This is a genomic window from Micromonospora salmantinae, assembly GCF_022230905.1.
Taxonomy (GTDB): domain Bacteria; phylum Actinomycetota; class Actinomycetes; order Mycobacteriales; family Micromonosporaceae; genus Micromonospora; species Micromonospora salmantinae.
This window is the reverse complement of record NZ_JAKKFG010000018.1, coordinates 1-57671: the sequence shown is the minus strand read 5'-3', so window position 1 is coordinate 57671 and position 57671 is coordinate 1. Positions and strand designations below refer to the sequence as shown.

The 57671-nt window shown below is 69.0% G+C and carries 44 protein-coding genes and 2 pseudogenes (1 of these 46 running past the window's edge); 14 read left to right on the top strand and 32 right to left on the bottom strand.

Annotated features, from left to right (window positions below; all coding sequences use genetic code 11):
- The 6 genes from PSH03_RS15680 to PSH03_RS15655 all read right to left on the bottom strand — a co-directional run.
- Positions 1-331, bottom strand: partial view of a family 43 glycosylhydrolase gene (locus PSH03_RS15680; protein WP_238689561.1) — the 5' end (the start) only. It extends 2090 nt beyond the left edge of the window; only the first 331 of its 2421 coding nucleotides appear in the window; the start codon lies at positions 329-331; its stop codon lies off the left edge, out of view.
- Between the two features lie 203 nt (positions 332-534).
- Positions 535-3000 (bottom strand): glycoside hydrolase family 43 protein, encoded by a 2466-nt coding sequence (locus tag PSH03_RS15675; protein ID WP_238689560.1) that lies wholly within the window; start codon positions 2998-3000, stop codon positions 535-537.
- 282 nt (positions 3001-3282) lie between these two features.
- Positions 3283-4437, bottom strand: a complete 1155-nt coding sequence (locus PSH03_RS15670; protein ID WP_238689559.1) for a serine hydrolase domain-containing protein — start codon at positions 4435-4437, stop codon at positions 3283-3285.
- A 3-nt stretch (positions 4438-4440) separates the two neighbouring features.
- Complete coding sequence (locus PSH03_RS15665) at positions 4441-5265, bottom strand: carbohydrate ABC transporter permease (protein ID WP_124860646.1); 825 nt, start codon at positions 5263-5265, stop codon at positions 4441-4443.
- Positions 5262-6215 carry a carbohydrate ABC transporter permease gene (locus tag PSH03_RS15660; protein WP_238689558.1) on the bottom strand — a complete coding sequence of 318 codons (954 nt, stop codon included), beginning with the start codon at positions 6213-6215 and terminating at the stop codon, positions 5262-5264. The genes PSH03_RS15665 and PSH03_RS15660 overlap by 4 nt, the downstream gene beginning before the upstream one ends.
- Complete coding sequence (locus PSH03_RS15655) at positions 6212-7567, bottom strand: ABC transporter substrate-binding protein (RefSeq protein WP_112585272.1); 1356 nt, start codon at positions 7565-7567, stop codon at positions 6212-6214. The genes PSH03_RS15660 and PSH03_RS15655 overlap by 4 nt, the downstream gene beginning before the upstream one ends.
- A gap of 372 nt (positions 7568-7939) precedes the next feature.
- Between PSH03_RS15655 and PSH03_RS15650 the strand changes: the two genes are divergently transcribed.
- Both PSH03_RS15650 and PSH03_RS15645 read left to right on the top strand, forming a co-directional pair.
- Positions 7940-8965, top strand: a complete 1026-nt coding sequence (locus PSH03_RS15650; protein ID WP_238689557.1) for a LacI family DNA-binding transcriptional regulator — start codon at positions 7940-7942, stop codon at positions 8963-8965.
- Positions 8966-9019: 54 nt separating this feature from the next.
- Positions 9020-9979: pseudogene (locus PSH03_RS15645) on the top strand (family 43 glycosylhydrolase); the annotation flags it as partial.
- 63 nt (positions 9980-10042) lie between these two features.
- Here PSH03_RS15645 and PSH03_RS15640 read toward each other — a convergent pair.
- From PSH03_RS15640 to PSH03_RS15615, 6 genes are all read right to left on the bottom strand, one after another.
- The gene (locus PSH03_RS15640; protein WP_210781630.1) at positions 10043-12436 is read right to left on the bottom strand and encodes an RICIN domain-containing protein; all 2394 of its coding nucleotides are present in this window, start codon (positions 12434-12436) and stop codon (positions 10043-10045) included.
- Positions 12437-12517: 81 nt separating this feature from the next.
- The gene (locus tag PSH03_RS15635) at positions 12518-13369 is read right to left on the bottom strand and encodes a sugar phosphate isomerase/epimerase family protein (RefSeq protein WP_238689556.1); all 852 of its coding nucleotides are present in this window, start codon (positions 13367-13369) and stop codon (positions 12518-12520) included.
- Between the two features lie 6 nt (positions 13370-13375).
- Positions 13376-14560: a substrate-binding domain-containing protein gene (locus tag PSH03_RS15630; RefSeq protein ID WP_238689555.1), complete on the bottom strand. Its 1185-nt coding sequence runs from the start codon at positions 14558-14560 to the stop codon at positions 13376-13378.
- A 13-nt stretch (positions 14561-14573) separates the two neighbouring features.
- Positions 14574-15557 carry an ABC transporter permease gene (locus PSH03_RS15625; RefSeq protein WP_091401048.1) on the bottom strand — a complete coding sequence of 328 codons (984 nt, stop codon included), beginning with the start codon at positions 15555-15557 and terminating at the stop codon, positions 14574-14576.
- A 2-nt stretch (positions 15558-15559) separates the two neighbouring features.
- Positions 15560-16531 (bottom strand): ABC transporter permease, encoded by a 972-nt coding sequence (locus PSH03_RS15620; protein WP_210781632.1) that lies wholly within the window; start codon positions 16529-16531, stop codon positions 15560-15562.
- Positions 16532-16586: 55 nt separating this feature from the next.
- Complete coding sequence (locus PSH03_RS15615; RefSeq protein ID WP_238689554.1) at positions 16587-18098, bottom strand: sugar ABC transporter ATP-binding protein; 1512 nt, start codon at positions 18096-18098, stop codon at positions 16587-16589.
- Positions 18099-18623: 525 nt separating this feature from the next.
- On the opposite strand from PSH03_RS15615, the gene PSH03_RS15610 reads away from it, so the two are divergent.
- Complete coding sequence (locus PSH03_RS15610; protein ID WP_210781634.1) at positions 18624-22166, top strand: ThuA domain-containing protein; 3543 nt, start codon at positions 18624-18626, stop codon at positions 22164-22166.
- 89 nt (positions 22167-22255) lie between these two features.
- Here the strand turns inward: PSH03_RS15610 and PSH03_RS15605 are convergent, their stop codons facing one another.
- From PSH03_RS15605 to PSH03_RS15570, 8 genes are all read right to left on the bottom strand, one after another.
- Positions 22256-23248 (bottom strand): aldo/keto reductase, encoded by a 993-nt coding sequence (locus PSH03_RS15605; protein WP_238689553.1) that lies wholly within the window; start codon positions 23246-23248, stop codon positions 22256-22258.
- On the bottom strand, positions 23245-24123 hold the full coding sequence (locus PSH03_RS15600; protein WP_238689552.1) for an amidohydrolase family protein: 879 nt from the start codon (positions 24121-24123) through the stop codon (positions 23245-23247). Before PSH03_RS15600 ends, PSH03_RS15605 begins: the two co-directional genes overlap by 4 nt.
- Positions 24120-24881 (bottom strand): 2-dehydro-3-deoxy-D-gluconate 5-dehydrogenase KduD, encoded by a 762-nt coding sequence (gene kduD / locus PSH03_RS15595; RefSeq protein ID WP_210781637.1) that lies wholly within the window; start codon positions 24879-24881, stop codon positions 24120-24122. Before kduD ends, PSH03_RS15600 begins: the two co-directional genes overlap by 4 nt.
- Positions 24878-25903: a zinc-dependent alcohol dehydrogenase gene (locus PSH03_RS15590; protein WP_238689551.1), complete on the bottom strand. Its 1026-nt coding sequence runs from the start codon at positions 25901-25903 to the stop codon at positions 24878-24880. The genes kduD and PSH03_RS15590 overlap by 4 nt, the downstream gene beginning before the upstream one ends.
- A 106-nt stretch (positions 25904-26009) precedes the next feature.
- The gene (locus PSH03_RS15585) at positions 26010-27233 is read right to left on the bottom strand and encodes a mandelate racemase/muconate lactonizing enzyme family protein (RefSeq protein WP_238689550.1); all 1224 of its coding nucleotides are present in this window, start codon (positions 27231-27233) and stop codon (positions 26010-26012) included.
- A gap of 1 nt (position 27234) precedes the next feature.
- Positions 27235-28062 (bottom strand): carbohydrate ABC transporter permease, encoded by an 828-nt coding sequence (locus PSH03_RS15580; protein WP_210781640.1) that lies wholly within the window; start codon positions 28060-28062, stop codon positions 27235-27237.
- Positions 28062-29042: a carbohydrate ABC transporter permease gene (locus tag PSH03_RS15575; RefSeq protein WP_210781641.1), complete on the bottom strand. Its 981-nt coding sequence runs from the start codon at positions 29040-29042 to the stop codon at positions 28062-28064. Before PSH03_RS15575 ends, PSH03_RS15580 begins: the two co-directional genes overlap by 1 nt.
- Before the next feature lie 4 nt (positions 29043-29046).
- Positions 29047-30309, bottom strand: coding sequence for an ABC transporter substrate-binding protein (locus tag PSH03_RS15570; protein ID WP_210781642.1), 1263 nt, complete (start codon positions 30307-30309; stop codon positions 29047-29049).
- Between the two features lie 147 nt (positions 30310-30456).
- Between PSH03_RS15570 and PSH03_RS15565 the strand changes: the two genes are divergently transcribed.
- Complete coding sequence (locus tag PSH03_RS15565) at positions 30457-31227, top strand: FadR/GntR family transcriptional regulator (protein WP_210781643.1); 771 nt, start codon at positions 30457-30459, stop codon at positions 31225-31227.
- 70 nt (positions 31228-31297) lie between these two features.
- On the opposite strand, the gene PSH03_RS15560 is transcribed toward PSH03_RS15565, so the two are convergent.
- Positions 31298-32695, bottom strand: a complete 1398-nt coding sequence (locus tag PSH03_RS15560; RefSeq protein ID WP_238689549.1) for an RICIN domain-containing protein — start codon at positions 32693-32695, stop codon at positions 31298-31300.
- Positions 32696-33122: 427 nt separating this feature from the next.
- The gene (locus PSH03_RS15555) at positions 33123-34592 is read right to left on the bottom strand and encodes an endo-1,4-beta-xylanase (RefSeq protein ID WP_210781645.1); all 1470 of its coding nucleotides are present in this window, start codon (positions 34590-34592) and stop codon (positions 33123-33125) included.
- A 733-nt stretch (positions 34593-35325) separates the two neighbouring features.
- Between PSH03_RS15555 and PSH03_RS15550 the strand changes: the two genes are divergently transcribed.
- Positions 35326-36660 (top strand): extracellular catalytic domain type 1 short-chain-length polyhydroxyalkanoate depolymerase, encoded by a 1335-nt coding sequence (locus tag PSH03_RS15550; protein ID WP_238689548.1) that lies wholly within the window; start codon positions 35326-35328, stop codon positions 36658-36660.
- An 81-nt stretch (positions 36661-36741) separates the two neighbouring features.
- On the opposite strand, the gene PSH03_RS32890 is transcribed toward PSH03_RS15550, so the two are convergent.
- Positions 36742-38319, bottom strand: a complete 1578-nt coding sequence (locus tag PSH03_RS32890; RefSeq protein ID WP_308194385.1) for an arabinofuranosidase catalytic domain-containing protein — start codon at positions 38317-38319, stop codon at positions 36742-36744.
- A 186-nt stretch (positions 38320-38505) separates the two neighbouring features.
- On the bottom strand, positions 38506-40341 hold the full coding sequence (locus tag PSH03_RS15535) for an RICIN domain-containing protein (RefSeq protein WP_238689547.1): 1836 nt from the start codon (positions 40339-40341) through the stop codon (positions 38506-38508).
- A 299-nt stretch (positions 40342-40640) separates the two neighbouring features.
- On the opposite strand from PSH03_RS15535, the gene PSH03_RS15530 reads away from it, so the two are divergent.
- From PSH03_RS15530 to PSH03_RS15515, 4 genes are all read left to right on the top strand, one after another.
- Entirely contained in the window at positions 40641-41879 is a 1239-nt protein-coding gene (locus PSH03_RS15530; protein ID WP_210781648.1) for a sugar ABC transporter substrate-binding protein, read from the top strand.
- 150 nt (positions 41880-42029) lie between these two features.
- Entirely contained in the window at positions 42030-42869 is an 840-nt protein-coding gene (locus PSH03_RS15525; RefSeq protein ID WP_238689546.1) for a carbohydrate ABC transporter permease, read from the top strand.
- Positions 42866-43690, top strand: coding sequence for a carbohydrate ABC transporter permease (locus PSH03_RS15520; RefSeq protein ID WP_210781649.1), 825 nt, complete (start codon positions 42866-42868; stop codon positions 43688-43690). Before PSH03_RS15525 ends, PSH03_RS15520 begins: the two co-directional genes overlap by 4 nt.
- 56 nt (positions 43691-43746) lie before the next feature.
- Positions 43747-45459, top strand: coding sequence for an amylo-alpha-1,6-glucosidase (locus PSH03_RS15515; protein ID WP_238689545.1), 1713 nt, complete (start codon positions 43747-43749; stop codon positions 45457-45459).
- A gap of 10 nt (positions 45460-45469) precedes the next feature.
- Here the strand turns inward: PSH03_RS15515 and PSH03_RS15510 are convergent, their stop codons facing one another.
- Positions 45470-46483 (bottom strand): LacI family DNA-binding transcriptional regulator, encoded by a 1014-nt coding sequence (locus PSH03_RS15510; protein WP_210781651.1) that lies wholly within the window; start codon positions 46481-46483, stop codon positions 45470-45472.
- A 205-nt stretch (positions 46484-46688) separates the two neighbouring features.
- Between PSH03_RS15510 and PSH03_RS15505 the strand changes: the two genes are divergently transcribed.
- Positions 46689-48164: an arabinofuranosidase catalytic domain-containing protein gene (locus PSH03_RS15505; protein WP_238689544.1), complete on the top strand. Its 1476-nt coding sequence runs from the start codon at positions 46689-46691 to the stop codon at positions 48162-48164.
- On the opposite strand, the gene PSH03_RS15500 is transcribed toward PSH03_RS15505, so the two are convergent.
- The 4 genes from PSH03_RS15500 to PSH03_RS15485 all read right to left on the bottom strand — a co-directional run bounded on the left by PSH03_RS15500 (position 48140) and on the right by PSH03_RS15485 (position 51553).
- A complete protein-coding gene (locus PSH03_RS15500) occupies positions 48140-48373 on the bottom strand; it encodes a hypothetical protein (RefSeq protein ID WP_238689543.1) in 234 nt (77 codons plus the stop codon). The two genes, PSH03_RS15505 and PSH03_RS15500, sit on opposite strands and share 25 nt — an antisense overlap.
- A gap of 21 nt (positions 48374-48394) precedes the next feature.
- Positions 48395-49039, bottom strand: a complete 645-nt coding sequence (locus tag PSH03_RS15495) for a LuxR C-terminal-related transcriptional regulator (protein ID WP_210781654.1) — start codon at positions 49037-49039, stop codon at positions 48395-48397.
- A complete protein-coding gene (locus tag PSH03_RS15490) occupies positions 49027-50382 on the bottom strand; it encodes a sensor histidine kinase (protein WP_238689542.1) in 1356 nt (451 codons plus the stop codon). The genes PSH03_RS15495 and PSH03_RS15490 overlap by 13 nt, the downstream gene beginning before the upstream one ends.
- 223 nt (positions 50383-50605) lie before the next feature.
- Complete coding sequence (locus PSH03_RS15485; protein WP_238689541.1) at positions 50606-51553, bottom strand: alpha/beta fold hydrolase; 948 nt, start codon at positions 51551-51553, stop codon at positions 50606-50608.
- 156 nt (positions 51554-51709) lie between these two features.
- Here PSH03_RS15485 and PSH03_RS15480 point away from each other — a divergent pair, with 156 nt between their 5' ends.
- Together PSH03_RS15480 and PSH03_RS15475 are read left to right on the top strand one after the other, a co-directional pair.
- The gene (locus tag PSH03_RS15480) at positions 51710-52306 is read left to right on the top strand and encodes a VanZ family protein (RefSeq protein ID WP_238689540.1); all 597 of its coding nucleotides are present in this window, start codon (positions 51710-51712) and stop codon (positions 52304-52306) included.
- Positions 52307-52335: 29 nt separating this feature from the next.
- On the top strand, positions 52336-53289 hold the full coding sequence (locus tag PSH03_RS15475; RefSeq protein WP_238689539.1) for a hypothetical protein: 954 nt from the start codon (positions 52336-52338) through the stop codon (positions 53287-53289).
- A gap of 7 nt (positions 53290-53296) precedes the next feature.
- Here PSH03_RS15475 and PSH03_RS15470 read toward each other — a convergent pair whose 3' ends face one another.
- The 3 genes from PSH03_RS15470 to PSH03_RS15460 are packed head-to-tail and all read right to left on the bottom strand — an operon-like array spanning position 53297 to position 55678.
- Complete coding sequence (locus PSH03_RS15470; protein ID WP_238689538.1) at positions 53297-54076, bottom strand: MerR family transcriptional regulator; 780 nt, start codon at positions 54074-54076, stop codon at positions 53297-53299.
- 46 nt (positions 54077-54122) lie between these two features.
- Complete coding sequence (locus PSH03_RS15465) at positions 54123-54884, bottom strand: ABC transporter permease (RefSeq protein ID WP_210781658.1); 762 nt, start codon at positions 54882-54884, stop codon at positions 54123-54125.
- Positions 54881-55678 carry an ABC transporter ATP-binding protein gene (locus PSH03_RS15460; protein WP_210781659.1) on the bottom strand — a complete coding sequence of 266 codons (798 nt, stop codon included), beginning with the start codon at positions 55676-55678 and terminating at the stop codon, positions 54881-54883. Before PSH03_RS15460 ends, PSH03_RS15465 begins: the two co-directional genes overlap by 4 nt.
- Before the next feature lie 221 nt (positions 55679-55899).
- Between PSH03_RS15460 and PSH03_RS15455 the strand changes: the two genes are divergently transcribed.
- Positions 55900-57354, top strand: a complete 1455-nt coding sequence (locus PSH03_RS15455; RefSeq protein WP_210781660.1) for an alkaline phosphatase PhoX — start codon at positions 55900-55902, stop codon at positions 57352-57354.
- Positions 57355-57558: 204 nt separating this feature from the next.
- Positions 57559-57671: pseudogene (locus tag PSH03_RS15450) on the top strand (IS5 family transposase); the annotation flags it as partial.

Here is a 57671-nt window from a genome sequence, read left to right as displayed (position 1 = left end):
GGGCCGTGAGGGTGTAGGCCTGGCCGGCCTGCACCTTGCCGCTGAGGTCCTGCATCGGGCCGGACCCGGTGGTCGTCCGGCTGGTGACGAGCGCCGCGCTCGCGCCGGAGTGAGCGTCCGACGTGGCCGACAACTGGGCGCCGTCGGAGGCGTTTCCGTTGTTGACGAACCAGTTGGTCAGGCCGTCCTCGAACCCGCCGTTGACGACGAGGTTCGTGTCGGCGGCCTGGACCGGCGCCGCCGGGGCGACGAACCCCGTGGTCAGCATCAGGCCGACCGTCGCGAGCGCTGCGACCCGTCCTCGGGTCGCCCGTCGCATTCGTTGTTCCACGAGACATCCTCCTTCATCTCTGACGTGCGGTCATCGGTGTACGGGGGATCGGTGGGTGCGCTTCGGTGGGTGGTCCGGACATCAGGGGCCGACTGCCGCCGCCGGTCCGACAGTGGCCGGCGGCGCGGGACAGGTCCGCTGTTCCGCGCCGCACGTCCGGCCGCCGGTGGTGCTGGTCGGTGGGCCGAGGGCCCGTGGTGGGGTTATCCGCCGCAGGCGTTGGCGGGGTGCTGGGCGGCGTGGACGGTGGTCACGTCCCGGCCGGCGACCGCACCGGTGGCCCGCAGCGTCGCCGAGCCGGCCGGCACCGACGACGCGCGGGTGTTGAACGACTGGTAGACGTTCGCCCCCGGCGCGACGGCGGCGAACGACCGGTTTCCGTACGGGGTCTCGACGGTGATGTCGACCGGCTCGTCCGAGTCGTTGCGCGCCTGCACCGCCAGGTACGTCTTGCCGTTCAGGCAGCGCGCCTGGGCGGTGGCCGTCACGGGCAGCGCCGCCAGCACTCCGAGTCGGGCCAGTTGGTAGCTGAGTGCCCGCTCCGGTGCGTCGATCTCGTTCTGGGTGCCGAACTGGCCGGCCCGTGCCGCCGTCGCCGCCGCCAGCGCGGACTGTGTCGCGGCCCAGGCGTCGGCCGGGTAGTGGCGCGCGTCGAGCGTCTGCGCGTGGGCGACGGCCGCGTCGAGGGCGGTGGTGTCCAGTGGCCGGGCCTGCGCGGTCAGCACGTCGCTGAGCAGGTAGTCGTCGAAGTCGACGTGGCCGCCGGTCTCCTGGGTCGCGTAGTTGAACAGGCCCACCCGGTGACCCATGAAGTGGGCGAGGCTTCCGTCGAGCGCCTGCGGGCCCACGCGGTTGCCCAGCCGGGTCCACTGGACCCCGTCCAGGCTGTAGTAGAACGTCGTCCACAGTTGGCCGACCGGCGAGGAGAAGTCGAGGTCCGCCTTCACGTGCACCTCGGTCGCGTCACCCAGCGACACAGTCGTGCCGGCGACGAAGTTCTCCAGCGTCGACTGGTCGAGGTCGACAGCGAACGGCTGCGACCGGTTCACCACGCCGAGGGTGTTGACGTCACCGACGCGCTTGACCGCCACGTACGAGAATCCGCGGTTGTAGGCGGCCAGGCCCGCGACGTCGCCGTTCTTCATCCCGGAGACGTCCATCCGGGTCTGGACCGACTGCCGTGGCCCGAACGTCCGTTGCGAGAGCGTGTTGCGGGCTTCCTCGAACCACGCCAGCTCGGCCCGGTTGGACAGCTTCGTGTAGACGTACTGGCCGGTGACCACAGTGCCGGCCGTCAACCGCAGCCAGCCGTCGCGGTCGGTGAGTGACCAGTACCGGTTGTCCGGGGCGTGGTTCCACTCCCAGGCCAGGTCCAGCCGCGACCCGTTGGGGGCGATCTCCGCCGGGTCGAGCGGCGCGGGGACCGTCCACTGCTCGTCCTGGTACGCCTTGTGCGGCCCGTCGTTGGCGAAGTCGTCCGAGGCGACGATGCTCTTCTGCCGCTCGAACAGTTCCTCGGCCGGGCTGAGCCGGATGGGCTTGTCGAAGAGGCCGTTGACCGGCACGACCCCGTTGGTGCCGAAGGTCGGCCACCCGTTCTGCCAGGTGGCGGGGATGAGCGCCGGGATCCGGCCGATCGGGAACGTGTCCCGGAAGAACATGCCGTGCCAGTCGGTCCCGCCGCCCGCGCGGCTGATCGGCACCAGGCTGCCCTGCGCGAAGCCGTTGGAGTTGAGCACTCCGCGCGCCTCGTAGGTGTTGACCCCGCCGGCCGAGGTGTAGCGCCCGAGCAGGTCCTTCGACCGGAACATCACCACCTGGCGCCCCTGCCCGGACGGCCAGGTGATGATGACGGCGTAGTACCAGCCGTCGATGTGGTAGACCTGCGCGCCCTCGAACAGACCGCCGATGAACGGCTGACCGGCGTAGTTGTTCGCGGTGAAGATGTTCGGGTAGTCCTGCGCGATGGCGGTCAGGTCGGCGTTGAGGCGTACGGCGCTGGTGCCACCGGAGCCGTAGAAGATGTACGGCGTGCCGTCGACGTCGAAGAAGAGCGACGGGTCGTGCAGGCCACGGCCGAGGGCGGTGCGCTGCCACGGGCCGTTCTCGATGTCATCGGTGCGGTAGAGGTACGCCCCGCTGAGGTTGTTGGTGTTGAAGACGGCGTAGAACGTGCCGTCGTGGTAACGCAGCGACGACGCCCACTGGCCCTGGCCGTACGAGTTCTGGCCGTTGCGCAGTGAGAAGGAGTCGCCGATGCTCGCCCGGTCGAAGACGTAGTTGACGATCTCCCAGTTGACGAGGTCGTACGACTTCATGATCGGCGCGCCCGGGCTCAGGTGCATGGTCGTGCTGATCATGTAGTAGAGGTCGCGGCCCTCGTCGTTCTCGGCGGCCGGCACCCGTTCGACGCTGATGTCCGGCACGTCGGCGTTGAGCAGCGGCACCGAGTAGGTGCCGGCGCCGGTGTCGGTCGAGGTGTACGACGATCGGGGCGACCATCCGTCGGCGGCGTGCGCGGCGGCGGGGGTGGCCACCAGGCCCGCACCGACCAGAACGGCCGCCGATGCGAGCGCACACAGTGAACGGAGGCGATCCGGGAGCACTGTGGACGCCAGGCGGGTCAACGTGGTGGTGGCGTGGCGAGCGGCGGCGTCCAGGCTGTTCACAGCGGATGCGCGGGCAATGTTCAGGACACGCGAGCGGACCGACACGACCAAGGCGAGCTCCAAACGCGAGAGCGGCGTGAAGGCCATCGTGTTATCGCTAACAACGCCTGTCAAGACTATCGATGAAACGTGCCCGAAGTATCCCCGTAACACCTCCCACCATCCTCAGTGGACACCACGCTCCCAGGTCGAACCCCGGTGACCATGAAGTTGTTGCGCCGACACGCCGGCATCGAGGGCAATAACTTCATGATCACCGAGGTCGCGTTCGGCCCGGACGCCTCAGTCGTCGAGGCAGGTGCGGACGGCGGCGGTGAGCAGATTGGCGCGCTCGTCGCCCATCCCGCGCATCTGGTTGACCACGTAGCCGAAGCCCACCTGATGCTCGGCGTCGGCGAAGGCCAGGTTCCCGCCCGCGCCGTCATGGCCGAAGCTGCGCTCACCCAGCAGGGGCCGGGCCGGTGGCGAGTGCAGCAGGAAGCCGGTGCCCCAGCGCTGCCCGGTGTCCGGCGGCCCGTGCCGCTGCTGACCACGCGAGCGGACCACTACCGCGTCGTCCACCGACGCCGCCGTGAGCAGCGGTCCACCCCGAAGATCCGACACACAGGCCGCGTAGAGGCGCGCGAGACCCTCGGCGGTGCTCACCGCGCCCGCGCCGGGCACACCGGCGGCCCGGATGGCGTCGTCGTTGAAGCTGACCAGGCCGTCGGCGTCGGCGGGGAAGGCGAAGGCGCCCCCCATGGTGATGCCCCGTTCGGCGACCGGGTCCACGAACGGGTCAGGTTCCGGGGGCGGTGCCAGGCCCCAGGCGACGGTGTCGCTCTCGGCGGCGGGGAGCCCCAGCCAGGTGTGCAGGCCGAGCGGGCCCGCGACGGTGTCGGCGAAGAACGCGCCGGGTAGTTGGCCGGTGATGCGGCGGACCACCTCTCCGACCAGCCAGCCGTAGGTCATCGAGTGGTAGCCGTGCGCCGTGCCCGGCTCCCACAGCGGGGCCTGCGCCTCGATCGCCTTGATGACCGGATCCCAGGCCAGGACCTCGTCGAGGGTCAACGGTCGGTCCACCGCGGGCAGACCGGCCTGGTGCGTGAGCAGCCAGCGCACCGGGATGTGCGCCTTGCCGTGCTGTCCGAACTCCGGCCAGTAGCGCGTCACGGGAGCGTCGAGGTCGAGCCGGCCCTGCTGGGCCAGCAGGTAGGCGCAGATCGCCAGGATCCCCTTGGTGCAGGAGAAGACGACGACCGGCGTATGCGCGTCCCACTGCCGCCCGGTACGGGTGTCAGCCACCCCGCCGTACAGGTCGACGACCTTGCGGCCCCGCACGTAGACGGTGACCGCGGCGCCGACCTCGCCCCGGGCTGTGAAGTTGTCGCGGAAGACGTCGGCGACGCGTCCGAAGCGATCGTCGACGTCGCCGTGGATCTGCGGCTGTGTGACCACTGCCTACCCCTTCACTGACCCCTGGATCAGGGCCTTGATGAACTGTCGCTGGAAGATCAGGAACACGATGAGGGTCGGGGTGAGGATCAGCAGCGACCCGGCGCACAGCAGCACCAGGTCGGTGCCCCACTGGCCCTGGAACGCGCCGAGCGCCCCGGCCATCGTGCGTTTGGTGGCGTCGTCCACGAGGACGATGGCGAGCAGGAACTGGTTCCACGTCCAGAGGAACATCAGGATCGTCAGCGAGGCGATCGCCGGCCGGGCGAGCGGCACCTGGACCCGCCAGAACAACTGCCACGTGCTGCTGCCGTCCACCCGGGCCGCCTCGGACAACTCGACCGGCACGTTGGTGAAGTGCGCCCGCATCCAGAACACCGCGAACGGCATGTACAGCCCGATCAGCGGCAGGATGATGGCCCAGCGGGTGTTGAGCAGGCCGAGGTCCTGCATCTGGTAGTAGAGCGGCGTGACCACTGCCTCGAACGGCAGGGTCAGACCCAGCAGGAAGAGACCGAAGACGAGTCGGCCACCGGGCACCCGCAGCTGACCGAGCCCGAAGCCGGCCATGGTCGCGATGAGCACCGACACCGGTACGACACCGGCCACGATGAGCAGGCTGGAGCGGAGCAGGGCCCCCATGTTCGCGGCGGTGAAGGCGTCGGCGAAGTTCCCCCACTGCGGGTCCGACGGCCACTCGAGGCCGCTGGGCACTGTGCCCCGGGGCTGCAACGCCGCCGAGAGCATGCTCACGAACGGCAGCAGGGTGACGACGATCAGGGCGATCAGGAAGACCCGGCCGGTCAACTGTTCGCGTCGGCTCAGGTTCACGGCTTCTCCCCTCGGCTCAGGCGCTGGATCGGCAGCACACACGCCAGCACCAGCAGCATGAGTACGACAGCGAGCGCCGAGGCGAGCCCCACCTGCCGCTGCGAGAAGGCCAGCCGGTAGATCTCCAGGCCCGGCACTGTGGTCTGGAGGCCGGGGCCGCCGCTGGTCGAGATGTAGACGATGTCGAAGCTCGCCAGCGCCGCGATGATCGTCACGGTGAGGCAGACGCCGATCTCCTGGCGCAGGCTCGGCAGGGTCACGGCGAGGAACTCGCGTACCGAACCGGCACCGTCGAGGCGGGCGGCCTCGTACAGCGCCGGATCGATCTTGCTCATGCCGGTGACCAGCAGGATCGTGCAGAGGCCGAGCAGGACCCAGGCCCCGATGACGCCGACGGCGGGCAGCGCCGTGTCGAAGTCGCCGAGCCAGGCACGGGCGACGCCACCCAGCCCGACCGCGCGCAGCGCCTGGTTGACCAGACCGTTCGACGAGAGCAGCCAGCTCCACGCGATGCCCGCCGCCACCAGGGGGATTACCTGCGGCAGGAACAGGATGGTCCGGACGACGGTGCCGAACGCGCCGGTGGTGATCCGGCGAACCATGCTCGCCACCAACAGCCCGAGCGCGACGGGGATGAAGCTGAAGAAGACGATCAGGACCATCGCGTTGCCGATGATTTTCAGCAGGTCGCTGTCGGTGAAGACGGTCAGGTAGTTGTCCAGGCCCACCCAGCGGGCCACCCCGATGCCGTTCCAGTCGTAGAGCGAGTACTGGAGCGTCAGGACGAGCGGGCGCAGGACGAACACCGCGTACATCACCAGGGCGGGCAGGACGTACAACCAGCCGGTCCCGGCCGCGCGGGCCCACCGGAATCGGTGGGCCCGCGTCGGGGTGGGGCGGGCGCGACGATCGTCGCGCCCGGTTGGTGCGCTGCCGAGGGCAGACGTCATCGGGACAGTTCCTTCTGATACTCGGCCTGGACCGCCTTCACGTACCCCTCGGGCGTCTGCTGACCGGCGATCAGCTTCTGCATCTCGGGCGTGATCGCGGCGGCGAAGATGCCGCCGGTCGCGTTCGCTGTGAAGTCCACAGCGCCGTTCTCCGCGCCGAGCTGCTGCGACGCCTTCAGGGTCTCGGCCAGCACTGTGTTCGGGGCGGCGCTCGGCACCGGCAGGTCACTCGGGCCGCCGGGGCTGGAACCGCCGACGGTCACCGAGATCTCGCGGGCCTTGGCGTTGGTGTGCACCCAGTTCAGGAAGTACGCGGCGGCGTCCGGGTTCTTGGCCTTGGCGGAGACGCCGAAGGTGTTGGGGGCGGACATCGCCACGTGCTTTCCACCGGGAGACTCGGTGGGGAAGAGGAAGAAGCCCACGTTGCCGGGCATCGACTTGTCGAGGTTGGCCGACTCCCAGTCGCCGTTGAACATGAACAGGCCGTTGCCCTTCTGGAACTCCCCCACCATTCCCGCGTAGTCCAGGGCGTTGGCGTCCTTGGTGAAGTAGCCGGCCTGGGCCCACTTCTGGATGGTCTGGGTGGCCTTCAGGGCGGCCGGGGTGTCGAACGTGGCCCCCGGCTTCTGGAAGATCCAGTCGGCGACCTGGGTCGGGTCGCCGAACTGGTTCTGTAGCGCCTGGTGCGGGAAGTTGATGCCAGCGGTGTTCTTGTTGAACTGCATGATCGGCTGGACCCCGCCGGTCTTCGCCTTGGCCAGCAGCTCCTCGAACTCGGCGACAGTGGCCGGCGGCTGGGTCATGCCGATCTGGCTGGCCAGCTTCTTGTTGTAGAAGACGCCGGTGACGCTGTAGCCGAGCCCCATCCCGTACAGCGAGCCGGTGCCCCGGGTGTTCTCGCCGACGCGCAGCTGCATGAGCTGCGAGGCGGGGAACTTGTCCCAGCCGTACGCGGTGAAGTACGGGTCGAGGTTCTTGAGCAGGTCGTCCTTGACCAGGTCGACCATGGTCGGGAGCCGGATGATGTCGGGCGAGTTGTCCGAGGCCATCACCCGGGGCGCGTTCTCCACGATCACCGTGAACTGGTCCTCGCGGATGTTGAACTTGACGTTCGAGTGCTGCTTGGAGAACTCGTCGGCCAACGCCTTGGCCAGCGGGAAGCCGGTCTCCGCGTACATCTCCAGGGTGATCGGGTCGGTGCCCAGCTCCGTCTTGACGGCGGCGTCGGACTTCTGGGTCGACGACCGGTCCTCGCCCGGCGCGCTGCAGGCCGTCGCGGTCATCCCGACCGCCAGCAGCGACGCGAGGAGCACCGTTCTCCGTCGCGGAAACTTTGTCAGCAATTCTGCCATCTCATGACTCCTTGACATCTCCACGCGTCCCGCGGCCCATGGCCGCGCGACGGCTCCACCGGGACCACCGCGACCGGGTGGCCGCCACGACACGTACGCCGTGACCTGTCGCCCGGGCGCAGCACCCGTACCGTCAGCGGAAAAGAACCCGGCACGGCCACCGAAGGCGCCTCTGGATGCACCAGAAGTGGTCGCTAAACTGATTTAGCAGAGCATGCGCGCGGCACGGGGAGCTGTCAAGGACAACTTGGCAACGGTGCGGAAACGTCGGGTTCACACCACGCCGACGTGACCGGCGCTCGATCCCGGGCGGCGACGCATCATGATGGGCGGGAGCGGCGCCTGTGGCACCGCGCCTGATTCGGAGGACTGATGGGCCGCAACAGAGCAACACTCGCCGACGTCGCGCGGAAAGCCGGGTTGTCCAAGACCGCCGCGTCGATGGTGCTCAACGGCAGGGAGGGCACCCGGCTCTCGGCCGAGGCACACCAGCGGGTGTTCGCCGCCGCCGAGGAACTCGGCTACCGGCCCAACCTCGCCGCGCGCAGCCTGCGCACCCGCAAGACGGCCACCATCGCGTTCGTCTCCGACATCGTGGCCACCACCCGGTTCGCCGGCGACCTCATCCGCGGCGCCCTCGACGCGGCCCGTGAACGGGACCACGTCCTGCTCATCACCGAGACGCAGGGCGACGCCACCTTCGAGCAGTACGCCATCGAGGCCGTCCTGGACCGGCAGGTCGACGGGGTGATCTACGCGGCGATGGCGACTCGACGGCTGGCGGTGCCCGCGGCCATCCTCGGCGGCCCGGTGGTGCTGCTCAACGCCACCAGCCCCGACGGTCTGCCCAGCGTGGTCCCCGACGACGAGGGGGCCGGCCGCTCCGTCGCCACCGCCCTGCTGGAGCTTGGCCACCGCGACGCGATCGCGCTCATCGGCCGCAACCGACTCAAGGAGGACGACCCGGAGGTCTCGCTCGCCGCCCGCGCCCGCCTGCACGGCATCCGGCAGACGCTGGACGAGGCAGAGGTCGGCCTCCTGGCCGAGTGTTTCTGCACCGAGTGGTTGCCCGAGCACGGGTACGCGGCCATGCGTGGCCTGCTGAGCAAGCCGAGGCGACCCAGCGCGATCATCTGCATGAACGACCGGCTGGCCTTCGGCGCCTACCAGGCACTCGGCGAGGCGGGGCTGACCGTCCCGGAGGACATCTCGGTCATCTCGTTCGACGACGACCCGATCGCCGCCTGGTTGCGCCCGAGCCTGGCCACCACGGCGCTGCCGCACGAGCAGATGGGGCGGCGAGCGGTCGAGCTGCTCCTGGACGGGGGCGCCGTCGAGCCCTCGCTCGTTGCGATGCCCCTGCGCCGACGCCGGTCCCTCGCGCCTCCGCCCGGCTGACCACCGGCCCTCCGATCCGTGCCGCCGGGTTGACGTTGGCCGACGCTAAAACGGTTTAGTGCTAGTTTTCCGACCATGCTTCGTCTACCCGACCACTGGGTGTGGGACAGCTGGTACGCCCGGGACGACAACGGCCTCTGGCACGTGTTCTTCCTGCGCGCGTCCCGCGCCCTGCACGACCCGCACCGCCGCCACCGCCGAGCCACAATCGGCCACGCCGTCTCGGCGGACCTGCGCTCGTGGCGCCTGGTCGCCGACGCCGTGGTCCCCGCCGACGCGCCCAGCTGGGACGACCTGGCGACCTGGACGGGCTGCACGGTCCGCGGGCCGGACGGACGGTGGTACCTGTTCTACACCGGGGTCGGTCGTGCGGAGGACGGGCTCGTCCAACGCATCGGACTGGCCGTCTCCGACGACCTCATGACCTGGCACCGGCACGGCACCGAACCGATCGTCCAGGCCGATCCCACCTGGTACGAGCTGCTGGACAAGGAGCTGTGGTACGAGCAGGCGTGGCGTGACCCGTGGGTGTTCCCCGACCCCGACGGCGAGGGCTGGCACATGCTCATCACCGCCCGTGCCAACACCGGCCCGGCGAACACCCGTGGCGTCGTCGGCCACGCCACCTCCACCGACCTCGTCACCTGGACCGTCGCGCCGCCGCTGTCGACCCCGGCCGGCTTCGGTCACCTGGAGGTGCCCCAGGTAGCGGTCCTCGACGGGCAGCCGCTGCTGCTCTTCTCCACCGAGGCCACCGGCAGCGCTCGGCGCGACGACCACCGGATCTGGGTGGCGACCGGCGAGACCGTCCTCGGGCCGTGGGACATCGCGTCCGCCCAACCGTTCGCCCACCCACACCTGTACGCGCCCCGGCTGGTCCCCGGACCCGCCGACGACTGGTCCCTCATCGGCTTCCTCGACCACGTCGACGAGACGTTCGTCGGGGAACTCACCGATCCCATCCCGGTCCGCTACGAAGCCGCGACCGGGTTGACAGTGGTCGAAGCGCCGTAACCGGACAGGTCCGGGCCGAGGCGTCTCGCCCCGGCCCGGACCTGTCGGTGTCCAGCTACTGGATCAGCTGCGCAGCTGCCACTGCTGGTTGGTGCCGCCGGTGCAGGACCAGAGGATCAGCTTCGTGCCGTTCGCCGTGGCGGCGCCGTTGGCGTCCAGGCAGAGACCCGACTGCACGCCCGTGATCGTGCCGTTGGCGTTGACGTTCCACTGCTGGTTGGTGCCGCCGTTGCAGTCCCAGATCACCACCTTCGTGCCGTTGACGGTGCCCTGGCCGGAGGCGTCCAGGCACTTGGTGCCGTAGACCATGAGCTGCCGGCTCGCGGTGTGGGTCCACCGCTGGTTGGCGGCGTTACTGATGCAGTCCCAGATCTGGGCCTGCGTGCCGTTGGTCGTGCTGGAGTTACCGATCTCGGCGCAACGACCCGACTGGACGCCCACGATCTGCACGTTCGTCGGGTTGGTGCTGCCACCGCTCTGCACGCCGGCCGTGTTGATCACCGTTTGCGCGCCCGACGGCCAGTTGCCGTTGCTGACCGTGACGTTGCCGTTGACGACGTTGCCGCGGTCACCGTTCGTCACATTCGTGCTGTTGTTCGTCGACCAGTTGTTGGTGACCGTGAAGTTGCCCATGTTCTCCGCGTACCAGTAGTTGGCGGTGGCCCAGGTGCCGGTGGAGGAGAACACGTTGTTGCGGGCGGTGTAGTAGCGCGAGCCCTCGTCGAAGTAGAGCCCGAACCAGCCGTTGGTGCGCAGGCAGTAGTTCTCGGCGATCAACCCGCCCGGGTTCGCCGACAGCGAGTAGATGCACCCGCCGTCGGTCATCTGCTGCATGACGTCGTGCACATAGTTGCCGATGACCTGGTTGTTGGCAGCGGTGGTCGCCGTGGAGTAGCGCGGCTGGTAGTTGTACAGGCCACGGTTGGCGTAGTGCTGGCTGCCGCCGGCGTCGTTGGCGCCCCAGCCGTAGCCGATCGACAGGCCGGTGTACGGCATGTTGTAGACCTCGTTGTGCGAGACCAGCGAGGTGTTCACGTAGGTGGTCAGGATCGAGACGACGCCCCGGTACTCCAGACCGAGATCATGCACCTTGTTGTTGCTGATAGTGATGTTGCGGTTGACCATCCGCTGGTCACTGGGGTGGTGGGCGTCGGCCCGCACGCCGCCGACCACGACGCCACCGGCGGAGTTGCGGGCGATCTCAGAGCGGGTGACGGTGATGTTGTTGGCCCCCAGGCCGACACCGCTGGCGTGGGCGTTGGCGTCGTTGCCGATGCCGATCGCGGTCTGCCCGAGGTTGACGAACTGGGAGTCGCTGAACGTGATGGTGTTCGCCGCGGAGACCTGCACGGCGGCGGGCATCTGGTTCCAGTTGGGCCGGGTGGCCTCGAACTGGGGGCAGCCGGCCTGGCAGGAGGTCAGCGCGTCGGACGGACGGGACCAGGTGCCGGTGATGTGAGCGCCGGTCTGCTGGTCGGCGAAACCGTTGCTGCTGCTCGGGCCGAGCCAGCTGGTGCCGGTGAAGGTGATCCCGCTGAACGAGATGTGGTGCGCGGGCGCGTCGTAGGTGCCGCCGACGTTCACCAGGGACTGCAACTGCGGCAGCTCCACGCTGACCGAGCTCATGTTCTGCCCGGCGAGCGGGATGTAGTTGAGCTGGCCGTTGCTGGGGTTGAGGTACCACTCCCCCGCCGAGTCCAGGAACTCGTACGCGTTGGTCAGGTAGAAGGGCCCGGCGCGGTGCGGGCTGGAGAGGGTGTCGAACCCGAAGGTGTTGTTGTTCCACGCGGGCTGCTGCATCGTCAGGAAGTTTCCGCTGATGCTCTGCACCGGCGAGTACCGGTCGGTGAACGAGCCGACGCTCTCCACCTCGACACGGTTCTGGTTACCGAGGTTGTTCAGGTAGTTGAGCGCGCTGTTGGTGAACCGCATGCCGGACGTGGTGAAGGTGAAGTCGGAACGGTTCACTGCGGTGCGTGCCCGGGTGGCGACGGCCCCGTTGACGTAGAGCTGACGGGAGTCGAGCCCGGCGCCGACGTTGGCCCGCCAGATGTTCTTCCCGGAGTCGACGAGCGACCAGCCCGTGACCGCCCGGGCGCCGGTGATCGTCGGACGTGCCCCGGAGGCCGCCCGCCAGATCACCTGATAGCCGTTGTTGCCCGAGTCGGCCGCGGTGAACCGCAGCGGCGACGAGAGCCGGTACGCGCCGTTGGCCAACTCCACGACGATGTCACCGGACATCGCGCTGTTGATCGCCCGCACCGCGGTCTGCGCGGCGGTCAGCGAACAGGGTTGGCTGGCGGAACACGTGGTGCCGGTGCCGGAGGGCGACGCGTAGAGAGTGGTGGTGGCCGCGAGGGCCGGGGACGCCGAGGCGGTTACCGCCACCAGGGCGGTCACCGCTGTCGCGGCGGCGCCGGCCAGCAGTCGGCGCAGCGCCGGAAGGGACGAGGACACGGGACGGTGCTCCTGACATGAGTTCGGGGTGGGGGTGGTGGAACGGCCTCGACCAGTGCGGGGGGTGGCCGGTCGGGGCGGTCATTCGAGGATCTCCCGGAGATAGCGCAGACCGTCAGTGGCGAGACGGTCCTGCGAGGGGGCCAGTGGACGCCAGATCGCCGCGGCGGTGGCGATGGCCTCGTTCTCCGCCGTGAACGACTCGATGCAGATCGCGCCCTGGTAACCGGTGTCCCGCAGGACGGCGAAGAAGCGGGGCCAGTCGAAGTGGTCCGCACCGGGAGCGCCCCGGTTGCTGCCGCTAACCTGGACGTGCTTGATGTGCCGGCCGGCGACCGCAAGGGCCGCGTAGGGGTCGGCCTCCTCGATGTTCATGTGATACGTATCGATCATGATGCCGACGTTGGGCGGTAGCCCGTCGATCAACTCGATCGTCTGCTCGATCGTGTTGACGACGCTCGTCTCGTAGCGGTTCAACGCCTCGACACCGATGCTCACGCCCAACTCGCCGGCCTGGTCGGCAACCGGCGCCAGGGCCCGCCGGAAATCCGCGTAGCAGGCCGCGCGAGCCGCCGGCGACATCCGCCAGGTGCGGCCGACCGAGGCGTACACCGGGCCGCCGACGCATCCAGCGCCGACGGCCGCCGCGCTCGCCACGCAGCCCATGAGGTACGCCACCGTCGACTCGACCACCGCTGGTGCGGCGTCGACCAGTTCCCGCCCCGGCGAGGTGACCGCGCAGACGCCGGCGGCGACGAGGCCGTGCGCCGCCAACAGGTCCCGGGTACGGATCGGGTCCCAGTCGCCGGGCTGCTCGATCGGCAACTCGACCGCGTCGAAGCCGAACGCGGCGATCCGCGGGATCAGCTCGGCCAGGGCCTTGTCGTCGACCGGCGAGGCCCAGACCCAGGGGTTGACGCCGATGGCGTACATCAGACCCTACTTCCAGCGCTGCGGGTAACCGGGCAGGTCGGTGCAGCCGCACATCGCGTAGTGCAGCGGCGGCATGCCCGCGTCGAGGTACTGGTCCAGGTTGTCCTGGGTGACTGTCGGCTGCGGCAGCTTCCACGGGTTGGACACCTGCTGGCCGTCGAGGATCCGCAGCGCCGCGATGATCGGCGTACGCCACTGGTAGGTCGGGTAGGTCGGTGCGATAGCGGTGAGCTTCTTGTCCTTCCAGATCTTCAGGAAGTCGAGCTGGTCCTCACCGTTCATCGGCGGAACCGGCTTGCCCGCGTCCTGGAACGCCTCGACCGCCGCGACGGCCACCGCCCCGGCGTCCATCCAGACCCCGTCGATCGTGCCGTACCGCTGGATGTAGTCGTCGACGATCTTCTTGGTCTTGGCCGGATCACCATCGGTGAACTCGACACCGACGACGTCGACCTTCGCCTTGTCGAACGCCACCTTCGCCGCCGACCAGCGGGTCTCCAGGACGTCGACGCCGGGCAGGATGCGCAGGGCGAGGACCTTGCCGCCGGGCTTCATCTTCTGGCTGACGAACTCGGCCCCGACGTGGCCGAACCCGTAACCGCCGATGGGGTTGATGAACGTCACCGGGCACTTCGTGTTGACGCCACGGTCGAAGACGACGACCGGCAGCCCGGCCTTGCAGGCCGCCTCGACGGCCGGGGTGAGCGTGGCGGTGGTGTTCGGCGAGACGATGAGCGCGTCGCAGCCCTTGCCGAGCAGATCGTTGATGTCAGCGATCTGCTTCTGGTCCTTGCCCTCGGCGTCGACGTGCACGAACTCCTTGATGCGGCTCTTCTGCGCCTCGACCTCGGCCTGCATGGTCTTGAAGCCGACCTGCCGCCAGGGGTTGTTCAGGGCCGCGTTCGAGAAGCAGATCTTGTGTGGGCCGTTCTTCTTGAACTTGGCGGTGTCGACCATCGTCGGGTTGAGCACCTGCTCCCAAGGCTTGTCGGCCGGGCCCGTCGGTGCCGCGTCGAGCAGCGCCAGCTCGGCGTCGTAGTCGGCCTGCACGAAGAACTTCGACTGGTCCCCGGTGCCGGACCCAGTGGCGGCGGATGCACTTCCCGACGGGCTGGCGGCTGGCTCGTCGGTGGCACAGGCGGCGAGGGACAGCAGGGTGACGGCGGCAATCGCCGCCATGGAACGTCGCACTATGGTTTCCCCTTTATCTCGAAGAAGAACGCGTTGCCGAGACCGCCACGGCGAGCAGGATGATCCCGCCCTGAACGGTCGACCTGAGGGCGCCGGAGACGCCGTAGAAATTCATGAGGGCGAACAGCAGTTCGAGGGTCAGCGCGCCGAGCATCGCCCCGACGACGGCGCCGCGGCCCCCGCCGAGCGCCACCCCACCGAGGACGACAGCGGTGATCGCACCGAACTCCAGACCAGCGCCGGCCTGGAACGACACGCCGCTGTAGCCGCCCAGCAGGATGGCCGCCACCGCCGCCGCGAGCCCGCTGAGGATGAAGGCGAAGGTCCGGGTGCGCCACACTCGTACGCCACTCAGCTCGGCGGTGCGCGGGTTGTCGCCGACGGCGACCAGCGTCCGGCCGAAGTCGGAGCGCATCAGCAGCACGGCAGCCACCGCCAGGACCACCAGGACCAGCAGCGCGTACGGCACGCGGCCCAGTACTGGCACGTCCTCGAAGGCCCGCCGGCCGAACCGCCGGAACTCCTCGGAGAGCCCACCCTTCGGTGCGCCGTCGGACCACAGGTAGACGGCGCCGACGAGGATCAGGAACATGCCGAGGGTGGTGATGAACGACGGCACCCGCAGCCGTGTCGTGATCAGGCCGTTGACCAGCCCGACCAGTGCGCCGAAGGCGAGCAGGAGCAGCACCACCGGCCAGGTACGCGCCGGGTCGCTGTCGATCAGCCGGGCGGCCACCACCACCTGAGCGGTGACCAGGGAACCGACCGAGAGGTCGAACTCGCCGGACACGATCACGAAATACTGGCCGGCGGCCAACAGGATGATCGGCGCCGACCGACCGAGGAAGGACATCAGCGACTGCGGGGCCAGGAAGTCGGGCTGCCGGATGCCGACGAGCACCAACAGCACCGCGAGGATCGCGAGGATCGGCAGGACACCACCGGGACGCACCCGCGGCAGACGCAGCGGCAGGGAACGGGGCTGGACGGTCTGCATGGCTAGGCCGCCTTTCGCATGGCCCGGCGGGCGTAGACGGCGACCGCGGCGATGATGATGACGCCCCGTATCACCTGCTTGAAGAAGGCGTCGACCTCGAGCTGGTTGAAGATGGCGTCGATGCTGGCCAGCAGCAGCACCCCGCCGACAGTGCCGATGACGCCGCCGCGCCCACCGGCGAGGGCGGTACCGCCGATCACCACCGCAGCGATCGACTCCAGGTCGTAGAGGCCCTCGGTGCCGACGCGCGGAGCGCCCGAGCCGAGCCGACTGGCGAGGTAGATGCCGGCGAGCCCCGCGCACATCGAGCACAGCATGTGGGCGGTGACGAGGACCCGGTCGTTGCGGACGCCGGAGAGCCGGGCCACCTCCGGATCCCCGCCGACGGCGACCAGGTGGTGACCGAAGCGGGTCCGCGAGAGCGCGAACCAGGCCGCGGCGGTGACCGCTATCAGCAGCAGGAACGACACCGGCACCGGACCGACGCGCTGATAGCCGAGCGCCTGCACCAGCGAGGGTGCCGTGGTGCCGGCCGGGCCGTCGTAACCGTTGTCGAGGTAACCCTTGAGCAGCAGCCCGACGCCGAGGGTCGCGATGAACGCATTGACCCGGAACCTGGTGACGAGGATCCCGTTGAGCAGCCCGACGCCGGCGCTGACGACAAGCACCAGGCCGATCGCCGGCAGCACCGCGCCGTCGCTGCCGTTCATCGTCTCGGCCGCGACGAGGGTGCTGAGGCTGATCACGAACGCCACCGAGAGGTCGAGCGAGCCCCCCAGGATGACCAGGGTCTGGCCCACCGCCACCAGCCCGAGGCCGGCGGCGACATGCAGCAGACTCACCGTCGTGGACTGGTTGAAGAGCTGACCCCCGTCGAGCAGGACGACCAGCCAGCCGATCGTCAGGGTCAGGGTCAGGGCCACGAACACGCCCGGTACGGAACGCCGGGCCGGCAGCAGCGACAGAGCGCTCACCGGGTCACCTCGGTTCGCGACTGCGGGGCTCGCAAACCCGGCTCACTCCTTGCGCTCACTGGACCGTCTCCCGCACGGCGCCGACCGCCAAGGCGACGACCTCCTCCTCGGTCGCGCCGGCGGGCAGCTCGCCCGCGACGTGGCCGTCCCTCATGACGACGATCCGGTCACTCATCCCCAGCAGCTCCGGTAGATCGGACGAGATCATCAGCACGGCCGCGCCATCACGGGCGAGGCGGCGGACGAGGTCGTGAATGGCTGACTTCGCACCGACGTCGATGCCCCGGGTCGGCTCGTCGAAGAGCAGGATCCGCGGTTTGAGCGCGAGCCATCGGGCCAGCACGACCTTCTGCTGGTTGCCGCCGGACAGAAAGCGGATCTCCTGGTCGTCGCCGGCGCCGCGGATCTCCACGGCGGCCAGCAACTCGCGTACCCGGGCGGTCCTCGCGGCCCGGCCGGACCGGGCGGCGAAGACGGCCCGGCTGGCGAGCAGCGCGTTGTCCAGCACCGACTGCCGGGGGACGATCCCCTCGCCCTTGCGGTCCTCGGTGACGTAGGCGATGCCGGCCCGCATGGCGGTGCGGGGTGAGCGTAGTCGGACCGGCCGGTCGTCGAGCGTGACGTCGCCGGTCGTGAACGGCGACACCCCGAAGATCGCGCGGGCCAGCGCCGAGCGCCCGGAGCCCTGGAGGCCGCCGATGCCGAGCACCTCGCCGGCGCGCAACTGGAGGTTGACGTCCCGCAGCTTCCGGTTTCCCGCGTCGCGAAGGTTGAGCCGCACCGGGCCCCGGTCCTCGGGGACGGCCCGGTCCGGGTAGTAGCTGGACAGTTCCCGGCCGACCATGTGCCGCACCAACTGGTCGGCGGTGGTGTCCACGGTGTCCACCGTGGTGACCCGACGGCCGTCCTTGAGCACTGTGATCCGACCGGAAAGGTCGAAGACCTCGGCGAGCCGGTGCGAGACGTACAGCAGCCCGATGCCCCGTTCCTGGAGTCGGCGCACCAGCCCGTAGAGCAACTCGACCTCGTGGTCGGCCAGCGCGGCGGTCGGCTCGTCCATGATGAGCAGCCGCGCGTCCAGGGCGAGCGCCTTGGCGATCTCGACGACCTGCTGCTGCGCGACGCCCAGTTGCCCCACCCGGGCGTCGGCCGGCAAGGTGGTCTCACCGATCGAGGCGAGCAGCCGCGCGGTGCGGTCGAGCATTGCCCGACGATCGACGAGCCCACGTCGGACCGGCTCGTGCCCCAGGTAGACGTTCTCCGCGACGGTGCGCTCCGGGAGCAGGTTGAACTCCTGGTGGATGATGCCGATGCCGGCCCGCTGCGCGTCGCGCGGACCACGGAACGTACGCGTCGCACCGGCGAACTCGACGGTGCCCCCGTCCGGGGCGTACCCGCCCGAGACGATTTTCATGAGGGTCGACTTCCCGGCCCCGTTCTCACCGACGACGGCGTGCACCTCGCCGGGCGCGACATCGAGGTCGACACCGTCGAGGACGCGGACTCCGAGGAAGGACTTGCCGATGCCCCGAAGGGTGAGAAGCGGCGTCGGCGGCGGATCTGACATCCCGAAAGCCCTCACAGATAGTAGTTATCGACTGGACCCATCCCCGCGTTCCGGCGGTTTTGCCGCACCGCACGGCGAACTTTCGTGGCTATCGACGAAGGCTTATGTTTGCGTGTTACGAACATTCCCTTGACATCGTCGAAACATCACACGTATGAAGATAGATGTTTGGATGCGGGTCCGCAATCCTCGACCGGGGCTGATTGCCAGGGCCGTCACCCGATCGACAGCGGCGCCCCAGCGAGGGAGCCGTGCACGACCGTCGTCACCTGGGCAGGACGTCGGACGTCACTCCATTAATTGACACTGTTCTATCTCTAGCTCATCCTGACCTCGTGGATCAACGGACGAGATCTACAGCGACCATCACGCTGTGTGACGTTCTGCGGGTCTGACTGCCGTCTCGGCGAACGGCACGAAGACCGACCACCGCACCCCGTGCACCCTTGCGCGTCCAGGCATAACCTGGCGCGCCGTGGGGCCCGTGGTGGCAATCGGAGTTGCCCGCCCAACCTAGGAGACGGCATGCGTCGCAACACATTGCTCATCTCAGTGATCGCCGGCCTGTTGCTGGCGCTCGGACTCGCTCCACCGGCGTCGGCCGCCCCGGCCTTCCGCGCCCTGGTGTTCACCAAGACCACCGGCTATCGGCACGACTCGATCCCCGCCGCGATCGCCATGGTCCAGCAGCAGGCCACCGCGAACAACTTCGAGGTGGTGGCGACCGAGGACTCGAGCGTCTTCACCGCCAGTAACCTGGCGACCTTTGACGTGATCATCATGCTCCAGACCTCCGGCATGGTCTGGACCTCGACCGCCCAACGTCAGGCGGTGGAGGGCTACCTCGCCAGCGGCAAGGGCATCGTGGCCGTCCACAACGCCACCGACATGGGCATCGAGTCCGAGTACCCGTGGTGGGACCAGACCATCAACGGCGGCGCCCACATGCCCGAGCACTCCCCTGGAGTGCTGCCCGGCACCGCGATCGTCGCCGACAAGAAGCACCCGTCGACGGCCTCCCTGCCGGACCGGTGGAACCGCAGCGAGGAGTGGTACAACTTCGACACCAACCCGCGCGGCAAGGTGCACGTCCTGGTGACCGCCGACGAGCGCACCTACAACCCGGGATCCCGGGCGATGGGCCCGGACCACCCGATCTCCTGGTGTCGGGACACCGGCGGCGGGCGGGTGTGGGCCACCGCGATGGGCCACGCGATCGCCTCCTACAGCGAGACGAACTTCCAAAACCACGTCCTCGGTGGCATCAAGTGGGCCGCCGGGAACGCTCCCGGCGACTGCGGCGGCACCGTCTGGAGCAACTTCGAGAAGCGCACCCTGGACGACAACACAGTCGACCCGATGGCGATGGCAGTGGCCCCGGACGGGCGCGTGTTCTACGCCCAGCGCGGCGGGCAGCTGAAGATCTTCAAACCCTCCACAAACAGCACGGTGACCGCCGGGACGCTGAGCGTCTACACCGGCGGTGAGGACGGCCTCACCGGCATGGCGCTGGACCCCAACTTCGCCACCAACGGGTACGTGTACCTGTACCACTCGCCGGCGAGCAGCTCGACCGACGTCAACCGGGTCTCCCGCTTCACGATGAGCGGCGACACGCTGAACACGTCCAGCGGCGTGACGATCATCGACATCCCGGCGTACCGGGACCGGACGTTCCCGGAGCCCGGCCACACCGGCGGTTACATCGAGTTCGGTCCGGACGGCAACCTCTACATCGGCACCGGCGACGACACGCCGCCGAACCTCGACCCCAACTGGCAGGGCTACGCCCCGCTGGACTGGCGCTCGGGTAAGTCCAACCTGGACGCCGCCCGGACCGCGGGCAACACGAACGACCTGCGCGGCAAGCTGCTGCGTATCCGCCCCGGCGCCAGCGGCAGCTACACCATCCCGAGCGGCAACCTCTACCCCCAGGGCACGGCGCAGACCAAGCCGGAAATCTACGCGATGGGCTTCCGCAACCCGTTCCGTTTCTCGATCGACGCGGCCACCGGCTGGGTCTACCTGGCCGACTACGGGCCGGACCGCAACCCGCCCACCACCAACCGTGGCCCGGAGGGCCTGGTCGAGCTGAACGTGATCAAGACGCCCGGCAACTACGGCTGGCCGTTCTGCCACGGCAACAACCAGCCCTACGCGCCGTACAACCCCGACACCGGCGTGGTCGGCGCGAAGTTCAACTGCTCGGCACCGGTCAACAACTCACCCAACAACACCGGGCTGACCAGCCTGAAGCCGGTCGTCATGCCCAACATCTGGTATGGCTACCCCGCCTCGACGACCTTCCCGGAGCTGGGCTCCGGCGGCTCCGCGCCGATGGGCGGCCCGGTCTACCGGTACGACGCGGCGAACCCGTCCGCGACGAAGTTCCCGCCCTACTACGACGGGGTGCACTTCTTCTACGAGTGGTCGCGCAACTACATCAAGGAGGTGCACTTCGACTCCTCCTCGGCGGTGACCCGCACCAACCCGTTCCTGCCCGGCGGTGGGTTCAACAAGCCGATGGACATGGAGTTCGGCAAGGACGGCTCGCTCTACCTGCTGGAGTGGGGCACCAACTTCGGCGGCGGCAACAGCGACTCCGGGCTCTACCGGATCGACTACATCCAGGGCGGCCGGTCACCGATCGTCAAGGCCACCGGCACACCCACCAGCGGCACCGCACCGCTAACCGTCCAGTTCAGCAGCGCGGGCACGTCCGACCCGGACGGCAACACGCTGAGCTACCTGTGGACGTTCGGCGACGGCACCACCTCGACGGCGGCCAACCCGTCGAAGACGTACACCTCGAACGGCAACTACACGGCCCAGTTGAAGGTCACCGACAGCACCGGTAAGACCGGCTTCGCCAACGTCCCGATCACGGTGGGCAACAGCGCCCCGGTGGTCACCATCACCACACCGGGCAACGGAGGCATGCTGACCTTCGGCGACAAGGTGTCGTACCAGATCACCGTGACCGATCCGGACGGCGGCACCGTCGACTGTTCGAAGGTCATCCTCAACCCGGCGCTGGGTCACGACGACCACGCGCACGAGACCACGGAGTACCCGGGCTGCTCGGGCACCATCTCCACCGATCTGCTCGGTGGGCACCCCGATGGCGCCAACCTGTTCTACGTGCTGAACGCGCGGTACACCGACAACGGCGGCTCGGGAGGCGGGTCCCCGCTCACCGGCACCGCGCAGGCGATCCTGCAACCGAAGCACAAGCAGTCCGAGTACTTCAGCAGCCAGTCCGGCATCCGGGTCGTCGACCAGGCCGCGGCGGAGAGCACCAAGCGCGTCGGTGACATCTCCACCAACGATTGGATCGCGTTCAGCCCGATGAGCCTGTCGGGCATCTCGACGGTCAGCTACCGGGTGTCGTCGCCCTCCGGTGGCGGTTCGATCGAGCTGCGCGCCGGCTCGCCGACCGGCACCCTGCTGGCCACCACCACGGTGCCCAGTACGGGCGGCTGGGACAACTACCAGTCCACGACTCCGGTGAGCGTCGCCGCGCTCAGCGGGACACAGACGCTCTACATGGTGTTCAAGAACAGCAGCAACTCGTTCGATCTGGACTCGCACACCTTCGGCGGCAACGGCGTCGGAACACCCGGCACCGGTGGTGGCCTGGCGGGCAAGACCTACACCCTCACGGCACAGCACAGCAACAAGCTGATGGACGTCAGCGGTGTCTCCACCGCCGACGGCGCCCAGATCACCCAGTGGGCGTCCACCGGTGGCAACAACCAGAAGTGGCAGGCGGTCGACGCCGGCAGCGGCGCGGTCTACCTGAAGGCGGTGCACAGCGGCAAGTGCGTCGAGGTGGTCGGCAGCTCCACAGCGGCGGGTGCCTTCCTCCAGCAGGCCACCTGCAACAACGGCAACCAGCAGAAGTTCACCGCCACCGCGACCGGAACCTCCGGCGTGTACACGGTGCGCAACGTGCTGAGCGGGCTCTGTGTGGACGTCAACGGTGCCGCCACCACCGACGGCGCCCGGCTGTTGCAGTGGACCTGCCACAGCGCCGCCAACCAGCAGTGGCGGTTCACCGCGGTGTGACCCCGCAACTGTCGCGGTAACAACTGACGTCCCGGTCGGGACCGGTGTCCGAGTAACGGAGCCGGTCCCGGCCGGGACGTCGTCGTCGGTCAGGCAGGCAGGCCGGGCGGCGCGGCGAGCAGCCCGGCCGCCGCCAGGTCGTCCCACAACTCCTCCGGTACGACGATCCCGGACCGTCGTACCGTCTCGACCGCCTGCGCCTCGTTGCGAACGCCGACCACCGTCGACACCACGGCCGGGTGCCGGCGGACGAAGGCGAGGGCCGCCTGCGGCAGGGTCACCCCGTATGTCTCGCAGACAGTGGCGATCCGCCGCGCCCGCTCGATCAGCGCCACCGGGGCCTGCTGGTAGTTGTAGACGGCGTCGGCCGGCGGCCGGTCCCGCGACAGCAGACCCGAGTTGTAGACGCCCGCGATGACCACGCCCACCCCCCGGTTCTCGGCGGTCGGCAGCAGGTCGGCCGCCGCGCCCTGTTCGAGCAGGGTGTACCGCCCGGCGCACATCATCACGTCGACGTCGGTCTCCCGGACGAACCGCGCCAGCATCGCCGACTGGTTCATGCCGGCGCCGATGGCACCCACGACACCCTCGTCCCGCAGGTCGATCAGGGCGGGAACGGCCTCGTGCGCCGCCTGCTCCCAGTGCTCGTCCGGGTCGTGCAGGTAGACGATGTCGATCCGGTCCAGCCCGGTCCGGTCCAGGCTGGCCTCGATGGAGCGGAGCACGCCGTCGCGGCTGAAGTCCCACACCCGCCGGTGGGTCGCGGGCACGTCGAACCCGTCGGAGTCCCGCAGGTGCGCGTCCTGAGGCGACGGCACCAGGAGTCGCCCGACCTTCGTCGACACCACGTACTCGTCGCGCGGCCGTTGGCGCAGCGCGGCGCCGAGGCGGCGCTCGGACAGCCCGAGACCGTAGTGCGGCGCGGTGTCGAAGTACCGGACGCCCGCCTCCCACGCGGCGTCGACCGCCGAGGCGAACTCCTCGTCCGTCGTCGTCCGGTACAGGTTGCCCCCCTGGGCGGCGCCGAAGCCCAGCTCGGTGAGCCGTAGCTGCGGGCGGCGCGGCAGTGCGCGCGCCATCATGACGGCCCCAGCCCGTAGACGCGGCGGGCCGTCTCGCCCCAGACCGACGCCCGGCCGGTAGCGTCCTGGCCCTCCAGCAGCTCCGCCAGGGTGTCGACCCACCGCTGGTAGGAACTGGCGAGCAGACAGACCGGCCAGTCCGAGCCGAACATCAGTCGGTCCGGCCCGAACGCGTCGAGGGCGTCCTCGACGGCCTGTCGGAGGTCAGCCGGCGTCCAGTGCGGGAGCGGCACCTCCGTCACCAGCCCGGAGAGCTTCGCCGTCGTGTTGGCCGAGGCCGCCACCGAGCGCAGGTCCCGGCTCCACTCGGCCATCTCCGGACTGCCGAGCGCCGGCTTGCCCAGGTGGTCGAGGACGAAGCTCACCTCGGGCAGGTCTCGCGTGAGACGCGCGGCCATGGGGAGCTGGTGTTGGCGTACCAGCAGGTCGAAGACGAGGCCGGCGGCGCCCACCGCCGCGATCCCCCGACGGACGTCGGGACGGTCCAGGTACGCCGGGTCGCTCTCGGACTGCACGAGGTGGCGGATGCCGACGAGGCGTTCCCCACCTCGGGCCGCCCGCAGACCGTCGAGGCGCTCCGCAACGTCGTCGGCGGTCAGGTCCACCCAGCCGACGACCCCACGGACCAGTGGGTCCTCGGCCGCCACTCCCAGCAGGTCGACCGTCTCCGTGTCGGAGGCGACGGACTGCACCACCACTGTCGCGGTGACCCCGGCCGCCCGGGCCAGCGGCGCGAGATCGGCGGGTTCGAAGTCGGCGTCGATGGCCGCCATGGTCACCGGGTCGATCCACGGCTGCGGGTGCCGGGCGCGGACCCAGAGGTGGTGGTGCGCGTCGACGATCCCGGCCCGCCCGGGCTCCTGTGCGCCCGTCATCGGCCCAGCCAGCCGCCGTCGACGGGCAGCACGACGCCGTTGACGTAGTCCGACGCGGTCGACGCCAGGAAGACGGTGGCGCCGCCGAGATCGTCGGCCCGGCCCCACCGCCCGGCCGGGATCCGGCCGAGGATCGCCTGGTTGCGGTCGGGGTCGTCGCGCAGCGCCTGGGTGTTGTCGGTGGCGATGTAGCCGGGTGCGATGGCGTTGACGTTCACCCCGTGGGCCGCCCACTCGTTCGCCAACGCCTTGGTGAGACCGGCCACGCCCGACTTCGACGCGGCGTAACCGGGGACGGTGATGCCGCCCTGGAAACTCAACAGCGACGCGGTGAAAATGATCTTCCCTCGGCCGCGCTCGACCATCGTCCGGCCGATCTCCCGGCTGAGGATGAACTGGCTGCTGAGGTTCACCTCGATCACGTGGTCCCACATCTCGTCCGGGTGCTCCGCGGCCGGCGTCCGGGCGATCGTGCCGCCGTTGTTCACCAGGATGTCGACCGGCCCGAGAGCGGTGATGTCGCGGGCCAACCGGTGCACGGCCGCCCGGTCGCCGAGGTCCGCCCGCAGCGCGGTGAACCGGCGGCCGGTGGCGCGCACCCGGCGTTCGACCTCGCTGCCCTCCGCTTCGAGCTGGGCGGAGACCCCCACGATGTCGGCGCCGGCCAGGGCCAGGGCCTCGGCCATGGCGAGACCGATACCGCGCCGCGCCCCGGTCACGACGGCGGTCTGGCCGGACAGGTCGAACAACGTGGTCACTGGTTACCCTCCCGCACATCGAGCAGCACCTTCATGACGCCGCCACCCTCCAGCGCCGCGAAGGCCGCGCTGGCCGCCTCGACCGGCTCGACCCGGGAGATCAGCTGCCGTGCCGGGATCGCACCCGAGGCGACCAACCGGATCGCCTCCACCATGTCGTCGCGCTGATACAGCCGGGCACCCAGCAGTTCCAGCTCACGCCAGAAGAACCGGTGCAGGTTGACCTCGCGGGGCTGAGGATGGATCGCCACCATGACCAGCCGCCCGCGAGTGGTGAGAACGTCGACCGCCGTGGTGACTCCGGCCGGGGAGCCGGACACCTCGAAGGCGATGTCGGCGCCCGCGCCATCGGTGCGGTCGTTGACCAGCGCCACGACGTCGGTCGCTCGCGGATCGACGGCCTCGATCCCGATCCCCTCCGCCACCTCCCGTCGGAACGGGTCCGGCTCGACGAGGAGCACCCGCGCGCCACGGCCCCGCGCGACGATGGCGATGAGGACGCCGACCGGCCCACCACCGACCACGACCACCTGGTCGTCGGCGGTCACGTTGCCCCGGCGTACGTCGTGCACGGCGACCGCCACCGGCTCGACGAGCGCCGCGTGGTCGAGGGGCAACTCGTCCGGAAGCGGCAGGACCAGCTCCACCGGCACGGTCCAGGAGGACTGCATGGCACCCGGTGAGTCGATGCCGAGGAAGTTCATCGCGTGGCAGACGTGGGAGTTGCCCCGCTGGCAGGCGGCGCAGCGTCCGCAGGGCCGGGTCGGCATCACGGTGACGGCCTGACCGATGCTCCAGCCGGTCACGCCCTCGCCGACGGCCGCGATCCGCCCGGACATCTCGTGCCCGATGATCGCTGAGTCACCGACCCGGGCGTCCATGTCCCCGTGGTAGATGTGCAGATCCGTACCGCAGATGCCGGTGTACGCCACCTCGATCCGTACCTGGCCGGGGCCCGGTGGCTCCGGGTCGCGGTTCTCGATTCCGAGGTGTCGCGCTCCCCGGTAGACGACTGCCTTCATCGTTCCTCCGTCTCGACGGTCGGTACGTCGGTCGTGCCGACCGGGCATGGCCGTGGGTGCACCGCCGTCGCGATGCACCCACGCCTTTCCTGTTCTGGTGGTCAGCTCAGTGCCGTACGGTCGGCGACACCTCGTTGCGGGAGTTCAGCGACACGACAGGCACCTGGCGGGTGGGGATCACCCCGTCGACTCCGGCCAGCAGCCGTCGTCCGGCCCGCTCCGGCCGGACGTTGGGGCTGTCGGCCGTCTGCGCCTGCGGGCGGCGGTTGACCGCCCGGATCCGCTCCTCGTCCACCCGGACCCCGAGCCCGGGTGCGTCGCCGAGGATGAAGGCGCCGTCCTCGACGTGCAGGTCGATGGAGACACCAACGGGTGTGTGCAGATCCTGCAACTCGCTGGTCAGGTGGTTAGGCACCGAGGTCGCGGCGTGCAGCAACCCGACCGGACTGTTGCCGATCGGGCTGACGGGCAGGTCGTGGGCATGGGCCAGGGCGGACGCCCGCAGGAAGTGGGTGACCCCCCAGACGGCCGCCATCTGGACGACGTCGACAGCGCCGGCGGCGATCAGTGGACGGTACTGTTCGAGCCCGGTGAGGTTCTCACCGGTGGCGACCGACGCGGACACGCCTCGGCTGACCGCGGCGAGACCCTCGGCGTCCCAGCGCCGGACCGGCTCCTCGATCCAGATGAGATCCAGGGTACGTTCCAGTTCACAGACATGCCGAACCGCCTGCTTGCGGGTCCACGCCTCGTTGACGTCGAGCATCAGGCCCGGCCGTCTGCCGTGCCCGGCCTCGGTCAGGACCTCCTTGACCAGGCTCAGGCGGTGCCGATCGCTCTCGATGTCGAGGCCGCCCTTGAGCTTGGCCGCCCGCAGGCCGTGGCTCGCGTAGACCTCGTACGCCGCGACGAGTTCGTCGTCGGTGAGCCCGATGTCCAGCCCGGACGCGTAGGCGGTGACCCGCCGGTCCCGTCCGCCCAGCAGCCGCCACAGCGGTTCGCCGGCGGCCTGCGCCTTGATGTCCCAGAGCGCGGTGTCCAGGGCGCCGATGGTGCCGAACACCGGCCCCGCGTGGCCCGCCTTGAAGGTGTGCCGCAACATGCGGTCGTACAGGGACGTCACGGCCCGGGGGTCTTCACCCTCGATGGCTGGGAAGATCCGCTCGATCTCGACGTGCGGCCCGAGGCCGACTCCCGAGATGCCCTCGTCGGTGTCGACGATGACGATCGAGACCGGAACCACCCCGTCGGCGAACACACCGTTGGCGTCGCCGACTGGTCGGCCCCATTCCTGGACCGTGGAGAGCGTCCGATATCCCGTGATCCGCATGTCAACCCTTCGTGGAACCGGCGGCCACGCCGTCGGCAATTTGGCGCTGGAGGAACAGGTAGACCAACAGGACGGGTATCGCGGCGATCAGCACCCCGGAGGCGAAGGTGGGGATGTTGTCGGAGTACTGCCCGCGCAGCGAGGTCACCCCGATCATGAGCGTCCGGTGCTCGGCCGAGGGCATCATCACCAGCGCCATGAGGACGTCGTTCCAGCAGAACAGGGCGTTGAGGATGCCGACCGACAGCAGCGCCGGGGTGCCCAGCGGCAGCATGATCCGGCGGTACACGCCGTACACGGTGCTGCCGTCGATCCGCGCGGCGTCGACGATCTCCGGCGGAATGCCCTTGTAGTAGCTCGTCATGAGAAAGACCGTGAAGGGCAGGAACTGGGCTACGTAGACCAGGATCAGGCCCGGGTACGTGTCGATGAGCGCGGTGTCGGCCATGATCCGGGCGAGCGGCACCATGATCACCTGGAACGGGATGAAGAGCCCCGCGAGGCAACCCAGGAACAGCGCCGACGAGCCGCGGAACCGCAGCTGGCTCAGGGCGAAGCCGGCCATCGACCCGAACAGCAGCAGCAGGAACACCGACACCGTCACGACGAAAAGCGAGTTGATGAAGTAACGGCCCATGCCGACGCTGTTCCACGCCGTGCTGATGTTCTCCCAGCGCAGGGCGTCGGTCAGACCGAACCGGTCGAGGATGTAGTCACGCCGGGTCTTCATCGCGACGTTGGCGGTGAACAGCAGGGGGTAGATCGTCGCCAGGGCGAGCAGCGACATGGGGATGGCGATAAGCCACCGTCCCAGGCGGAGGCGAGACATCAATCCTCCTTTCCAGATCGTTCGAGCAGCTTGATCTGCAACAGCCCCACGACGAGCATGATCACGAAGAGGATCGTCGACGCGGCCGACGCGAGAGCCGGACGGTTCATCTGGCCCTGCTGGATCCAGATGTAGTACTCCGGCAGGTATGTCGAGCCCTCCGGGCCGCCGCTGGTCATCACGAAGAGCAGACCGAACATCGAGGTCAGCATCCCGATCATCGTGGTCACGAAGACGAACTGGATGGTCCGGGCGAGACTCGGGATGATGACGTGCCAGACGACCTGGCGCAGCGACGCACCGTCCACCCGGGCGGCGTCCAGGAGCGCGGCGTCCAGCGTGGCGAAGCCGGCGAGGAACACCACCAGCGCCATCCCGAAGGTGGCCCAGATGTGCACGCCCACCACCATGAACATCGCGATGTCCGGGTCTCCGAGCCAGTCCACCGGACCGACACCGAACGACCCGAGCACGGCGTTGAGCGGGCCGTCGAAGGCGAGCAACAGGTTGAAGATCGCGCCGACGATGACCGGCGAGAGCACCGCCGGAAAGAAGTAGACGCTTCGGTAGAAGCGGTGGCCCGGCACCCGGAGGTAGATGAACGTCGCGAGCAGACCGGGGATCGCCACCGCCACCGGCAGCAGCAGCACCAGCAGCCCGACGTTGCTCAGCGCGGTCCGGAACAGCGGATCTCCGAACAGCTCGCGGTAGTTGCCGAATCCGACAGCGGTCCCGTTCTGCGCGCCGTCACCGGTGAAGGAGAAGTTGACGCCCAGCAGTAGCGGGTAGAGCCGCAGCAGCACGATGATCAGGACGGCCGGAAGGACCAGGATGTAGGGGGCGAAGCGCTCGGCCCCCAGGCCGCCACGGGTGCGACGGGGTTGTGCGCCATGCCGATGCGCGGCGGGGGTGGGCGCCGCCCCGCCGGCCCGTCCGGCCGAAGCCGGACGGACCGACGGCTGCGTGTTTCCGATCGGCACGAGGTCAGCCCGCCTGGTCGGAAGCGGCCAACTGCTTCACCACCTCGTCGACGGTGATCGACCCGCTGAGCAGCTGCTGGGAGAGGCGCCCCATCAGGTCCAGCGTCTTCGAGGAGAGCGCCACGTGCAGAGCGGGCTTGCCGCTCTTCAGCTCGCCGACGAGCGTGGCGACGGCCGGCCCGGCCTGCGACACGTCGATGGTGGTGTCGGCGGCGATCGCGCCGGCGTCGGCGTAGAAGGCCTTCAACGCATCGGCCGAGCTCAGGGAGCGCACCAGGTCGGCGGCCACCTTCGGGTCCTTCGTCCACTTGGCGACCGCGTACCCGATGCCACCGTCGTACGGGAGGCTCGGGGTGGTGCCGGCGGTGACGACGGGAGCCTTCATGACGCCGAGCTTCTCCGCGGTCAGGAACTCGTTGAAGTCCTGCCAGTGCCCCACGTCGGACATCAGACCCATGACGTGGGCGGCCTTACCGGACTGGAAGAGGGCGAAGGAGTCGTTGAACATGGCGGTCGAGTTGGCCCCGTCGCTGTTCATCTTCTTGTCGCCGGTCTCCTTCCAGGTCTGGAAGAGCCGCTTGACGTTGGCCGAGTTCCAGTCGCGCTTACCGGCGATCCAGGCGTCGTACTCCGCGGCGGTGAGGGTGGTCGAGCCCATGCTGGAGAGCCAGAACTGGATGCCGACGCCCTCCTTGTTGCCGAGGGCGAAGCACTTGGAGCCGGCCTTGGCGATGGCGGCGCAGTCGGCGACGAACTTGTCCCACGTGGTGGCCGGGCTCGCCGGGTCGAGGTTCGCCTTCTGGTAGATCGCCTTGTTGTAGTAGATCGGGTAGCCCTGCAGCGTCACCGGGGCGGCGTAGGTCTTGCCGTCCTTGCCGAACGCCTCCCAGCCGGCCAGCCGCTGCCTGTCCTCGGCCACGTAGTCGTCGAGGGGCACCAGCGCGTCCACCCGGTCGCGGATCTGGCCGCCACCGTTGAACAGCATGACGTCCGGGCCCTTGCCGGACTGGATCGCCGCACCGAGCAGGGTGTAGTACTGGTCGAAGGGCTGCGCGACGAACTCGACCTCAACGTCGGCGTGCTTCTTCTTGAAGTCGGCCTTGGCCTTCTCCAGATAGGATTTGGCGAACGGCTCGCCGGACTTCCAGTCCCACACGACCAACTTGCCGTCCGAGCTGGTTGACTTGCCCGAATCGCTAGCACTTCCACAACCGGTCAGGGCCAGGCCCACAACGAGGACGGCCGACCATATTGCGCGCTGTCTCATCGATTGTCACCTCTATATGGGGGGTGGCCGGCGGGTGTCCCGCGAGCCAAATGTTGACCGGAAGGTAACTCGTATGACGTGTGACGTCAACAGTCGGCCGTACACTGGCCCAGACGTCGTGCCACGGCGAGCCATTCGGAGGGGGACATGACGCCACCGCAGGAGACAGCCCTGAACAGTCCGGCGACCCCGGCGTGGGTGCGTCGGCCGACCAACCTCGCCAGGGCGGTCACCGCCGAACTGGTGGAGCGCATCGTCCGCGGCGTACACCCGTCCGGGTCGTCCCTACCTCCCGAGCCGATCCTCTGCGAGACCTTCGGCGTGAGCCGGACCGTCGTCCGGGAAGCAGTGAAGATCCTTCAGGAGAAGGGGCTGGTGCAGGTCCGTCAGGGCGCCGGCACCATGGTCACCCCGCCGTCACACTGGGACATGCTCGACGAACTCGTCCTCGCGGCCACCATCGCCGTGGACGACAGCCTCGCCATCCTCGACGACCTGGTCGTCACCCGGCGGGTGCTGGAGTCCGACATGGCGAACGTCGCCGCCCGCCTCGCCGACAGCGGCACCGTCGATCGACTCCGGGCCATGGTGGACCGGATGGACGAACTCGTCGACGACCACGTCACGTACCACGACCACGACCGGGCCTTCCACGACACGATCATGCAGGCATCCGGGAACCGGATCGCCCGTGGCGTCGTACGCGCGCTGGAGAGCCAGGTCATCAACACCGCCCGGTACATGGGCCGGACCGAACGGGCGCTGTGCGTGGCGTCCAACCAGGGTCACCGACGCATCTACGAACGCATCGCCGCCCACGACCCCAACGGCGCCGCCGAGGCGATGTTCACCCACATCACCGAGGCTTGGCTGGTCCGTCGCAGTGGCTCGGGGAGCCCGGTCCGCCTCGAACGCTGACCGTCACGGGAAACGGACGGCGCCCGCCCCCGGTAAGGGAGCAGGCGCCGCCAGCTGTGGCCGACAAGAGTCACGAGAACTGGGCGAAGAACCTCCAGATCTCACCCTTGGTCCAGGTGGTGATGCCGCTCTCGGCGTAGGTGCCGTCCACCGGGCCGGGCATGTGGCCGTTGTCGTACGCGGCCCACTGCACCGGGTATCCGGCCCGGCAACCCGAGTACGTGGTCGTGATGTGCGTGCGGCTGCCGGCCGCCGGCTCGCGCGGGCTCTGCGCGGTGCAGCCGTTGTTGCGGACGAACGTGTCGCGCAACGCCCGGCCACCCGAGATGCCCAGGACATTGTCCGAGATGCCGTGCAGCCCGAAGTACGCGATCGGCTGGGTACCGCCGCTGCACCCGCTGATCTGCCCACCGGAGATGACCGCGACGGCCCGGAAGACGTTGGCCCGCGCACAGGCGACGGCGTAGCTCATGCCGCCACCCCAGCTGAAGCCGAGCGCGAACCGCTGCCTCGGGTTGACGCAGAGGCTGCTCTCGATCCGGCTGATCATGTCGTCGACGAAGACGATGTCCTCACCGCCGGAGTTGCCCCAGCCGTTGCCGAACCCCTGGGGCGCGACCAGGATCGCGCTGTTGTTCGACTGCTCCTGCTGCCCGTAGTAGGACCACGGTGTTCCGCTGGTGCCGCCGGAGGAGATCTCCTGCATGGTGCCGCCGCGCCAGTGGAACGCGAAGATCAGCCGGTAGGGGTTGCTGTTGTTGTAGTTCGCCGGCACCCGCAGGATGAAGGTTCGGCTCTTGCCGTTGCTCTGGATGGTGTGCGTGCCGCTGGCCAGCGTCGGCGCCTTGCCGCACCCGCTACCACCCGACGGGGGTGGCGTCGTGGGGTCGGTCCCGCCGTCGACGCGGACGAGCTGCCACTGCTGGTTGGCGCCGTTCCAGTCGGCGTACTGCACGACGTTCCCACCGTCGGCGGTGGACGCGCCCTGCACCTCGACGACCTTGTTGCTGTTGCGGTTGATCAGCCGAACATAGCCACCGTCCGAGTCGGCCAGCCGGAACTGCTGGTTCGTCCCGTTGAGATCGGCCCACTGCACGATCGCACCACCGTCGGCGGTGGAGAAACCACTGACGTCGAGCACCTTGCCCGAGTGCCGCGACTTGATCCGGTAGTAGCCGCCACCGGAGTCGACGAACTGCCACTGCTGGTTGGCGCCGTTGTTACGCGTCCACTGGCTGATCCGCGCCCCGTCGTTGGTGGCCGAGGCGTACAGGTCCAACGCCTTACCGCTGTTGCGGTTCACCAGCACGTAGGAGGCGTTGGTGTCCACTGTCGCTGCCGCCGCGGGCGCCGCGTTGACCGCGACGAGTGCGCTGGCTGCCATGACCGCGGCAGCCGCCACGGCCAACCCTGACCGCCAGCGAGATCTTTGTCGAGAGGCGGGACGAGCCTCACCGAGGGCTTCCATGGTCCACTCCTTCGATCGGGGTCACCCACGAGCGGGAGCGCCCGCGCGTGCCCTGGCGTGCGTGCCGGCGTCGTGGTGGTGGCGTCAGCACGTCTGGGGTGTTGTGCGGGCAACCCGCGGCCAACGACGTACGTCGATGGGCGATGCCACGATCCGGGCTTCGTGGCAGACCGCGCCGAATCGCGCGGTACGACGTCGTGGCTCCCGCTGGCCGGGTGGCCCGCGGGGTGAAAATTAGCGGGTAAGACGTCATACGTCAAACGATTGATGTCGATCCGAGCAGATGTCCGGCAGCGGTAACCCGACGGTCACGGCGGCCCGCCCCGGAGGGGGCGGGCCGCCACTCGTCACGCCTCGCCTGGGCGGGCGCCGGCCGGATCCCGTACGGCCGGCAACTCCCGCTCCGCCAGTCGATGACGGGCGGTCGTCAGCCGATTCGGACCAGTTGCCACTGCTGGTTGTTACCGCCCCAGTCGGCGTACTGGACGACGTTTCCACCGTCGGCGGTGGACGCGCCCTGCACCTCGACGGCCTTGTTGCTGTTGCGGTTGATCAGGCGCACGTAGCCGTCGGCCGAGTTCGCGAGTCGGAACTGCTGGTTCGTGCCGTTGAGGTCGGACCACTGCACGATCGCGCCACCGTCGGCGGTGGAGAAGCCGCTGACGTCGAGCACCTTGCTGGAGTTGCGGGCCTTCAGCCGGTAGTAGCCGCCCCCCGAGTCGACGAACTGCCACTGCTGGTTGACGCCGTTGTTGCGCGTCCACTGGCTGATCCGCGCCCCGTCGTTGGTCGCCGAGGCGTAGACGTCCATCGCCTTGCCGCTGTTCCGGTTCAGCAACACGTACCAGGCGCTGGTGTCCACCCCGGAGCCCGGCGGGGGCGTGGTGGGCGGGGTGGAGCCACCGTTGAGGGCGTCCAGGACGGCGGTGTACGCGGCCTTCTTGTTGCCGTTGCAGTCGAACAGCAGAGCGTTGTCGGAACCACGCCACGAGTCACAGTCCCGCACACCCCAGGTGGTGATGCCGGTGCAGCGCGAGACGGCCAGGCAGGCGCGGGTGACGGCGCCGTAGATGTTGGCCTGGTTGCCGCCGGTCATCACGTCCAGCTCGGTGATCTGGACATCCACACCGAGATCGGCGAACCGCTGCAGGTTGGCCTGGTAGTCACCGGCCAGCGAGGTACCCAGGTGCGACTGGAAGCCCACGCAGTCGATCGGCACGCCACGGGACCTGAAGTCCCGCACCATGTTGTAGATGCCCGTCGACTTCGCGTTGATCCCGTCGGTGTTGTAGTCGTTGTAACACAACTTCGCGCCCGGATCCGCAGCCCGCGCCGCCCGGAACGCCGCCTCGATCCAGTCGTTGCCGGTGCGCTGGAGGTTCGAGTCACGACGCCCACCGCTACCACCGTCGGCGAACGCCTCGTTCACCACGTCCCACGAGTGGATCTTGCCCCGGTAGTGCGTCGCGACCTGCGTGACGTGGTTGATCGCCGCGTTCCGCAACGCGGTGCCGGACATGCCCTGCGCCCAGCCCGGCTGCTGTGCGTGCCACAGCAGGGTATGACCCCGCACGCTCATCCCGTTGGCCTGCGCATGGCTGACCAGACGATCACCACCGGAGTGGTTGAACTGGCCCTGCGACGGCTCGTTGGATGCCCACTTCATCTCGTTCTCGGCCACGACACTGTTGAACTCACGGTTCAGGATGGTCGTGTAGGCGCCGGTGGAGAGCTTGCCGGTCGCGACGGCGGCGCCGAAGTAGCGGCCCTTCTCGGCGGCGGCCGCCTTCAGGGTCGTGCCGGCACCGGATGCGGGAGCCAGCGCCACCGTCATACCGGCGGCGGTGAGGGCGACGGCGATTGTCGCCGCCGCCAGCATCGTTCTCATGGGTTTCATGGCGTTCCTTTTCAGTGGTTGCATCGGTGGTGGTGATGTGCCACTTCACTCGGGGCGACCGATCGGGACGGTCTTCCTGGCCACTCGGCATCAGCACGCGCGGTCCGAGAGGGCTGTCGCCGGCAACTGCCGGTCCCGAGGTGACGGCCGCATGCCCTTGCGGACGTCGTGATCAGAGGCACGACCCGTGCGGCTCGCCCGGTGAGCCACGGCAACGATCGTCCTCTATATCGAGAGTGAGCGATAACATGCCGTTCGTCAAGACGTAACGGGTCGTTCACGCCGATCTCCCGGAACGCCGCGTTTCGCCCGGTACCAAACCCCCAGAGCAACAGTGCTCAACCACCGCGCGACCAGCGGACGAGTCGTGCCACCGCGTCGCTCAGGCCACGCCGGACGGCAATCCTGTTATCGCTCACAGTCGCGGCCCGCGACCCCTGGTCGTTCACGAGCACCCGGTAGCACGCCGGTCTCCTCGAGCAGCGCGACGATGGCCGCGGACGGGAGGGCGACCCGGGTTCGCGGCGTGTAGTCAGCCATCACCATGGATCGAGGATCCTCGATTGACACTTCCTGGCCCGGAGAGAACACTAACTGCTACGCGACGCCATCCGAAGCCGGGCTGGGCGAGCCACAGGTAGCGGGCATCGTGCGATCACCGCGGGAGTCGGGCACACCGCGACCGGTTCGCACGGCCAATCCAGCCTGCACAGGCAATCGAAGGAGTCGTCCGTTGAGAATCAGAAGGAAACTGCTACTCGCCCTGGCCGCGTCACTGGTGGCGGCCGGCCTGGTGGCCCCCACTGTCGGGCCCGCGTACGCGGCGTCACTGACCGAGGTGACCAGCTTCGGTGACAACCCGGGCCGGATGCGCATGCACGTCTACGTGCCGGACAACCGTCCGGCCCGGCCGGCGGTCGTGGTGGCCATGCACGGCTGCGGCGGGTCCGGCCCCGGCTTCTACTCCGGGAGCGAGTTCGCCAGCCTCGCCGACCGCCACGGGTACATCGTGATCTACCCGTCCGCCACCCAGCAGGCCGGTTTCGGCAACTGCTTCGACGTCTGGTCGGACGCCGCCAAGCGACGGGGCGGCGGCAGCGACCCGGTGTCGATCGTCTCGATGGTCAGGTACGTGCAACAGCAGTACGCGGCCGATCCGGAGCGGCTCTACGCCACCGGCAGTTCGTCCGGCGGCATGATGACCAACCACATGCTGGCGCTCTATCCCGACCTGTTCAAGGCCGGCGCCGCGTTCATGGGCGTGCCGTTCAACTGCTTCGCCAACGCGGCGGACTTCCCGCCCACCAGCAGCCAGTGCACCGGCGGAAACATGAACCGGACCCCGCAGCAGTGGGGTGACGCCGTCCGCCAGGCGTACCCCGGCCACTCCGGGCCCCGCCCGCGTGTGCAGCTGTGGCACGGCACCAACGACACGCTCGTGCCGTACTCGCTGTTGCAGGAGGCGATCGAGCAGTGGACCAACGTGTTCGGGCTGAGCCAGACACCCACCTCCACAGACACACCCCAGGCCAACTGGAACCGGCGTCGGTACGCCGACAGCGGCGGCACCGTCCAGGTCGAGGCGTACAGCATCCAGGGGGCCGGGCACAGCCTGCCCTCCGGCGGCATGGCCGCGTCCGCCATCGCGTTCTTCGGACTGACCGACCCCACGACACCGCCGCCGACCACGCCACCGCCGACCACGCCACCGCCCACCACGCCACCGCCGACCACCCCGCCGCCGGCTTCCGGCGCCTGCCGGGTGACCGTCGACGTCAACGCCTGGAACACCGGGCTGACCGAGAACATCACCGTCACGAACACCGGCACCAGCGCCGTCAACGGCTGGTCCGTGGTCTTCACCCTGCCGGGTGGGCAGACCATCACCTCGGGCTGGAACGCCACCTACTCGCCCAGCTCGGGGCAGGTGACGGCCCGCAACGTCGCCTACAACGGCGGCATCCCCGCCAACGGCTCAGTGAGCTTCGGCTTCCAGGCCACCCACACCGGTAACAACGCCCGACCATCCTCGTTCACTCTCAACGGCGCGTCCTGCACCGTCGCCTGAGACCGGGTCGACGTCCACCCGCGCGTGCGCCGGTCACCACCTGATGGTGACCGGCGCACGACTCGTACGGCGTAGCCAGGATCAGCGGTAGCCGGCGCTCACGATGCTGGCCTGCACCGCGGCCTCGGTCGCGTCGGACGGGTAGCCGGCGACCATGGCCCCCTCGTAGAAGGTGCCGGCGCTCAGGTTCGCGCCGCCGTCGGGCTTGCAACAGTCACCGCCACTGCCCAGGATGATCGCACCCTGCTTCTTCATCGGGCTGTAGCCCGGCGGGAGCGAGCCGTCGTACAGCGTGTAGAGGCTGCCGGCCTGCGCGTCGCTACCCTTGATGGCGAACCGGGTCGTGCCATTGTTCTTCAGCGTCGCGGTGACGAACTTGCTGGTGAAGGCGCGCTGGTTCGGGTTCCAGCTCTGGCTGCCACCGGGGAAGAGACCCCACTCGAGGTCGGCCTGCACCCAGGGCCCGCTGCCGGAGCAGCCACCGAACCAGCACTGCTTGCTGAAGTTGATGGCGTCCATCGCACCGGCGGCGTCGGCCTTGCGCGTCGTCTCGCTGTTGCCGTAGTCGAAGCAGCAGCCGTTGTTGACGTGGGTGCCGCTGGTGACCATGTACATGCCCTCGGGTGCCGCGCCGGTCGGCACGCCGGTGAGGTGCCCGTCGCGCCAGTAGCTGTTACCGGGGTTGATGTAGAGCGAGTACGCCTTGGCGCCGCCCACTGTCAGCGACTCCGAGGTCGCGATCGCCGGCCTGCTCTGCGGGGAGCCCGGAACGACGCTCGAACCCTGGTACCAGAGGTCGTTGCCGCGCCCGGACTGGTCGAAGACGACAGTGATCACGCAGGTGGTGCCGGAGCAGAACGAGTCCTGCGTCGCCGCGTTGGCGGTGCCGCCGGTTCCCGTGAGCCCGATGTTGCGGGTCGTGTTGTCCGACGAGCGTCGGACCTGGTAGAGGTTGCCGGCGTACGCCTCGAAGAGCGCCCGCGTGGTGCTGTGCGCCGCGATGCACGGGGTGCCGCCGGAGGCGTAGATGTCGCACGGACGCGCGCCGGTCGGCGGGTCGGTCGGTGGCGGGGTGGTGGTCGGCGAGGCCCACTGCTGGTTGGTGCCGCCGTTACAGGCCCAGAGGATGATTTTGGTGCCGTTCGCGGTGGCCGCGGCGTTGGCGTCGAGGCACAGCCCGGACTGCACACCGGTGATGGTGCCGTTGCTGTTGACGTTCCACTGTTGGTTGTTCTGGCCGTTGCAGTCCCAGATGATCACCTGGGTGCCGTTGGCGGTGCCACGGCCGGAGGCGTCCAGGCACTTGTTGCCGTACGCCTGGATCTGCTTGGTGGACGTCCAGGTCCAGGTCTGGCCGGCGCTGCCGTTGCAGTCCCAGAGTTGCGTCTGGGTGCCGTTTGTGGTGCTGGAGTTGGGCACTTCGAGGCAGCGGCCGGACGGCGTACCGACGATCGGGGTGCTCTGCCCCGGCGCGATGGCGGCGGCGGCCATCGGGGCGGCGGCGGCCTCGGCGATCGGCGACGTGGCACCGGGGGTGGCGCCGATGCCGACGAGCACTCCGACCAGCGCGGCCGCCAGGGCGGTCAGACGTCGGGCTCGATGACGTCTCGGGACGAGTTCACGGGCTGTTCCTGGCCCGGTGGGGGAAGGGGTTCGCACGAGGTGGCTCCTCGGAGTCGTGGAAGCGCGGTGGGGGTGTCGACGCGCCACGAGGGGTGGTGGCGATGGCGAATCGATTCGCAGCGAATCGTATGACCTTTAATTAATTGGTGTCAATGAATGCGGTAGCGGGGTGGTGCGCTGGCCGTTGGGCGGACGGCCAGCGCATCCACCGTCCCGGGACGCCTACCGCCCCAGGAGCCGCCACGTCTGGTTCAACGGGCTGCCCTGATTGACCGCCCTGCAGGTCCACTGGTGGACCAGCGCGCCAGCCGCCGTGGAGACCGCGTTGACATCGACGCACTTGCCACTGTGCCGGGCGACGAGTTGGTAGTCGTGCGAGTCGTTGCCCGAGTAGGTGACCTTGCGCAGCGTGAACTGCTGGTTGAGGCCGTTCAGGCAGGTCCACTGGTGCACCGCCGCGCCGTCGCCGGTGGAGACGCCGCTGACGTCGAGGCACTTGCCGCTCTGCTGGTTGACCACGGTGTAGGTGTTGGCCACTCCGGCGACCGGGCGGAAGTTCCAGAGCTGCTGGTCACCGCCGTCGCAGTAGTTCTGCTGTTGGACGTTGCCGTCCGCGGTGCTCAGGCCGGCGTTGTTCAGGCACTGCTGAGAGTGCTGGGCCACCGCCACCGACTGGAAGCCACCGTCCGAGGGGGGCAGCAGCGTGACGGTGTACGTGTCGCTCTGGTTGGTGTACGGCACTGTCACCGTGGCGTTGTTGTTCGACACCCCGACCACGCTGTTCGAGACCATGACCGGCCCCGCCACGGCACCGCCACCGTTGTGCGGAATGCGTTGGGTGAGGACCCGGACCTGGTTGTTCTGCACGATGCCGCTGGTGGTGTCCAGTCGTTGCAGGTTGACGGACAGGTTCCCGGTGGTACGACCACCGCCGACCAGCACCTTCGCCACCCCGGCAGCCTTGGTGGCATACGCGTCGTACGACTGGCTGGGGGTCACCGCGACGATCTCCCCGACCTGGGAGGCGTAGTAGCGGTAGTTCCACCACTCCCCCTTGGGCTGGTGCTGGCCGGCCGAGTTACGGATCAACAGGTTGCCGAGGTCGTTGTGCAGGCTGCCGCCGCTGGCCCAGTTCGCCCGCAGGCCGTCGGCCCGGGCCCGTTCCAGGCGCGCGATGTACCAGGCGCCGTCGGCCGGGTTCTGCTCGTCGGGCGCGCCGTACTCGTTGATCTGGTACGGACGCGGGTGGGCGATGCCGCGCGGGTCGAGGGTGGCGTTGGCGGCGGCGACGTTCGCGACCGGGTCACCGGGCAGCGAGTGCCAGCTGATGATGTCCGGCACGGTGTTTGTCGAGCGGACGAAGTCCAGGTACTGGTTCCAGAAGGTGTGTGTGGTCGACGGTACGCAGGCGCAGCTCGGCCCGACGATGAGCTGGCTGGGGAACTCCGCCCGGATGCGCTGGTAGGTCCGCCGCCACAGTTCGAGGTACTGGGGGATCGGCCGGTTCCAGAAGATGGTGATGTTGGGTTCGTTCCAGATGTCCCACTGCACCGACAGCCCGGACGCCCGGACGTCGCTGATCAGGCGGGTCAGGAAGTTGTCGTAGTCGGTCCAGTTTCCGTTGTCACCGGGGAAGCGGGAGATTCCGGCGCCGTCGGCACCCCAGAGGTCGTGCGGCAGGAGAATGAACTTCCCGCCGAGGGCGGTGGTACGACGCGCCTGGGCGAGTGTGGAGTTCCAGCGCCGGTCGTAGGTTCCGCCGACCCAGCCACTGCCCGGGAGCTGCGCGCCGCCGGCGCGCATGTACTGGAACTTGACGTCCCGGTAGAAGTGGTCGGCCGGACCGCTGGCGTTCTCGGTCATGCCGTAGATCCAGCCAGAGGCGCGGTAGGTCGGCGCGCCGTTGGTGGTGGCGAAGTTGACGCTGATCGACTCGTCGGCGGCCTGGGCGGGGGCCGGGACGACGGTGACGGCGGCAGCGGCGGCGAGCAGGCCGACGACGAGTCGGGCCACGAACACGCGGGCTCGTCCTGACCTGCTGCGGGACGGGGTTTTCACGGGCGGCTCCTTGGTGGGGCGCGGGGGACGCTCTCCGGAGGGCAGCACTTGCGAATCGATTCGCACGGATCGTAGGACCGGGAACTGAACGATGTCAATGAAGTGACGGCGCGGTGACGCCCGCGTTGCCCAGCGATCCTCCCGGTACGACCAACTGACCCTTGACCCCCGGGTATGGCCAGACCTATCTTCGGGCGAACCGATTCGTCGAATCGATTCGCCTCATGGTTGGACTGGTCCGACCCGCGACGATCAACCGACACACCCCACCTGACGATCGATTTGAAGTGAGGCACCACATGACCGGACTCAGTCGTCGGCGGCGCCTGGCCGCCGTCGCCGTGATAGCTCTCGCCACAGTGACGGGCAGCGCCTGTTCGTCGTCCGGCGACGGTGGCGCCGACGGCGGCGCCTACCTCGTCTGGGACCCGTATCCGCAGTTCGCCGACGACTCCGAGTGGGTAGCGCTGCTCAAGAAGTGCGGCACCTCCGCGGGCGTGACGGTCGAGCGGACCGGCTACGACACCACCGACCTGACCAACAAGGCGCTGCTCGCCGCCCAGCAGGGAAACTCACCGGACGTGCTGATCGTGGACAACCCGGTCATCTCAACTCTGGCCGAAGCCGGTGCGCTCACCACCACCGACGACAACAAGCTGGACGTCTCGGCCATGGAGAAGAACCTGCTCGGCGCCGGCCAGAGCAACGGCAAGACCTACGGGGTGCCGATCGGGGCGAACACCCTCGCCCTCTACTACAACAAGGACGTGCTCACCGCCGCCGGCGTCGATCCCGCCGCCGTCAAGGACTGGACCTCACTGACCGCGGCACTGACCAAGGTCAAGGCCAAGGGGAAGAAGGGCATCACCTTCTCCGCGATCGGCACCGAGGAGGGCAGCTTCCAGTTCCTGCCCTGGTTCTGGGGGTCGGGTGCCCAACTGACGAGTCTGGACTCGCCGCAGGCGGTGTCCGCGCTGACGCTCTGGACCGACTGGCTCAAGCAGGGCCACGCCCCGAACTCCGTCATCAACAACACCCAGACCACGAGTTGGCAGGAGTTCGCCACCGGCGACTACGCGTTCGCCGAGAACGGCACCTGGCAGTTGGCCAACGCGGAGAAGCTGGGCTTCTCGTACGGCACTATCCCCATCCCGGCCAGCGCGGGCGGCCCGGCCCCGGCGCCCACCGGCGGTGAGTTCGTCTCCATCCCGGTGCAGAAGAAGACCAGCCGGTACGAGACGTCGCAGAAGCTCGTCACCTGCCTGACCAACGCCGACAACCTCCTCACCACCGACACCACGCTCTCCTACGTCGCGCCCGTCGCCGCCGTACAGGAGCGACAGGCCACCGCGGACCCCAAGCTCAAGGTGTGGGTGGAGGCGGTCCGGGCAGCCAAGGGCCGCACCGGTGACGACCTCGGCACGAAGTACCCGAAGATCTCCGAAGCGCTGTGGACCGCTGTGCAGTCGGCCCTCAGCGGCGGGAAGTCGCCACAGGAGGCACTCGCCGCCGCGCAGACCGCCGCCACGACCAGGTAAGCGATCCGAACCGACACCATGCCCTCCACGACAGAGACCTCCACCGCCGTACGAGACCAGGGTGGGGCGGCGAGCGCCGCCCCACCCGGGCCTCCCCCGTCCCGTGCCCGGCGGCCCAGCCGATGGTGGGCGTGGGGCTTCCTGGCACCCGTGACCATCTACCTGGCGGCCTTCTACGCCTACCCGCTCTACCGCAACGTCGAGTTGAGCCTGCGCGAGTACACAGTCCGCTCGTTCGTGCAGGGCGGAGCGCCCTTCGCCGGCCTCGACAACTACCGGACGGTCCTGACCGACCCGGCGTTCGGGCCGACGCTGACGCACACAGTGGTCTTCACAGCGGCCTCGCTCGTCTTCCAGTTCACCATCGGCATGGCCCTGGCCCTCTTCTTCCACCAGCACTTCCCGCTGTCGCGCACGCTGCGGGCACTGATCCTCGTGCCGTGGCTGCTGCCACTGATCGTCTCGGCGTCGACCTGGTCGTGGCTGCTCAACAGTGACTCGGGGCTGGTCAACGCGGCGCTCGGCGTCGTCGGGATCGACCCGGTCAACTGGCTCACCTCGCCGGGCTGGTCACTCACCTCGGTGATCATCGCGAACGTCTGGATCGGCATCCCGTTCAACCTGGTGGTGCTCTACAGCGGCCTACAGGCGATCCCGACCGAGATGTACGAGGCATCCGCGCTCGACGGCGCGACGGGGTGGCAACGGTTCTGGGGGATCACCTTCCCGTTGCTGCGTCCCGTCTCCCTGATCACGCTGCTGCTGGGGCTGATCTACACGCTGAAGGTCTTCGACATCATCTGGATCATGACGAAGGGCGGCCCGACCGGCTCCTCGGCAACCCTCGCCACCTGGTCGTACCGGCTCGGCTTCGGCAACCTGCTGCCCGAGTTCGGCCCGGGCGCGGCCATCGGGAACCTGCTCATCGTGCTGGCCCTGATCGCCGGCCTCGTCTACATCCGGATCGAGCGGAGGCAGCAGCTCCGATGACCACCTCGACGCCTCGGGCCTGGTGGAAGACCGGCGTCGGCCTGGTGCTGACCGGGCTGATGCTCTTCCCCGTCTACTGGATGATCAACGTGTCCTTCACCCGGGACCAGGACATGCGGGCCAGTCCCCCGCACCTGTTCCCCACCAACGGCACCCTGGACGGCTACCGGGCGGTGCTCGACCAGCAACTGCCGTACCTCGGCACCAGCTTTCTGGTCGGCCTCGGCACTGTGGTGCTGACCGTGGCGCTGGCCGCCCCCGCCGGTTACGCCCTGGCGAAGCTCCGGCCGCCCGGCGGCCCGGCGTTGAGTTTCCTGCTGCTGATCGCGCAGATGATCCCGGGGATCATCATGGCGATGGGCTTCTACGCCATCTACCTCACCCTCGGCGTCCTCAACACGCTGCCCGGCCTGATCCTGGCCGACACGACGCTCGCGGTGCCGTTCGCTGTCCTGATCTTCACGGCGTTCATGTCCGGCATCCCCGACGAACTGCTCCAGGCCGCCGTGGTCGACGGGGCCGGTCGGCTGCGGACCTTCTGGTCGGTCGTGCTGCCGGTCAGCCGCAACTCGATCGTCACGGTGTCGCTCTTCGCGTTCCTGTGGTCGTGGTCGGACTTCATCTTCGCCTCGACCCTGGCCGGCGGCGGCGACTACCAGCCGATCACCCTCGGCATCTACCACTACATCGGCAACAACAACCAGCAGTGGAACGCCATCATGGCCACCGCAGTCGTCGCCTCGATCCCCGCCGCCGTGCTGCTGGTCCTGGCCCAGCGGTACGTCTCGATGGGCGTGACCGCCGGCGCCGTCAAGGACTGACCATCCGCGGCGGTCGAGGACTGACCACCCGCACCACAGAAAGGCACCCGCCACCCATGACCGTCGCCCCGTCCGGTCCGGAGTTCGCAATCCAGGACATCCCGTTCAGCTACCGCGGATCCTGGTTCAACATCTCCCCGGTGGTAGCCGAGAAGACGTACGCCGACGACCTGCACCTGGTCTCCCACCAGACCGGGCTGCACCCCGTACTGCGACTCACTCCCACGGTCGCCGGCACCACTGTCGTCGCCACGCCCGCGCTGCTGACCTGGCGCAACGGGGCCAACCGGATCGAGGCCGTCTACGAAGGGCCGGAAACCCTGCGGATCCGGGGCCACCGGCTCGGCCTGCGGGTGGCCGCTGCCGCGCACACCCTCACCCCGTTCAGCGGCACCTACCTGTACGCCGATCCGGTCGACGGATCACACGTGTTCACCTCGTACGAGACCGGTCGCCGCTACCGCGTCACCGTGCTTTCCGGCGCACTGCTGCGGACCGACGGCTCGCAGGCGCTCGGCACCGCCGAGCGCTCCCTTGACCTTCCCGGGGACCAGCCCTGGGAGATCGCGATCGAGGAGTACGCCACCGCCCGCCGCCCGTACGCCGGGTCCGCCACCTTCGAGCAGTTGTGCCGCGACCGGTTCGCGGAGTTCACCGCGTTCGTCGACGCGATAGCGCCCTGGCGCGGCCCGGAGACCCCGGCCGCCGAACTGGCCGCGTACGTCCTGTGGTCGGCCACTGTCGCCCCGGCGGGCTTCGTCACCCGGCCGGCCGTCCTGATGTCCAAGCACTGGATGGACAAGGTGTGGAGCTGGGACCACTGCTTCAACGCGATCGCCCTGGCGGCCGGCGAGCCGGAGCTGGCCTGGCACCAGTTCCAGTTGCCCTTCGACCACCAGGACGAGGCCGGCGCCCTCCCCGACTCGGTCACCCATTCGGAGGTCCTGCACAACTACGTCAAGCCCCCGATCCACGGCTGGGCCCTCCGGCACCTGCGCCGACGCCTTCCCCAGCCACCGGACCGGGCGGCGCTGGCGCAGACGTACGACCGGCTCGCCCGCTGGACCGGGTTCTGGCTCGACGCGCGACGCGCCCCCGGCCACGACCTGCCGCACTACCAGCACGGCAACGACAGCGGCTGGGACAACGCCACCACCTTCGACGACAACCGGGTCCTCGAGACCGCTGACCTCGCCGCGTTCCTGGTCTCGCAGCTTCGCTACCTCGCCGACCTCGCCACCGAGCTGGGCGAGCCCGCCACCCGCTGGTCCCGGGAGGCCGACCGGATCCACGGGGCGATGCTGCGCGACCTGTGGGACGGCGAACGCTTCTGCGCGCGGGACCCCCACACCGGGCACCGGCGACCCAGCCGCAGCCTGCTCGACCTGATGCCCGTCGCGCTCGGGGCCGACCTGCCGGCCACGGTCGCCGCTGCCCTGGCGCGCGGCGTCGAAACCCACCTGACCACGCACGGGCTGGCCACCGAACCGACCGACTCGGCCCACTACCTGGCCGACGGCTACTGGCGTGGCCCGATCTGGGCACCCTCCACCGTCCTGGTCGAGGACGGCCTACGCCGGGCCGGGCAGACCAGAATCGCCGACGACATCAGTCGGCGGTTCCTCGCGCTGTGCGAGAAGTCCGGCTTCGCGGAGAACTTCGACGCCGAGACCGGCACCGGGCTGCGGGACCGCGCCTACACCTGGACCGCCAGCAGCTATCTCATCCTCGCCGCCGCCCAGGAGGAACGGCGGGTCAGGGGCGGATAGCCGAGTCGGATCAGCGGCCCCGGACCGGGCCCGTGCTGGAACGCAACGAGATGGGCGGGCTGTAAAGGCGGTGTCGTGGCACGGCGCCGGGAGCCGCGATGATCTCCAAAAGTAGCGACACCGCCTCGGCGCCCATCTCGACCATCGGCACGTCGGCGGCCGTCAGCGGCGGGCGGAAATCCTCCGCCCAGTGCTGCGCGGCGACTCCGGTGACGGAGAAGTCGCGTGGCACTGACAGCCCGGCGCCGGTCAACGCGCGCTGCATTCCGGGCAGTGCGGCCTCGTTGATGGTGGCCACCGCCGTGACCTCCGGGTGCGTCGCGAGCAGTTGCTCCATACACGCCTCGCCGGAGGCGGTGTCGTCGCCGCTGCAGACCTCCACGCCGGTCAAGCCCCGCTCCACCGCCGCCGCACGAAAGCCGGTCAGCGCGCGATGGCTGGGGCCGTACCCGGCGGCCACCAACTCGGCGGACCGGTTCACGAGTGCCACGTGCCGGTGCCCCAGATCGGCCAGGTGCTGCACGCAGCGGGCGATCAGCCCGGCGTAGTCGATGTCGATCCAGCTCATCCCGTGCGGCTCGGCGGTCCGGCCGATGGTGACGAACGGCAGGCCGGCCTTGGTCAGCCGGGTCACCCGGTCGTCCGCCAACCGGATCTCCATGAGGACCACGCCGTCCACCCGGCGCCCGGTGACGATCCGCTCGAACGACCGGTCATGGTCGCCACCGGAGGGGGACAGCAGCACGTCGAGGTCGTGGCGGGCGGCGGCCTCGACGACGCTGGCCACGAAGCCCAGCTGCATGTCGGTCAACCGCTGGCTCGCCGGCGGGATGACCAGCCCGAGGGTGCGGGTACGCCCCTCCTTGAGAGCACGGGCGCTGGCGTTCGGCCGGTAGTCCAACTCGTCGATGACCGACTGGATCCGTTGCCGGGTCGCCTCCGACACGCTGCGTTTTCCGCTGAGCACGTAGGAAACGGTGCTGCGGGACACCCCCGCCCGGCGAGCGATCTCCCCGATGTTCATCAATCGCCCTCGAATCGATTTTTGCCCCGATACGGGGACGCACCTTGCTCCGCCGACCAGCATATCCGTCCTCAGGCTCATCGATCGATGACCAACGTGTGCGAACTAGCGCTAATAGATGGACGCCCATTAATGTCACAGGTATGACGTGTGACGTCAATTCCCTCGCCGCACCCCACCCCCACCACGCACCCGAAAGGATCCGATGAACGTGAAGAGAAAACTGGGTCGCCTGACGGCCGCCGCCGGGACCCTGTTCGTCCTCGTCGTCGGCGCCGGCGCCTATGTGGTCTCGGACGCGCCGGGCGTCGCCCACGCCGCCGGCACGGGTCCATGTGACATCTACGCCTCCGGCGGCACGCCGTGCGTGGCCGCGCACAGCACCACCCGCGCGCTGTACGGCGCGTACGACGGCCCGCTCTACCAGGTCCGACGATCGTCGGACAACACCACCCGCGACGTCGGTGTGCTCAGCGAGGGCGGCTACGCCAACGCCGCCACCCAGGACACGTTCTGCGCCAACACCAACTGCGTCATCACGATCATCTACGACCAGTCCGGCCGCAACAACCGTCTCACCCAGGCGCCCCCCGGCTACTTCGTCGGCCCCGCTCCCGGCGGATTCGACAACCTCGCCGACGCGAAGGCGGCACCGGTCACCGTCGGCGGGCAGAAGGCGTACGGCGTCTACATCGCCCCCGGCACCGGCTACCGCAACAACAACACCAACGGCGTCGCGACCGGCGACCAGCCCGAGGGCATCTACGCGGTCGTCGACGGCACGCACTACAACCAGTGGTGCTGCTTCGACTACGGCAACGCGCAGACCAACAACCTCGCCGACGAACGCGCCATCATGGAGACCGTCTACTTCGGCGCCAACAAACAGTGGGGCTACGGGGCGGGGGCCGGCCCGTGGATCATGGCCGACCTGGAGTGGGGGCTGTTCTCCGGGGTCAACGCGGGCTACAACAACATCGCGTCGATCAACCACCGCTTCGTCACCGCCATGGTCAAGGGCGAGCCGAACCACTGGGCGATCCGGGGCGGCAACGCCCAGTCAGGCAGCCTGACGACCTACTTCGACGGGCCACGCCCCAACGGCTACCACCCGATGAAGAAGGAGGGCGCCATCCTGCTCGGCATCGGCGGTGACAACAGCATCACCGGTCGCGGCACCTTCTTCGAGGGCGTACTGACCTCCGGCTACCCGACGGCGGCCACCGAGAACGCCGTCCAGGCCAACATCAACGCCGCCGCCTACGCGCCGGCCGGCGGCGGCAACCCGCAACAGAACGTCCAGGTCGTCGGCGCCCAGTCCAACCGCTGCATCGACGTACCCAACGGCAGCACCACGAACGGCACCCAGGTCCAACTCTGGGACTGCGTCGGCAACACCGCGCAGCGCTGGACCCACACCGCCGGCAAACAACTCCAGGTGTACGGCAACAAGTGCCTCGACGCCTCCGGCCAGGGCACCGCCAACGGCACCCAGGCCATCATCTGGGACTGCCACGGCGGCACCAACCAACAGTGGAACCTCAACTCCAACGGCACCATCACCGGCGTCCAGTCCGGGCTCTGCCTCGACGCCAACGCGGCCGCCACCGCCAACGGCACCAAGCTCATCCTCTGGGCCTGCAACGGCGGCACCAATCAGCGGTGGTCCACCCGCAGCTGACCCACCGCCCGATCGGTCGATCGTGCCGCCCCCGCAGCGCCGCCGGGGGCGGCACGACTGGACGGCACCGGCACCGGCACCGGCATCGACGAGGCGGAGCGGAGCGCCGCGGCCTCAAGATCCTCCGACGTGACCAGATTCAGGGTGCTTTGTTCTTCGTCGTCGCCCCACCGGCCCTTGTTGCTCGGCAGTTCCTCGGTCGCACTCATGGTGGGGCAGCGGCCAAGGAATCAGCCTTCCAGGTAGGCGAGGACCGCCAGGATGCGGCGGTTGTCGTCCTCGGAGGGCTTGAGACCGAGCTTGGTGAAGATGTTGTTGCTGTGTTTGCTGACGGTTTTCTCGGTGACGAACATCCGGGCGGCGATCGCAGCGTTCGAGCGGCCCTCGGCCATCAGGGTGAGGACCTCATGCTCGCGTGGGCTCAGCTCCAGGAGCTTAGGGTCGGTGGAGCGGTGGGTGAGTAGCGCACTCACCACGTCGGGGTCCATAACGGTGCTGCCGGTAGCGACCTGCCGGACACTGGCGACGAATTGGTCGACGTCCGTAACCCGGTCCTTCAACAGGTAGCCCACCGCGCCCGCGCGATCTGACATCAGCTCCCTGGCGTAGATCTGCTCGACATACTGCGACAGCACCATGATGGGCAGCCCTGGAATCTGGCGGCGGGCCTCGATCGCGGAACGCAGCCCCTCGTCGGTGAAGGTCGGCGGCAACCGCACGTCGACGATGGCGACGTCGGGGCGGTGCGTCGTCAGCGACCGGATCAGCGCGGGGCCGTTGTCAACGGCTTCCACGACCTCGAATGAATTGGCCCGCAGGATCCTGATCAGGCCCTCGCGGAGCAGGGCGAGGTCCTCGGCTATCACGATACGCACGGCAGCGACATCCTCACCTCGGTAGGTCCGCCCGGCGGGCTGTCAACGGTCAGCGTGCCGTCGAAGGCCGCCAGGCGACGGACGATGCCACGCAGGCCCGTGCCGGAATCGATCGAAGCACCCCCACGGCCGTCGTCCGACACCAGCATCGTCAGTTCCCCGGCAGCGCCGCCCCGGTGGGGTGCGAACTCCACGGTGATCCGGATCTGCTGGGCCTGGGCGTGCTTGATGGCGTTCGACAAGGCCTCGGCGACGGCGAAGTAGGCCGCGGACTCGATCGGGGCCGGCAGCCGTCCGGGTAGGCGGGTCACCACCGTGGTCGGGATCGGATTGACCAGGGCCAATGCCTTGAGTGCGCCGTCCAGGCCACGGTCGGCCAGTACCGGCGGATGGATGCCTCGTACCAGGTCGCGCAGCTCGGTGAGGGCGCTGGAAATCGACTCGCGGGCCTCGGCCAGCAACTGCTGGGCGGCCTGCGGATCGTTGGGCAGTAACTGTTCGGCCAAGCCCAGGCTCATACCCAGCGACACCAGCCGAGCCTGCGCGCCGTCGTGCAGGTCGCGTTCGATTCGGCGCAGTTCACCGGCCTGGGTGTCGACGGTCTCAGCTCGCGAGGTCGCCAACTGTTGGACGCGGGCCCGCAGGCGCGCCTGTTCGGTGGGGCCGAGCAGAGCGCGGATCACCCGAGCGTTGAGGTTCGCGAGGCGCACCGCAGTGACGTACCAGAGCAGAAGGAAAACCGGACCGAGCGGTACCAGCCCGAACGACTGCGCGACGCTGTGCAGCCGGAAGCCCTCCCCCATCGGAGTGCGGAATACCTGAGACGGCGTCAGCTGATAGATGAGCGGATAGGTCAGGTATACGACTCCGAAGAGGAAGAACAGCAGCGACAGTCCGCAACTCAACCAAATGGTGATCGAGTTGACCACCAACCAGATCCAGTCCCGCCACGTCGCCGGGTCGCGCAGGATCGTCCAGAGCCGCACCGGCCACCCGGCGTCCGGCGTCGGCTGATAGGGCCGGGCGGGCACCGGTTCACCGAGCCGGTCGGCTGCCCACTGGCGATGCAGGTCGGCAAACCAGCGCACCAGTACGGTCGCGAGCAGGGTCAGTGGGATTCCGGCGCCAAGCGCGGCGATCGATATCGAGGTGATCCATAGTGTGGCCAGCACGGCACCTAGGGCCGCGCCCGGCAGCAGCACCAGCGACCAGCCCAGCAGGCTCATCCGCTGGGCCAGCGCGGAGCGCGGAATCGGACCGCTGCGAGCGACGCGACCCGGCCCGGAGCCCTCCCGCGAGGGCGAGGAGCCGCCGGACAGGGCGGTTCCGCTGCTATCGGTCATCTCACTCCATCATCGCGCATCGTGCCGAACCGCCGGGCTGGTGATTCATGTTGGGCCCCACCACCTCGCCGTCATCGGGATCCGGACCGTGTGGCTTGTCGCGCTCGCTCAACCGGTGACCCCTCGCGGTGAGGTCGTCTCCGCAGCCTGGTTGACCGAGAACGCCGGGGCAGCGCCGGTCAACCAGGCTCGCCGGTCCTGTCAGCCGTCGGCCCGATGGCCTTTACTTGACGGTGGCGGTCATCTGTTCGATTTTCTTGAGCACCAGGGCGGGCTTGTCCTGGGGAACGTCGTGCGAGCTTCCCTCGGCGATGACGAGTGTGCGGTCGGGCCCCGCCTTGGTGAACGCCGCTGCCGCGTCGCGCCAGGCCTGAGCGTCCTGCGGAGATCCATCGAAGGGCGTCTTGTCCGACACGATATAGATGACGGGAACGCCGTCGGGCCAGGAGACCTTGTGGTACGCCTGGTGCGTGGGACCGAAGTTGTCGGCCGTGGCGATGAGCTGGCGGTTCGCCTTCGTCGACGGCGCCTTCTTGAGCTCTTCGATCTGCGGCGCGGTTAGCGCGACGAGGCGTTGGGTCTGGGTGTCGGTGAAGAATTGCGGCACGTTGGCATCGATGAGCACCGCCCCGGAGACAACGCCGGGGTTTGCGAGGACGAAGTAGTGGGCCACCTCTCCTGCCTGCGAGTGGCCCGCGAGGACCACGTTCTGGGTGACGCCGAGTTCACGCAGACCGGCCTGCAGGTCGGAGGCGGCGGCCTTGGGGTCCCATGGGCCCTTCACCTCCTCGCTGGCGCCCATACCGGCCCGGTCGTAGGTGATGATCTGCGATCCGGTGGCCTGCGACAGCTGCGGCACCAGGGCATCCCAGTACGAGGAGTCCTCGCCACCGCCGGCGTCCAGCACGACGGTGGGAGAACTTCCGGGCGTGACGTGGAAGGCAAGCTGATGCCCGTTGTTGGCGATCATATGCAAGCCCGCTGCGGGGGCCGCACTTGCCGGGCCGGCCGCGCTTGTCGAGGTCGAGGGAACCGCGGCTATCGAACTGGCCGCGGGCGCGGCCTTCGGCGCCGCCGAGTCATCACACCCGGCAACTGCCGTTATCACGGCGACGGGAAGGACGAGGGCCAGGGCGGCCCGATGGGTCCGGGAAATCTTCTGCGTGGTCATGGAAATGAGCTTCCACGGTTTCTGGATCTTGCTCGATCCTGCTACCCCCCAGTCGGGTTGGGAGTTACCCCTACCCTCGCCAGGGGCGAATCAGAACCCGTCAGGCAGGTGCCCGGGCCGGGTAGGTTTCGGGGCTGGGCGAAAAGCGGGGGTCGCATGGTCAAGGGTTGGCACGGCTGGCTCGGCACGTTCAACGGCGTCGTCCTCATCACGGCGATCGTCCTGCCGTTGGCCGCCCTTGCGGTGTGGGCCCTGGCGCGCCGCCGACGTGCCGCCGGCGCCACGTCGGCGTGGCGGACGTCGCTGGCCGACGTCGGCATCGTCTACGGCACGGTCCCCTGGGTCTGGATGATCATGTTGCCGGGTGAGCAGGCCGGCACCGTCTCCGGCCGGGTGACACTGGTGCCGTTGCGCGACCTGCTCACGATCTTCTCCGACGGGGGTCCGGTGACGGCGACGTTCCAGGTCGTCGGCAACCTGCTGGTCTTCGCGGCCCTCGGGTTCTTCGCCCCGCTACGGTTCCCGGCGCTGGCGTCCATGCCGCGGATCCTGGTCCTCGCGGCCGGCTGCTCGGTCCTGGTCGAGACCGCCCAGTACGTCCTGCGGCTGGACCGGGTGTCGTCGGTGGACGACGTTCTGCTCAACGCCGCGGGCGCCGGGCTGGCGGCGCTGGTGTCCCGCCGCTGGTGGCGCGCGATCCCCGACACGTCCACGCACCGTCGACCTCAGCCGGCCCCGTCAGCGGGAGGCTGAGCGTCGGAGGGGGGAGCTAGCATCCGCTCGTGATCGAGGACTTGATCAGGAGAGTGGCGGACGAGGACGACGACGCGATCGAGGAGTTGAGCGAGATCGCCGCTGCCGATCCGCGGAGGCTGTCGCCGTACCACGGAACCCTGCTCGACCTCGACCTGCTGTGGCCGGCGACGTTGTACCGGGCGGCGGGCGCCGACGTGGTCGGCCGGGTCATCGAGCAGGTCGACGGCGGGCGGACGCCGGACCGACTCAACCATCTGCTCCTCATCCTGGTCCACAGCGCTCACCCGCTCGCCGAGGACGCGCTGCGTCGCTGGTCGACGCGCCCGCCGGCCGGCGCGGACGACCTGCACGTGGGGGTGCTGAGCTACGCGGTCGAGGGCGGTTGGACGATCGGCCCGGACGGCAACCGACGGGACCTGTGCGCTGACGTCGCGTACCGGTGGATCATGCGAGACGCGCCCGCGTCCGCGGACCGATCCGCCTGCCCCTGGTGCGCGTCTCCGCTCTGGGTCGCCGCCGACCTCGACACCACCGACCCCGCCGTCGGCGCCGCATTGGCCCACACCGGCTGGTCCGGCCGCCTGGTCATCGAGACCTGCCACTTCTGCGCCTGCTACACGACGTTGTTCAGCCGGGTCACGCCGGCCGGTGCCACCACCTGGTGGGCCGACAACATTCGGCCGAGTTACCTGGGCGGCGACGCCGGACCGGAGGACCCGCCGACGCTGCTCCCGGTTGCGGGGCCGGCGCTGGCGAGCCCGTACCAGGCCAGCGCCTGGAACCAGGGCGGCTCCACCCTGGGCGGGCGGCCGGACTGGATCCAGGACGCCGAGCACGCCGACTGCCCCGGGTGCGGGGAGCCGATGGACTACCTGGGTCTGGTCGGGGGTGCGGACCTGGACGAGTTCGGCGAGGGCGCCTACTACCTGCACCTGCACCAGCCGTGCGGGTTCGCCGCGGTGAACTACCAACAGAGCTGACAGTCGATCAGGTGGAGGGCTCTGCCAGCCGCTCCAGCCGCGCCAGACCATCCCAGCCACGCTCGCGCATCAGATCCAGCAGTCGCTTCACCCGCGGGTCCGCCTCGACGGCCAGCGCGTCCAGAAGGTCGAACGGTAGATCGTCCTGCGCAACCTCACCGAGGTCGATCTCGCCCGAGCGGTATGCCTGATCGGCGAGGCTGGCCAAGATGTCGGCAGCCTCCACCAGAAGCGTGTCGTCGCCGGTGTCGCTTTCGAAGATCTCCGACAGGATCCGATAGAGCCGGATGAGTTGCGGGTCGTCGAGCTGCGCGATCTTGCTGGGCATCCACTCGCGGACACGATCGGGCCAGCGAGCCGACATCAGGATCCAACTGTCCCGCTCACCCGCCACCACCCGCTCGGAGACGCCAATGTCCCGGAGCCGGTCGAGGTAGGTGGTCACCTCCGGTGCGAGCGCCAGACGATCCCCGGCGGCGAGTTGCGCGATCTGCTTCCGGCTGGCCTCCAGTCGTGCGATCTCGTCTCCCAGTTGCCTGTCGATCTCCTCGACCGCGGCCGCGAAGGTCGACGCGTCGGCCTCCAGCATCTGGCCGATCTGGGACAGCGGCACGCCGGCGTTGGCGAGAATCCGGATCCGGATGAGGGACACCACCGCCCCTGCGCTGTACCGCCGGTAGCCCGAGGCGTCCCGCTCGGGCTCCGGCAGCAGGCCGATCTGGTGGTAGTGCCGCACCGCCCGCACCGTGACGCCGGCGTACGCCGCGAGTTGACTGATCGTCAGCATGCCCTGATCCTGCCCCTCGAGTCGCTCGGCTCCACCCGAATCCAGCTCAGGAGATCTTGCGACGGTAGGTCAGGGTGGCGAGCAGATAGGCCACCACGAGGATGCCGACGCACCAGGCGAGGGCGGTCCAGATGCCCGATCCGACCGGCTCCTGCGCGAAGAGGTCTCGGATCGCGTTGACGATGGCGGTCACCGGTTGGTGCTCGGCGAAGGCGCGCACCGGGCCGGGCATCGACGCGGTGGGCACGAAGGCCGAACTGACGAACGGCAGGAAGACCAGGGGGTACGAGAAGGCGCTCGCGCCGTCCACGGACTGGGCGGTGAGGCCGGGAATGATGGCGATCCAGGTCAGCGCCAGGGTGAACAGCACCAGGATGCCGGCCACGGCGAGCCACCCCAGCACACTCGTTCCGGTACGGAAGCCCATGAGCAGGGCGACGAGGACGACGACGACCAACGAGACCAGGTTGGCGACCAGCGAGGTCAGCACGTGCGCCCAGAGCACCGAGGATCGTGCGATCGGCATGGACTGGAACCGTTCGAAGATGCCGCCCTGCATGTCCAGGAAGAGCCGGAAGGCGGTGTACGAGATGCCCGAGGCGATAGTGATGAGCAGGATGCCGGGGAGCAGATAGTTCACGTACGAGTCGGAGCCGGTCTCGATCGCGCCGCCGAAGACGTAGACGAACAGCAGCATGAAGGCGATCGGCATGACAGCGGTCGTGATGATGGTGTCCGGGCTGCGGGCGATGTGGCGCAGTGAGCGCCCCAGCAGGACAGTGGTGTCGCCGAGGAAGTGCTTGTTCATCGTTGTTCCTTCTCGGTCTTGGCGCCCACGAGGGTGAGGAAGACGTCCTCGAGGGTCGGCTGCTTCTCGACGTACTCGATCTCGGCGGGTGGCAGGAGCTGCTTGAGCTCGTCGAGGCTGCCGTTCACGATGATCCGTCCCTCGTGAAGGATGGCGATCCGGTCGGCGAGTTGTTCGGCCTCGTCGAGGTACTGGGTGGTGAGCAGCACCGTCGTGCCGCCACGGGCGAGTTCCTTGATCGCCTGCCACACCTCGATGCGCGCCTCCGGGTCCAGCCCGGTCGTCGGCTCGTCGAGGAAGATGACCGGCGGGTTCCCGATGAGGCTCATCGCGATGTCGAGACGGCGACGCATGCCCCCGGAGTACGTCCGCACCCTCCGGGTGCCCGCCTCGGTCAGCGAGAAGCGCCTCAGCAGGTCGTCCGCGATCGCACCGGGCTCCTTGAGGTGGCGCAGCCGGGCGACCAGGACCAGGTTCTCCCGTCCGGTGAGGATCTCGTCGACCGCCGCGAACTGCCCGGTGAGACTGATCGACTGCCGTACGTCGGCGGCCTGGGTCGCCACGTCGAAGCCGGCGACCCGGGCCGTCCCGGCGTCGGCCTTGAGGAGCGTGGCCAGGATCCTCACCACCGTGGTCTTGCCGGCACCGTTCGAGCCGAGCAGGGCGAAGATGCTGCCCCGCGCGACGTCGATGTCGACGCCCCGCAGCACCTTCAGCTGCTTGAACGACTTCTCCAGGCCGCGCAGGTGGATCGCGGGCTGCTCGGCCTGAGCTGTTGTGTGCGAATTGCTCATGGCGGCAGCATGGAGGGTTGACGCAGCGTCAGGGTCAAGCCCGACGCGGCTGGTGTGGTGGCCGGCTCGATGACGCAGCCACCGGCCACCCGGAGACGCGTGCGCGACCCTGACTCTTAACTCCGATGTCACCGCCCGATCCCACGGGTGACGTGTCGCTGTCCGCCCGAAGGAGTTGGCTGCCAGTCGTCGCACTACGTCTTGACCAGGAGTTGATCCACGTGCCTTCCTCTCGTCGTACCTTTCTGGCCAGCGGCGCCGCCGCCGGCGTCGGCCTTGCCGTCGCGGGCGGCCTGCCGTCCCTGGCCCAGGCCAGCCCGGCCCGGCCGCACCCGCCGGTGAAGCCCGGCAACGTGCCCTTCCCGCCGCTCGTGGACGACCCCAAGGGAGTCCTGGCCCTGCCCAAGGGCTTCAGCTACACAGTGATCACCCGTACCGGTGTCACCCGGCTCGACCGCGGCCAGGGCACCACCCCGTCGGACCACGACGGCATGGCCGTCTACGACGCCGGCCACGGCCGGTACACCCTGATCCAGAACCACGAGATCGACCCGGGCGCCGAGTTCGGCGTGCCGCACGTCAAGGGAACGGTCTACGACGCGGGCGCCGTCGACGCCGGCGGTTGCACCGTGATCAAGACCGACCTCGCCGGCCGCAACCTGGGTGAGTTCGTGGCGCTCTCCGGCACCATCTCCAACTGCGCCGGTGGGCCGACCCCCTGGAACACCTGGCTCACCTGCGAGGAGACCGAGGACCGGGCCGGCGACAAGTGGGAAGAGGGCGGCCGGTCCGGCGTCTATCAGAAGGACCACGGCTACGTCTTCGAGGTGTGGGCCGACGGCAGCGCCGACCCGAAGCCGATCAAGTGCCTGGGCCGCTACTCCCACGAGGCCCTGGCCGTCGACAAGGACCGCACCCGGATCTACCTCTCCGAGGACGCCGACGAGCCCAACGGTCTCTTCTACCGCTGGACGGCGCCACACGGCGTCAAGCTGGGCCCGGGCGTGCTCACCCGCCTCGCACCGAACGCCGGCGTCCTCGCCGCGATGCAGATCATCATGGATGACGGTTCGGTGCTGCCGGACGTCGCCTACCTGACCTCCGCCCAGCTGGGCCGGCCCTTCCCGGTCCGCTGGATCGAGGTGCCGGACCGCGACGCGCGCACCAAGTCCGTACGCGAGCAGTTCGCCGACGGCCAGGTCACCCGCGGACGCAAGTTCGAGGGCGTGTGGGCCACCGACGAGGGCGTGTACGTGGTCAACTCCTACGCCTGGGACGAGGGTGACCTGCCGGCGGACGCGGCGCCGCACGACGGAATGGTCTGGTTCTACAACTACAAGAACCAGACCATCCAGCTGGTGACGTACTTCCCGCACCAGACCGCCTCCGAGGAGGGTACGGCGGTCAAGTACACCGACCTCACCTTCGACGGCCCGGACAACGTGACAGTCACCCCGTGGGGAAGCCTCGTGCTCGCCGAGGACGGCACGGGCGCCTCGCACGTGCTCAGCACGATCCCGGGCGGGCCCACGTACGCGATCGCCCGCAACCAGCTCAACGACTCGGAGTTCTGCGGGCCGACCTTCAGCGCGGACGGCAAGGTGCTCTTCGTCAACATGCAGGACCCGGGCCTCACCCTGGCCATCACCGGCCCGTGGGAGAAGTACCTGGGCTGAGCGAGCCCGAATGGGGGGGCCGGGCGACCCGCCTGGCCCCCATCAGGCTCGGCCGCGCTCAGGAGACGCGCGGCAGGCGGCACTGAGGCGTGTTTCAGGAGTCGTGGTGGCTGGTGAAGGTCCCGGCGTGGCGGTGATCGACAATTGAAGAGGTCTCCGGTATCTGGTTCTGCGACCAAGCAAGAACTTCATACCGGAGACCTCGTGGCCGCCTTAGCGGTGACGAGGCGGCAGGCCCCGACCGACGCTCAGTGGCAGCGGCTCGCCGCACTGCTGCCTGCCGCGTCGGTGAAGGGTCGTCCGCCGAAGTGGGAGAA

What these genes read in the sequence shown, in the direction of transcription:
- PSH03_RS15605 (WP_238689553.1), bottom strand. Translation starts at nt 23,248, where the DNA reads ATGATGGCGCGCGCACTGCCGCGCCGCCCGCAGCTACGGCTCACCGAG.
- PSH03_RS15510 (WP_210781651.1), bottom strand. Translation starts at nt 46,483, where the DNA reads ATGAACATCGGGGAGATCGCTCGCCGGGCGGGGGTGTCCCGCAGCACC.
- PSH03_RS15465 (WP_210781658.1), bottom strand. Translation starts at nt 54,884, where the DNA reads ATGAACAAGCACTTCCTCGGCGACACCACTGTCCTGCTGGGGCGCTCA.
- PSH03_RS15560 (WP_238689549.1), bottom strand. Translation starts at nt 32,695, where the DNA reads ATGGAAGCCCTCGGTGAGGCTCGTCCCGCCTCTCGACAAAGATCTCGC.
- PSH03_RS15580 (WP_210781640.1), bottom strand. Translation starts at nt 28,062, where the DNA reads ATGTCTCGCCTCCGCCTGGGACGGTGGCTTATCGCCATCCCCATGTCG.
- PSH03_RS15490 (WP_238689542.1), bottom strand. Translation starts at nt 50,382, where the DNA reads ATGACCGATAGCAGCGGAACCGCCCTGTCCGGCGGCTCCTCGCCCTCG.
- PSH03_RS15600 (WP_238689552.1), bottom strand. Translation starts at nt 24,123, where the DNA reads ATGACGGGCGCACAGGAGCCCGGGCGGGCCGGGATCGTCGACGCGCAC.
- PSH03_RS15515 (WP_238689545.1), top strand. Translation starts at nt 43,747, where the DNA reads ATGACCGTCGCCCCGTCCGGTCCGGAGTTCGCAATCCAGGACATCCCG.
- PSH03_RS15655 (WP_112585272.1), bottom strand. Translation starts at nt 7,567, where the DNA reads ATGGCAGAATTGCTGACAAAGTTTCCGCGACGGAGAACGGTGCTCCTC.
- PSH03_RS15635 (WP_238689556.1), bottom strand. Translation starts at nt 13,369, where the DNA reads ATGTACGCCATCGGCGTCAACCCCTGGGTCTGGGCCTCGCCGGTCGAC.
- PSH03_RS15610 (WP_210781634.1), top strand. Translation starts at nt 18,624, where the DNA reads ATGCGTCGCAACACATTGCTCATCTCAGTGATCGCCGGCCTGTTGCTG.
- PSH03_RS15570 (WP_210781642.1), bottom strand. Translation starts at nt 30,309, where the DNA reads ATGAGACAGCGCGCAATATGGTCGGCCGTCCTCGTTGTGGGCCTGGCC.
- PSH03_RS15625 (WP_091401048.1), bottom strand. Translation starts at nt 15,557, where the DNA reads ATGCAGACCGTCCAGCCCCGTTCCCTGCCGCTGCGTCTGCCGCGGGTG.
- PSH03_RS15500 (WP_238689543.1), bottom strand. Translation starts at nt 48,373, where the DNA reads ATGAGTGCGACCGAGGAACTGCCGAGCAACAAGGGCCGGTGGGGCGAC.
- PSH03_RS15565 (WP_210781643.1), top strand. Translation starts at nt 30,457, where the DNA reads ATGACGCCACCGCAGGAGACAGCCCTGAACAGTCCGGCGACCCCGGCG.
- PSH03_RS15650 (WP_238689557.1), top strand. Translation starts at nt 7,940, where the DNA reads ATGGGCCGCAACAGAGCAACACTCGCCGACGTCGCGCGGAAAGCCGGG.
- PSH03_RS15530 (WP_210781648.1), top strand. Translation starts at nt 40,641, where the DNA reads ATGACCGGACTCAGTCGTCGGCGGCGCCTGGCCGCCGTCGCCGTGATA.
- PSH03_RS15460 (WP_210781659.1), bottom strand. Translation starts at nt 55,678, where the DNA reads ATGAGCAATTCGCACACAACAGCTCAGGCCGAGCAGCCCGCGATCCAC.
- PSH03_RS15660 (WP_238689558.1), bottom strand. Translation starts at nt 6,215, where the DNA reads ATGACGTCTGCCCTCGGCAGCGCACCAACCGGGCGCGACGATCGTCGC.
- PSH03_RS15470 (WP_238689538.1), bottom strand. Translation starts at nt 54,076, where the DNA reads ATGCTGACGATCAGTCAACTCGCGGCGTACGCCGGCGTCACGGTGCGG.
- PSH03_RS15505 (WP_238689544.1), top strand. Translation starts at nt 46,689, where the DNA reads ATGAACGTGAAGAGAAAACTGGGTCGCCTGACGGCCGCCGCCGGGACC.
- PSH03_RS15520 (WP_210781649.1), top strand. Translation starts at nt 42,866, where the DNA reads ATGACCACCTCGACGCCTCGGGCCTGGTGGAAGACCGGCGTCGGCCTG.
- PSH03_RS15615 (WP_238689554.1), bottom strand. Translation starts at nt 18,098, where the DNA reads ATGTCAGATCCGCCGCCGACGCCGCTTCTCACCCTTCGGGGCATCGGC.
- PSH03_RS15585 (WP_238689550.1), bottom strand. Translation starts at nt 27,233, where the DNA reads ATGCGGATCACGGGATATCGGACGCTCTCCACGGTCCAGGAATGGGGC.
- PSH03_RS15590 (WP_238689551.1), bottom strand. Translation starts at nt 25,903, where the DNA reads ATGAAGGCAGTCGTCTACCGGGGAGCGCGACACCTCGGAATCGAGAAC.
- PSH03_RS15555 (WP_210781645.1), bottom strand. Translation starts at nt 34,592, where the DNA reads ATGAAACCCATGAGAACGATGCTGGCGGCGGCGACAATCGCCGTCGCC.
- PSH03_RS15485 (WP_238689541.1), bottom strand. Translation starts at nt 51,553, where the DNA reads ATGACCACGCAGAAGATTTCCCGGACCCATCGGGCCGCCCTGGCCCTC.
- PSH03_RS15480 (WP_238689540.1), top strand. Translation starts at nt 51,710, where the DNA reads ATGGTCAAGGGTTGGCACGGCTGGCTCGGCACGTTCAACGGCGTCGTC.